52 protein-coding genes (1 of these 52 running past the window's edge) are annotated in these 56,540 nt (G+C 72.8%); 16 read left to right on the forward strand and 36 right to left on the reverse strand.

Translation table 11 applies throughout. The features are described 5' to 3' along the window. Positions 1-873 precede the first annotated feature (873 nt). The 3 genes from ACFY29_RS00005 (at position 874) to ACFY29_RS00015 (ending at position 3,816) form a co-directional block, all read left to right on the forward strand. Positions 874-1,215 (forward strand): hypothetical protein, encoded by a 342-nt coding sequence (locus ACFY29_RS00005; protein ID WP_328426616.1) that lies wholly within the window; start codon positions 874-876, stop codon positions 1,213-1,215. Further along, the gene (locus tag ACFY29_RS00010) at positions 1,212-1,871 is read left to right on the forward strand and encodes a nucleotidyl transferase AbiEii/AbiGii toxin family protein (protein ID WP_386981814.1); all 660 of its coding nucleotides are present in this window, start codon (positions 1,212-1,214) and stop codon (positions 1,869-1,871) included. The genes ACFY29_RS00005 and ACFY29_RS00010 overlap by 4 nt, the downstream gene beginning before the upstream one ends. Positions 1,872-2,025: 154 nt before the next feature. Next, a complete protein-coding gene (locus ACFY29_RS00015) occupies positions 2,026-3,816 on the forward strand; it encodes a bifunctional metallophosphatase/5'-nucleotidase (protein WP_386981817.1) in 1,791 nt (596 codons plus the stop codon). Positions 3,817-3,882: 66 nt separating this feature from the next. Here ACFY29_RS00015 and ACFY29_RS00020 read toward each other — a convergent pair whose 3' ends face one another. After that, positions 3,883-4,062 (reverse strand): hypothetical protein, encoded by a 180-nt coding sequence (locus ACFY29_RS00020; RefSeq protein ID WP_386981820.1) that lies wholly within the window; start codon positions 4,060-4,062, stop codon positions 3,883-3,885. Between the two features lie 195 nt (positions 4,063-4,257). Next, entirely contained in the window at positions 4,258-5,412 is a 1,155-nt protein-coding gene (locus ACFY29_RS00025) for a geranylgeranyl reductase family protein (RefSeq protein WP_386981823.1), read from the reverse strand. A 156-nt stretch (positions 5,413-5,568) separates the two neighbouring features. Here ACFY29_RS00025 and ACFY29_RS00030 point away from each other — a divergent pair, with 156 nt between their 5' ends. Together ACFY29_RS00030 and ACFY29_RS00035 are read left to right on the forward strand one after the other, a co-directional pair. After that, entirely contained in the window at positions 5,569-5,805 is a 237-nt protein-coding gene (locus ACFY29_RS00030) for a hypothetical protein (protein WP_386981827.1), read from the forward strand. An 85-nt stretch (positions 5,806-5,890) separates the two neighbouring features. Continuing rightward, positions 5,891-7,333: an MFS transporter gene (locus tag ACFY29_RS00035; RefSeq protein WP_386981830.1), complete on the forward strand. Its 1,443-nt coding sequence runs from the start codon at positions 5,891-5,893 to the stop codon at positions 7,331-7,333. Between the two features lie 114 nt (positions 7,334-7,447). Here ACFY29_RS00035 and ACFY29_RS00040 read toward each other — a convergent pair whose 3' ends face one another. The 4 genes from ACFY29_RS00040 to ACFY29_RS00055 all read right to left on the reverse strand — a co-directional run bounded on the left by ACFY29_RS00040 (position 7,448) and on the right by ACFY29_RS00055 (position 12,457). Further along, positions 7,448-8,032: a hypothetical protein gene (locus tag ACFY29_RS00040; protein ID WP_386981834.1), complete on the reverse strand. Its 585-nt coding sequence runs from the start codon at positions 8,030-8,032 to the stop codon at positions 7,448-7,450. 648 nt (positions 8,033-8,680) lie between these two features. Continuing rightward, the gene (locus ACFY29_RS00045; RefSeq protein ID WP_386981836.1) at positions 8,681-9,307 is read right to left on the reverse strand and encodes a hypothetical protein; all 627 of its coding nucleotides are present in this window, start codon (positions 9,305-9,307) and stop codon (positions 8,681-8,683) included. Positions 9,308-9,320: 13 nt separating this feature from the next. Beyond that, positions 9,321-11,015, reverse strand: coding sequence for a DUF4012 domain-containing protein (locus ACFY29_RS00050; protein WP_386981839.1), 1,695 nt, complete (start codon positions 11,013-11,015; stop codon positions 9,321-9,323). A 194-nt stretch (positions 11,016-11,209) separates the two neighbouring features. After that, on the reverse strand, positions 11,210-12,457 hold the full coding sequence (locus tag ACFY29_RS00055) for a glycosyltransferase family 4 protein (protein WP_386981841.1): 1,248 nt from the start codon (positions 12,455-12,457) through the stop codon (positions 11,210-11,212). Between the two features lie 168 nt (positions 12,458-12,625). Between ACFY29_RS00055 and ACFY29_RS00060 the strand changes: the two genes are divergently transcribed. Next, a complete protein-coding gene (locus tag ACFY29_RS00060) occupies positions 12,626-13,180 on the forward strand; it encodes a low molecular weight phosphatase family protein (RefSeq protein WP_386981844.1) in 555 nt (184 codons plus the stop codon). Here the strand turns inward: ACFY29_RS00060 and ACFY29_RS00065 are convergent. Then, positions 13,161-14,621 (reverse strand): polysaccharide biosynthesis tyrosine autokinase, encoded by a 1,461-nt coding sequence (locus ACFY29_RS00065; RefSeq protein WP_386981847.1) that lies wholly within the window; start codon positions 14,619-14,621, stop codon positions 13,161-13,163. The two genes, ACFY29_RS00060 and ACFY29_RS00065, sit on opposite strands and share 20 nt — an antisense overlap. Positions 14,622-14,957: 336 nt before the next feature. Here ACFY29_RS00065 and nhaA point away from each other — a divergent pair, with 336 nt between their 5' ends. Beyond that, the gene (nhaA, locus tag ACFY29_RS00070; protein ID WP_386981850.1) at positions 14,958-16,325 is read left to right on the forward strand and encodes a Na+/H+ antiporter NhaA; all 1,368 of its coding nucleotides are present in this window, start codon (positions 14,958-14,960) and stop codon (positions 16,323-16,325) included. A gap of 24 nt (positions 16,326-16,349) precedes the next feature. Here nhaA and ACFY29_RS00075 read toward each other — a convergent pair whose 3' ends face one another. The 10 genes from ACFY29_RS00075 to ACFY29_RS00120 all read right to left on the reverse strand — a co-directional run bounded on the left by ACFY29_RS00075 (position 16,350) and on the right by ACFY29_RS00120 (position 24,117). Then, positions 16,350-16,547, reverse strand: a complete 198-nt coding sequence (locus ACFY29_RS00075; protein ID WP_328416511.1) for a hypothetical protein — start codon at positions 16,545-16,547, stop codon at positions 16,350-16,352. Then, the gene (locus tag ACFY29_RS00080) at positions 16,544-16,876 is read right to left on the reverse strand and encodes a hypothetical protein (RefSeq protein ID WP_386981853.1); all 333 of its coding nucleotides are present in this window, start codon (positions 16,874-16,876) and stop codon (positions 16,544-16,546) included. Before ACFY29_RS00080 ends, ACFY29_RS00075 begins: the two co-directional genes overlap by 4 nt. Further along, the gene (locus tag ACFY29_RS00085; protein ID WP_386981856.1) at positions 16,873-17,235 is read right to left on the reverse strand and encodes a DUF1622 domain-containing protein; all 363 of its coding nucleotides are present in this window, start codon (positions 17,233-17,235) and stop codon (positions 16,873-16,875) included. Before ACFY29_RS00085 ends, ACFY29_RS00080 begins: the two co-directional genes overlap by 4 nt. A 42-nt stretch (positions 17,236-17,277) precedes the next feature. Further along, positions 17,278-17,865: a TMEM165/GDT1 family protein gene (locus ACFY29_RS00090; protein ID WP_328426614.1), complete on the reverse strand. Its 588-nt coding sequence runs from the start codon at positions 17,863-17,865 to the stop codon at positions 17,278-17,280. 215 nt (positions 17,866-18,080) lie between these two features. Further along, positions 18,081-19,046 carry an L-histidine N(alpha)-methyltransferase gene (gene egtD / locus ACFY29_RS00095; RefSeq protein WP_386981859.1) on the reverse strand — a complete coding sequence of 322 codons (966 nt, stop codon included), beginning with the start codon at positions 19,044-19,046 and terminating at the stop codon, positions 18,081-18,083. Between the two features lie 49 nt (positions 19,047-19,095). After that, a complete protein-coding gene (egtC, locus tag ACFY29_RS00100) occupies positions 19,096-19,842 on the reverse strand; it encodes an ergothioneine biosynthesis protein EgtC (protein ID WP_386981862.1) in 747 nt (248 codons plus the stop codon). A gap of 40 nt (positions 19,843-19,882) precedes the next feature. Continuing rightward, entirely contained in the window at positions 19,883-21,181 is a 1,299-nt protein-coding gene (gene egtB, locus ACFY29_RS00105) for an ergothioneine biosynthesis protein EgtB (RefSeq protein ID WP_386984568.1), read from the reverse strand. A 95-nt stretch (positions 21,182-21,276) separates the two neighbouring features. Continuing rightward, positions 21,277-22,512, reverse strand: coding sequence for an ergothioneine biosynthesis glutamate--cysteine ligase EgtA (egtA, locus tag ACFY29_RS00110; protein ID WP_386981865.1), 1,236 nt, complete (start codon positions 22,510-22,512; stop codon positions 21,277-21,279). A gap of 158 nt (positions 22,513-22,670) precedes the next feature. Further along, positions 22,671-23,414 carry a hypothetical protein gene (locus tag ACFY29_RS00115; protein WP_386981867.1) on the reverse strand — a complete coding sequence of 248 codons (744 nt, stop codon included), beginning with the start codon at positions 23,412-23,414 and terminating at the stop codon, positions 22,671-22,673. A 16-nt stretch (positions 23,415-23,430) separates the two neighbouring features. Continuing rightward, positions 23,431-24,117 (reverse strand): RNA polymerase sigma factor, encoded by a 687-nt coding sequence (locus ACFY29_RS00120; RefSeq protein ID WP_386981870.1) that lies wholly within the window; start codon positions 24,115-24,117, stop codon positions 23,431-23,433. A gap of 528 nt (positions 24,118-24,645) precedes the next feature. Here ACFY29_RS00120 and ACFY29_RS00125 point away from each other — a divergent pair. Together ACFY29_RS00125 and ACFY29_RS00130 are read left to right on the forward strand one after the other, a co-directional pair. Further along, positions 24,646-25,998 carry a protein kinase gene (locus ACFY29_RS00125; protein ID WP_386981873.1) on the forward strand — a complete coding sequence of 451 codons (1,353 nt, stop codon included), beginning with the start codon at positions 24,646-24,648 and terminating at the stop codon, positions 25,996-25,998. Between the two features lie 119 nt (positions 25,999-26,117). Further along, positions 26,118-27,380: a nucleotide sugar dehydrogenase gene (locus tag ACFY29_RS00130; RefSeq protein ID WP_386981876.1), complete on the forward strand. Its 1,263-nt coding sequence runs from the start codon at positions 26,118-26,120 to the stop codon at positions 27,378-27,380. Between the two features lie 83 nt (positions 27,381-27,463). On the opposite strand, the gene ACFY29_RS00135 is transcribed toward ACFY29_RS00130, so the two are convergent. From ACFY29_RS00135 to ACFY29_RS00150, 4 genes are all read right to left on the reverse strand, one after another. Continuing rightward, positions 27,464-29,944, reverse strand: a complete 2,481-nt coding sequence (locus tag ACFY29_RS00135; protein WP_386981877.1) for an ABC transporter permease — start codon at positions 29,942-29,944, stop codon at positions 27,464-27,466. Positions 29,945-30,170: 226 nt separating this feature from the next. Beyond that, positions 30,171-30,836 carry a response regulator gene (locus ACFY29_RS00140; RefSeq protein WP_386981880.1) on the reverse strand — a complete coding sequence of 222 codons (666 nt, stop codon included), beginning with the start codon at positions 30,834-30,836 and terminating at the stop codon, positions 30,171-30,173. Continuing rightward, complete coding sequence (locus ACFY29_RS00145; RefSeq protein WP_386981883.1) at positions 30,833-32,044, reverse strand: sensor histidine kinase; 1,212 nt, start codon at positions 32,042-32,044, stop codon at positions 30,833-30,835. Before ACFY29_RS00145 ends, ACFY29_RS00140 begins: the two co-directional genes overlap by 4 nt. A 34-nt stretch (positions 32,045-32,078) precedes the next feature. Beyond that, positions 32,079-32,780, reverse strand: a complete 702-nt coding sequence (locus tag ACFY29_RS00150) for a DUF305 domain-containing protein (protein WP_355611284.1) — start codon at positions 32,778-32,780, stop codon at positions 32,079-32,081. A gap of 138 nt (positions 32,781-32,918) precedes the next feature. Between ACFY29_RS00150 and ACFY29_RS00155 the strand changes: the two genes are divergently transcribed. Further along, entirely contained in the window at positions 32,919-34,364 is a 1,446-nt protein-coding gene (locus tag ACFY29_RS00155) for an LVIVD repeat-containing protein (protein WP_386981887.1), read from the forward strand. 97 nt (positions 34,365-34,461) lie between these two features. Here ACFY29_RS00155 and ACFY29_RS00160 read toward each other — a convergent pair whose 3' ends face one another. After that, positions 34,462-35,460, reverse strand: a complete 999-nt coding sequence (locus ACFY29_RS00160) for a carcinine hydrolase/isopenicillin-N N-acyltransferase family protein (RefSeq protein ID WP_386981889.1) — start codon at positions 35,458-35,460, stop codon at positions 34,462-34,464. A gap of 181 nt (positions 35,461-35,641) precedes the next feature. Between ACFY29_RS00160 and ACFY29_RS00165 the strand changes: the two genes are divergently transcribed. Further along, positions 35,642-36,871: an SLC13 family permease gene (locus ACFY29_RS00165; RefSeq protein WP_386981892.1), complete on the forward strand. Its 1,230-nt coding sequence runs from the start codon at positions 35,642-35,644 to the stop codon at positions 36,869-36,871. A 40-nt stretch (positions 36,872-36,911) separates the two neighbouring features. On the opposite strand, the gene ACFY29_RS00170 is transcribed toward ACFY29_RS00165, so the two are convergent. The 7 genes from ACFY29_RS00170 to ACFY29_RS00200 form a co-directional block, all read right to left on the reverse strand. Next, complete coding sequence (locus tag ACFY29_RS00170; RefSeq protein ID WP_386981895.1) at positions 36,912-37,388, reverse strand: DUF1203 domain-containing protein; 477 nt, start codon at positions 37,386-37,388, stop codon at positions 36,912-36,914. Positions 37,389-37,457: 69 nt separating this feature from the next. Then, positions 37,458-38,288, reverse strand: coding sequence for a MerR family transcriptional regulator (locus tag ACFY29_RS00175; protein WP_386981898.1), 831 nt, complete (start codon positions 38,286-38,288; stop codon positions 37,458-37,460). Between the two features lie 77 nt (positions 38,289-38,365). Further along, positions 38,366-39,955: an asparagine synthetase B family protein gene (locus tag ACFY29_RS00180; protein WP_386981901.1), complete on the reverse strand. Its 1,590-nt coding sequence runs from the start codon at positions 39,953-39,955 to the stop codon at positions 38,366-38,368. Positions 39,956-39,959: 4 nt separating this feature from the next. After that, complete coding sequence (locus ACFY29_RS00185) at positions 39,960-40,928, reverse strand: DUF5715 family protein (RefSeq protein WP_386981904.1); 969 nt, start codon at positions 40,926-40,928, stop codon at positions 39,960-39,962. A gap of 178 nt (positions 40,929-41,106) precedes the next feature. Further along, positions 41,107-41,904, reverse strand: a complete 798-nt coding sequence (locus tag ACFY29_RS00190) for an isocitrate lyase/phosphoenolpyruvate mutase family protein (RefSeq protein WP_386981907.1) — start codon at positions 41,902-41,904, stop codon at positions 41,107-41,109. Continuing rightward, complete coding sequence (locus tag ACFY29_RS00195) at positions 41,901-42,944, reverse strand: cytochrome P450 (RefSeq protein WP_386981909.1); 1,044 nt, start codon at positions 42,942-42,944, stop codon at positions 41,901-41,903. Before ACFY29_RS00195 ends, ACFY29_RS00190 begins: the two co-directional genes overlap by 4 nt. 236 nt (positions 42,945-43,180) lie before the next feature. Beyond that, positions 43,181-43,924 (reverse strand): ArsR/SmtB family transcription factor, encoded by a 744-nt coding sequence (locus ACFY29_RS00200; RefSeq protein WP_386981911.1) that lies wholly within the window; start codon positions 43,922-43,924, stop codon positions 43,181-43,183. Between the two features lie 129 nt (positions 43,925-44,053). Here ACFY29_RS00200 and ACFY29_RS00205 point away from each other — a divergent pair, with 129 nt between their 5' ends. Then, on the forward strand, positions 44,054-46,279 hold the full coding sequence (locus ACFY29_RS00205; RefSeq protein ID WP_386981914.1) for a family 43 glycosylhydrolase: 2,226 nt from the start codon (positions 44,054-44,056) through the stop codon (positions 46,277-46,279). A gap of 65 nt (positions 46,280-46,344) precedes the next feature. On the opposite strand, the gene ACFY29_RS00210 is transcribed toward ACFY29_RS00205, so the two are convergent. Further along, on the reverse strand, positions 46,345-46,548 hold the full coding sequence (locus ACFY29_RS00210; RefSeq protein WP_386981917.1) for a hypothetical protein: 204 nt from the start codon (positions 46,546-46,548) through the stop codon (positions 46,345-46,347). 147 nt (positions 46,549-46,695) lie between these two features. On the opposite strand from ACFY29_RS00210, the gene ACFY29_RS00215 reads away from it, so the two are divergent. After that, a complete protein-coding gene (locus ACFY29_RS00215) occupies positions 46,696-47,529 on the forward strand; it encodes a hypothetical protein (protein ID WP_386981920.1) in 834 nt (277 codons plus the stop codon). Between the two features lie 41 nt (positions 47,530-47,570). Here ACFY29_RS00215 and ACFY29_RS00220 read toward each other — a convergent pair whose 3' ends face one another. Beyond that, entirely contained in the window at positions 47,571-48,092 is a 522-nt protein-coding gene (locus tag ACFY29_RS00220) for a 2'-5' RNA ligase family protein (RefSeq protein WP_386981923.1), read from the reverse strand. A gap of 9 nt (positions 48,093-48,101) precedes the next feature. Then, positions 48,102-48,569: an Lrp/AsnC family transcriptional regulator gene (locus ACFY29_RS00225; RefSeq protein ID WP_355611329.1), complete on the reverse strand. Its 468-nt coding sequence runs from the start codon at positions 48,567-48,569 to the stop codon at positions 48,102-48,104. Between the two features lie 109 nt (positions 48,570-48,678). Between ACFY29_RS00225 and ACFY29_RS00230 the strand changes: the two genes are divergently transcribed. Continuing rightward, on the forward strand, positions 48,679-49,617 hold the full coding sequence (locus ACFY29_RS00230; protein WP_386981925.1) for an SMP-30/gluconolactonase/LRE family protein: 939 nt from the start codon (positions 48,679-48,681) through the stop codon (positions 49,615-49,617). Positions 49,618-49,716: 99 nt separating this feature from the next. On the opposite strand, the gene ACFY29_RS00235 is transcribed toward ACFY29_RS00230, so the two are convergent. Further along, on the reverse strand, positions 49,717-50,322 hold the full coding sequence (locus ACFY29_RS00235) for a DNA-binding response regulator (RefSeq protein WP_386981927.1): 606 nt from the start codon (positions 50,320-50,322) through the stop codon (positions 49,717-49,719). Continuing rightward, on the reverse strand, positions 50,319-51,473 hold the full coding sequence (locus ACFY29_RS00240; protein ID WP_328416447.1) for a histidine kinase: 1,155 nt from the start codon (positions 51,471-51,473) through the stop codon (positions 50,319-50,321). Before ACFY29_RS00240 ends, ACFY29_RS00235 begins: the two co-directional genes overlap by 4 nt. 131 nt (positions 51,474-51,604) lie before the next feature. Here ACFY29_RS00240 and ACFY29_RS00245 point away from each other — a divergent pair, with 131 nt between their 5' ends. Then, positions 51,605-52,513, forward strand: a complete 909-nt coding sequence (locus ACFY29_RS00245; protein ID WP_386981931.1) for a hypothetical protein — start codon at positions 51,605-51,607, stop codon at positions 52,511-52,513. 85 nt (positions 52,514-52,598) lie between these two features. After that, on the forward strand, positions 52,599-54,329 hold the full coding sequence (locus ACFY29_RS00250; RefSeq protein WP_328416445.1) for a DEAD/DEAH box helicase: 1,731 nt from the start codon (positions 52,599-52,601) through the stop codon (positions 54,327-54,329). A 46-nt stretch (positions 54,330-54,375) separates the two neighbouring features. Here ACFY29_RS00250 and ACFY29_RS00255 read toward each other — a convergent pair whose 3' ends face one another. Further along, positions 54,376-54,780: a DoxX family protein gene (locus ACFY29_RS00255; RefSeq protein ID WP_328416443.1), complete on the reverse strand. Its 405-nt coding sequence runs from the start codon at positions 54,778-54,780 to the stop codon at positions 54,376-54,378. 137 nt (positions 54,781-54,917) lie between these two features. Then, positions 54,918-56,540: the 3' portion of an endopeptidase La gene (gene lon, locus ACFY29_RS00260; RefSeq protein ID WP_328416441.1), read on the reverse strand. 708 nt of this gene lie beyond the right edge of the window; the window shows 1,623 of its 2,331 coding nt (coding positions 709-2,331); its start codon lies off the right edge, out of view; it ends in the stop codon at positions 54,918-54,920.

Below are 56,540 nucleotides of genomic sequence, written 5' to 3' on the forward strand. Positions count from 1 at the left end.
CGATCGTCAGGGTATGTAACGACCCCGGGCCGGCCCCCATTCCGGCCGACGGGTGCAGCCGGTCACACGCCAGAGACCCCGATAACGGGACATTCACACCCGGACCGCCCCGCTCCCGGCGTCAGCCGGACATTCGACGCGCTCGGCCACCGCTCCCGCCGTCAGCCGGACATTCGGACGCGCTCGGCCATCGGTCCCGCCGTCAGCCGGACATTCGACGCGCGCTCGATCACCGCCCCCGGCGCCAGACCAGGCCGGCTGGCCATGGTCAACTCCAGGTCACCGACATGGGGGCATCGTCGCGCCGGGATACCGCGACATCGCCGACACCGAGTCGATCACCCCACGCCGCCGCACCGTAGCCGGGCACGTCAGGTGCCCACGTAGCGCAACACGGCGAGGACCCGATGCCGGTAAGCGGACACCGAGCGCCAAAGGGGGATCGTGGCCATCAGGACGCCCGAGAACCACCACCCGAGACGGGTGCTTGGCGGTGGTCAACTCCAGATCGCCGAGATGGGGGCATCCCCCGTCGGGATACCGCGACATCGCCGACACCGAGTCGATCACCCCGAAACCTCGCGACCCGGCCCGGGTCGACAACACCGGTGATACCTCACAGGCATATTTATGCCTCAGAGGTATCACGCCAACAACAGCGACCACCGCGAGACGACGGCTCGCGCTGGGACCGCGGCCGGCCAGCGACCGGGACAGACACGGACGGGACCCCGGCCCACCACGGTACGGCACGGCGGGCCAACGACCGGACGCCCGCCTGAACCGCGCCATACCGCACTCAACAGCGTCAACAAAGACGAAGGCGGGAACGGCGTGAGCGACACCAGCATCAGCGGGCGTTACCCTGACACCATGCAGGCCGTCTCCCCCACCGCGACCGGCGTGGCCTTCCTGGCCCGCCCGGGTCGCCCTGCCGTGGTGGCGCGGACGCTCGCTGAGCTGCACGGCCCCACCCGGGGCGTGGTGGAGCTGCCGGTACGGCTGATGTGGAACGCCGAGCGCACCTTCGACCTCGGCGACCCCGACCAGCTTCTCTGGATGTACGAGAACGTGCTGCGGGAGACCACCCGCGCCGAAGACCTGCGCGTCCTGATCAATGGGCGGACGCTGCGGCGGGTGTGGCGGCTGCTCAACCTGCCCCGGGGCGTACGCCAGGCGTGGGAGAGCCGGCACCGCGGCCTGCGGGCGGCGTGATCTCCCCGCACCTGCATGAGTTCTACCGGGAGGTTGCCCGGGTGGCGCTGGCCGCGGCCGGGCCGTACCGATTCGTGCTGGGCGGCGGCGTGGCCTGGGCCGCGCACGGCCTGGTCGCCCGTCCCACCGAGGACGTGGACCTGTTCGCCGACGTGGAAGGCGCCGCGGCGGCGGCCTCTGCGGGGGTACGCGTGGCGCTGGAGCTAGCCGGGTTCATCGTCACTGACGCCGACCCGGACAGTGATCTGGGCGAACTGTTCGACGGGTACGACCGGGACATGAAGGACTTCGTGGTGAGCCGGGACGGGCGGCAGATCCGGCTCAGCCTGGCCCGGCTCGACCGGCAGCAGAGCCCGGTGGTGATGGACCTCGGCCCGGTGATGGACGTCCGCGACCTGGTGGCCAACAAGATCGCGGCGCTGGTCAACCGGCGGGAGGTTCGTGACTTCATCGACGTGGCGGCGGCCCTGGAGCACTACGACGTGACCGAGCTGCTGGAGTTGGCCCGGCAGGTCGACCCCGCGTTGGATCCGGCGGACGTGCGGGCCGCGGGGCGTTACCTGGACCGGCTGCCCGACGCGCGTTTCGGGCGCTACGGCCTGGGCCCCACCGACGTCGCCCAAGTCCGGCAGCGCCTCGCCGCCTGGCCACGCTGACCGGGTCGACCGTGGCCTGGATTCGGCCCGCCTACCCACGATGGCTGCCGAGACGGGTGGAAACCGGCGGGGCTGGCGTGGCGGGAGTGACGGCTGCTGGTTATGGTGCGCGAGGCGCCCACGAGGCGCGTCCACCCCCATGGAAAGGCATGTCATGACCTCTCCCTCCGGCCCGTCGCGTCGCCAAGTGCTCGCCGCCGCGGCCGCGGCGGCGACCGCCCCGCTGATCGCCGCCGCGCCTGCGCAGGCGGCCAGCCCGGCCCGGTCACGTACCTGGGACCTCACCCTCCTGGGCACGTCGGACACCCACGGCAACGTCTACAACTGGGACTACTACCGCGACGCCGAGTACGACGACAGCCGGCAGAACGACATCGGCGTGGCGAAGCTGGCCACCCTCATCAATCAGATCCGCCGGGAGCGGCGCGGCAAGGCGACGCTGGTGCTGGACGCCGGCGACACCATCCAGGGCACGCCGCTCGCCACGTACTACGCCAAGCAGGAGCCGATCACGACCACCGGGGAGAAGCACCCGATGGCCCGGGCGATGAACATCATCGACTACGACGCGGTGACCCTGGGCAACCACGAGTTCAACTACGGCCTGCCGCTGCTGGACCTGTGGATCCGCCAGCTCGGCTTCCCGGCGCTGGCCGCCAACGCGGTCAACGCGAAGACCGGCAAGCCGGCCTTCCTGCCGTACGTCATCAAGAAGGTCTCGCTCGGTTTCGCCGCGCCGACGCTCCGGGTCGGCATCCTGGGGCTGACCAACCCCGGCAGCGCCATCTGGGACAAGGGCAACGTCGAGGGCAGGCTGCGGTTCGACGACATGATCGCCACTGCGGCGAAGTACGTACCGATCATGCGGGCCCGGGGCGCGGACATCGTGCTGATCTCCGCGCATGGCGGCGACAGCGGCACCTCCAGCTATGGCCCGGAGCTGCCCAACGAGAACCCCACCGCGCTGATCGCCCAGCAGGTGCCGGGGATCGACGCGATCCTCTTCGGTCACGCCCACAACGAGGTCGTGGAGAAGTTCGTCACCAACGAGCGGACCGGCGCGCAGGTGCTGCTCTCCGAGCCGTCGAAGTGGGGCCAGCGGCTCACGCGGATGGACTTCACCCTCGCGCGTGAGCGCGGCCGGTGGACGATCACCAAGAAGGCCGCCACCATGTTGAACACCAACACGGTGGTGGAGGACCCGAAGGTGCTCGCCGCCGTGCGGGGCCAGCACCAGAAGACGGTGGCGTACGTCAACCAGGTCGTGGCACAGGCCACGGTCGGGATGTCCACGGTGGAGTCGCGGTACAAGGACACCCCGATCCTGGACTTCATCAACCACGTTCAGGCCGAGACGGTCACCACCGCGCTGGCGGGCACGCCGTACGCCAGCCTCCCGGTGCTGTCACAGGCCTCGCCGTTCAGCCGCACGGCGGTCTTCCCTGCCGGTGACGTGAAGATCCGCGACGTCGCCGGGTTGTACGTCTTCGACAACACCCTTGAGGCGGTCGTGCTCAGCGGCGCCGAGGTGCGCGCGTACCTGGAGTATTCGGCGAAGTACTTCCGCACCCTCGCGCCGGGTGCACCGGTCGACCTGGAGCAGATCAGCGACTCGACGGTGCCGGACTACAACTACGACGTGATCTCCGGCCTGGACTACGACATCGACATCTCCAAGCCGGTGGGCCAGCGGATCACCCGACTGGTGCTGCCCGGCACCGACACCCCGGTCGCGGACAACGCGCAGTTCGTGGTGGCGGTGAACAACTACCGGCGCAGCGGCGGCGGCAACTTCCCCGGCATCGTGAAGACCCAGGTCTACAACGCGCAGCAGGAGATCCGCCAGCTGCTCATCGACTGGGCGCAGGCCAGGGGGACGATCGACCCGGCCGACTTCTTCCAGCCCAACTGGCGGCTGGTACGCGAGGGCGTGCCGGTCTTCTGATCGAGGAGTACCGGTACTGATTGCAGCGGGCCGCGGGTGGTGACACTCGCGGCCCGTTTCGCGTTCTCAGCCAGCGTGGCGCAGGTTCCAGTGGACCATGTCGTCGAACGGGTCGGGCTGGTCACTGCGCGAATCGCTCTCGGTCAGCTCCACCCGCTCGTCGGGGCGGACGGCCGGCGGGAGCTCCCCGAACCGTACGTGGCGCAGGAACGCGTACTCGTCATCGGTGAACGGCTGCTCGGCCATCAGCACCCCCTCTGCTCCCCCGTCATTGTCCAGCGTTCGGAGCGCTTTCCACCAGCAGTCCGGTCGGCGCGATCTGTGCGCCATTCGGGTACGGGTGGTCACACCGCGTAGGGCATCCTAGGATCCTGGATTAATGGCCACAGCGGGCTGGCCTTTCGGCGGGTCGGCGCGGGTCGGCAGGTCAGCGTCGTCAGGTCACGGGCTGGCCGGAGTGCGCGGCCGGCGAGGGCCGGGCAGCCGATCCAGCACCGCGAGCGCCGCCCGGATCGGCCGACGTCCCAGCATCTCGTCGAAGCTCGCCCGGCCCTGACAGAACTGGACGAACATCCGCCACCCCGGCGGGGTCGCCAACAGGGCGTGGAACATCTCCGGGCGGCGGGTGAACAGGTCGAGCAGCCGGTACCCCGCCCGCATCGACGGCACCAGGCGCTCGGCCACCGCCTGCTCGTACCCGGCCAGGTCGCCGTCAGCGACCGCCGCGCCGGCCAGCTCGCCGGAGCGCAGCGCGTAGCTGATGCCCTCCCGGCTCCACGGCTCCAGCAGCCCGGCCGCGTCCCCCACGACCAGCACCCGGCCGTGCCGCAACGGCGAACCCTCGCTGCGGCAGCGGGTCAGGTGACCGGAGTCGTGCTCCGCCGGCAGGTCGGTCAGGCCCAACCGGTCGACGAACCGCCGCAGGTAGTCGCGGGTCCCCTCCCCCGCGCCCCGGCCAGCGATCACGCCGACGGTCAACCGGTCGCCCTTGGGAAAGACCCACGCGTAGGAGCCCGGCATCGCACCCCAGTCCAGCAGCAGTCGCCCCCGCCAGCGCTCCTGCTCGGCGGGCGGCACCGGCACCTCCAGTTCCAACCCCAGGTCCACCTGCTGGTACTGGACCCCCACGTGCCGAGCGGTCACGCCCGAGGAGCCGTCCGCGCCGATCACCGCGCGGGCAGCGAGCGTCGTACCGTCGGCCAGCCGCAGGCGTACCCCCTCAGGGTCCTGTTCGATGGCGCGGACCGCGACCCGCTCACGCATCTGCGCGCCTGCGGCGACCGCCGCCGCGCGGAGCCGGTCGTCGAACTCCTCGCGGCGCACCATCGTCACCACCGGGCTGTCGTTGCGGCGGGTGAACTCCCGGCGGCCGTCGCGGGTGAACGTCACCCGGTCCACCCGGTCGTGCGCGGGCACCTCGATCCGGTCCCGCACGGCTGCCAGCGAGGTGCCGATCAGGCCACCGCCGCAGGTCTTGTACCGCGGGTGCGCGGCCCGCTCGACAACCAGGGTGCGGACGCCGGCGCGGGCAGCGGTGTGTGCCGCGGAGAGCCCGGCGGGGCCGGCGCCGACGACGACGAGATCCCAGACGATCACGGATGCAGCCTATGGCACCCCCGCCCGCCGACCCCGCCACGGCACCGTTCGCGGACCGCGCCGACCGCCCGATCGGGTGGGCATCTTCGGTCACGCAGGGGGTATCCGACGCGGCGCAACCGTCTGCGCAGAGGCGGACGAGCGAAGGAGGAGATCATGCCGCAGGTGCAACTGTCGGAGATCGAGCAACGGGTTTACCAGGCGGTCACCGCCCTCGAGGCGCGCGGGCAGGTACCGTACCCGGACCTGATCGCCGAGGAGTCCGGGCTGACCGCTGAACAACTGCAGACCACGCTGCATCTGCTCACCGAGAAGGGCCTGCTGCACCGCGAGGATTCGCCGATGGCGGGCCTCGACTTCGGTCCACGGTTCTGCGCCCGCCAGATGGCGTGACCCGAGGAACCACCCGCGACGATTCGTCCCCCGCCGACCCGGGTAGCGGTCAGCAATGCATGATCGACGGTCAACGGGGAGCCCGATGAGTGCGGCCCAGACGCCGCAGCCCCTCGACGCGGCGGAGAACCGGCGACGCTGGCAGGCCGTCGGCGTCGGGCTGGTCGCCGCATTCATGACGCTGCTCGACGTGAGCATCGTCAACGTCGCGGTGCCGTCCATCGACCGCGCGCTGCACGCCTCCCCGAGCGACCTGCAGTGGGTCCTGTCGGGGTACGCGCTCACCTTCGGGCTGGCGCTGGTGCCGGCCGGCCGCTTCGGTGACGCCCGTGGCCGGCGCAACGCATTCGTCTTCGGCATCGTCCTGTTCACCGTCACCAGCGCACTCGCCGGCCTGGCCACCTCCCCGACCTGGCTGGTCCTCGCCCGACTGCTCCAGGGCGCCGCCGCCGGCGTGGTGAACCCCCAGGTGATCGGGCTGATCCAGCAGCTGTTCCGGGGGCCGGAACGGGCCCGCCCGTTCGGGTTGCTCGGCGCCACGATCGGTATCTCCACCGCCGTCGGCCCGCTGATCGGCGGACTGCTCATCGCCATCGGCGGCGAGGAACACGGGTGGCGGTGGGTCTTCTTCGTCAACGTGCCGGTCGGCATCGTGGCGGCGATCCTCGGCTGGCGGCTGCTGCCCGGCCGCCCCGAAGGGCAACCAGACCGGCGCCGGCTCGACCCGATCGGCGTGCTGCTGCTCGGCGTGGGCGTGGTGCTCATCCTGCTGCCGCTGGTCCAGGAGCAGCAGTGGCGGACCCCGTGGAAGTGGGCACTCATTCCGGCCGGTCTCGCGGTGCTGGTCGCCTTCGGGCTCTGGGAGCGGTGGTACGCGCGGCACCGCGAGCCGCTGTTCGACCTGCGGCTGTTCAACTTCCAGTCGTACACCCTGGGGTCACTCATCGCGCTGGTCTACTTCGGTGGCTTCACCGCGATCTTCTTCATCTTCACCCTGTTCCTGCAGAACGGCCTCGGCTACAGCGCGCTCGTCGCCGGCCTGGCCATCACGCCGTTCGCCCTGGGCTCAGCCGCGGCCTCCGTGCTGGGCGGACGGATCGTCAACCGTTTCGGCCGGCCACTGGTCGCCATCGGGCTGCTCGCCGTGGTGATCGGGTTGGCGGGAACGGTCGTCGCGCTGCGCCTCGCGCCGGACGCCCCAGCGCCGTGGGTCACCGCCGGCCCGCTGCTCGTCGCCGGCCTCGGCAGCGGGCTGGTGATCGCCCCCAACCAGACGCTCACCCTCGCCCAGGTGCCGGTACACCAGGCGGGCAGCGGCGCCGGCATGCTCCAGACCGGTCAGCGGATCGGCGCCGCGGCCGGCATCGCCGCCGTCGGCTCGATGTTCTTCTCCGAGCTGGCCGACAGCCGAGGCAACTGGACCATGGCCTTCGAACAGTCACTCACGCTGGCCGCCGGGATCATCGGGCTCGCGCTGATCGCCGCGCTGATCGACATCCTGCGCACTCGCAACCACACCAGGAACTGACAACCCCAGGGGTACGCCGCCAGCGACGACACGTCGGGGCGTGAACATGCCGCTGGCCGGCACCCCAGATTCGGGGTACCGGCCAGCGTCGATGTCACGGGGTTGTGCGGTGGGTCAGCTGTTCCAGTGCTCGCCGACGAAGTCGGCGGCCTGCTGCTCCCACTGGGCGTAGGCGTCCGGGTAGGCCGACACCTGCACGGTCTGCGCGGCGTCGGTCAGCGGCATGTCCTGCCACCCGTCGACCTGCTTCAGGCCCTTGAGGAACGCGGTGGTCGAGTACTCAGGATCGGTGATCTGCTCCGGCGTACCCCAACCCGAGCTCGGCCGCTGCTGGAACAGGCCCAGCGAGTCGTGGTCGTTCATGTCGCCGAGGTGGCCGAGGTTCTCCAGCTTCGACTCCTGCAGGCTCGTCGCGATCGAGATGACCGCGGCGCGCTCCGGCAGACCAGCCTTCTTCGTCGCCGCGATGATCGCCTTGGCATTGGCGGTCTGCTCGTCGTTCAAATCGATGCGCGACTGCTCGCCCTGCACACCGTGCGGGATCAGCTTGCTCGCATCGGGCTTGTCGGCCTGCATCGCAACGGCGACGGGCTTGCCGTCGACGGGGTTGGCGACGTGGGCGATCGGGCCGGCGAAGATGCCACCGGCGAAGGCCAGACCAGCAACGGACAGCACGCTCTTACGCATGATCGTGTTCATGGGGGTAGCTCCTTCACGGGGGTAGACACCCAGCCGATGGGGGTCGGCATGCGGGTGCGAGCACCTCGTCCGGCGCTATCAACAACAAGTCTTTCGGCGGCCCACGGGCGGGGGGCTCGTGGCGCCGGGTCTGTGTGTAACGACCGCCGGGCCGGGGTCATTCCGGGTTGGCCCGTCGGCACCCTGTCGAGGGGGTGCTGGTGCGGTCGTTCGGGGATCTGTAACGACCGGGCTTGGCCTGGCATTCCAACCCGTTGGGTCGGGGCGGCGGGCCGTGGTGCTGCGATCGTCAGGGTATGTAACGACCCCGGGCCGGCACCCATTCCACCGCACGGGTGCGGCCGGTCACAGGCCACGGATCCCTATACCGGACATACCACCCGGGCGTCACGGCGTCAGACCGGGCGCTGGCGGTGATCGACCCGGGATCCCCGACATTGGGGCATCCCGACGCCATCACACCGCAACGTCGCCGACACCGAGTCGATCAGCCCAACGGCGCGGTCCGGGCCAGGGTCGACAACCGGGGCCGTCGAACGAGCGCCGCGCGCACGAACACCAGGGCGCAGAAGGGCTGGCGCCCGTCGGAGTGCTCCGACGGGCGCCAGCCTGAGGTGAGATCCGGGCACTGCCCGGTCACGGTGCCGATCAGTGCGCGGCCCCGCCGAAGCGCTGGCGACGACGCCAGGCCAGCGTCAGCAGCAGCATGACCGCGCCGGCGCCGACAAGGCCACCGCCGAGCTTCATGGGCGTGCCGATGCTGTCACCCGTGACGGGCAGCGGCTGCTTCTTGTGCAGCACCCGCAGCTCGGTGTTGGCGGACCGGTCGGACTCCCGGCCGGTGGCGGTGAAGGTCAGCAGACCCGTCACCGACGGCTTGTAGCTCTTGGTGAACCGGCCCTGGCCATTGGTGTACGCCGTGAAGCTCAGCGGCGCGCTCGCCTGGTACGCCACCGGAGCCATGGCCACGGTGCTGCCGTCACTGCGGCGGGCCGGCGCCTGGCCAGCTGCCGGGGCGGCCAGCGGCGTGACCGACACGACGATGTCGACGGTCTCGTGCCGACCGAAGCCGGTGCCGGTCAGCACGACCGTCTGGCCCAGGAAGATCGTCGGCCGGTTGACGGTCAGCGATGGGGGCGCGGGCACGTACGGCGGCGGCTGAGGCGTGTCCGTCGTCGTCGGCTGCGGCTGCGGCTGCGCCGCCCCCGCCGCGGTCGGCACGGCCACCACGGCCAAGCCGACCGTGAGCGCCATGATGATGCGGGATAGCCGCATGATTGGTTCCCTCCTACTGGTCACAGCTTGATGCGGAATGAACTTGGGTGGTCCACGGGCTGGCGGTGGGGGTCAGCCACAACTCGGCCTGTCCGACGCCGGTCTTGGCGGTCAACAGGGTGACCTCCAACGTTCGTTCGGCGCCGGGGCTCGCTTCGACGTTGGCCGTGGCGACCTGGCGGCGCCGTTCGGTGCCGCTGCCCATTGCGATCTCCGTGCCGTCGAGCCGAGCGTCGAGCACACTCCCGCCCGCTGGGCTGAAGATCGACACCAGCGTGCGCATGGTGTACGGATCCCCCGCCATGCCGAGGCCGAGGACCGACTCACTGAGTCCGGACTTCGGCGCCGTCGAGCGCAGAGTCACCCGCAGCCGGAGCTCGCGGCGGCCGTCGGGCTGGCATTCGCCCACCGTCAGATTCGCCGTCGGCCGCAGGTAGTAGCCGAGCTTCGCGCCGCTGCCGTCGTTGAGGAACACGCCGACCGTCGGCACGGTGTCCTGTTCCGGAAGCGTCCCGGCCATCCGGCTGTCGCCGATTGTCCGTTGTTCCTCCGGTCGGGCACTCCAGAACAATATCCGGCGTTCCGTGATAGCACGGTCGAATGCGGACAACAACACCTTTGGGTTGACATTCTTCTTAAAGAACGCATCAAACACCGCGGCGGAGGACGCCGCGAAGAACGCGTCCTGCTGCCGGACGTCCAATCGCTGGTAGGTCTCGTTGAGCAGGGTCTGCACGACCTTCTCGCTGGCCAGCGGGACGCCACCGGGCACCAGCACCGGGCCGGTCGCCTTGAGCAGGTAGGACAGCACCACCGGGTCGACGGCGAGCACACCGTCGACCGTGGTGCCGGTCTTGCGGCGGAACATCTCCCGGTAGAGCGTGGCGGCAGTCGGGAAGTGCGGGGTCAGATTGACGTCGGCGGGATAGATGCCCGGCAGGTCGGTCCAGAGGGCCCGGGTCTCGGCGGGCAGCTTCAGGGGCGGGTTGAACTGGCCCAGGGAAGCGCTGCTGCCCTGCTTGCCCATCCGGACCTGGCCCTTGTCGGCCTCGATCATCGCGTACGCCCCGAACATGCCGCCGGTGGCGCGGAGCTCGGCCGGGTTCTGCGAGACCAGCAGGTACCGTCGCGGGCCGTTCGCGCCGAGCAGCGGCGGCAGCAGCCGGGCGCCCTGGTCGGCGGCCAAGGTGAGACTGGCCAGTCGGTCGATCTCGCCACGCAGGTCGGTCAGCGCCTGCCGGATCTGGTTGACCAGCCGGTCGGCGGGCACCGCGGCCAGGTCGCCGCGGGTGCGCTGCACCGCGTCGTCCACCCGGGACAGCTCGCCGGAGACCGCGGTGAGCCGGGCCAGGTCCAGCCGACCCCCGGTGGGCACCAGGCTGGTCAGGTCCGTCCGCAGCAGCGTCGGGAACGCCTGTCGGGCCAGCTCGTCGATGGCCACGGCGATCCGCCGGACGGCGTCGACGTCATCGCCGGCGATCGGGGTACGCCGAGCCAGTCGCCAGCCCGGGTCAGCGGTTGCGGCCCGGGCCGCGCCGGACTGCTCCTGGAGGGCGGCGAGGGTCCGCAGGGCGCGGTCGGTGTCCCCGCCGACCACCTGGGCGCTCAACTCCCGGGCCAGGCCGGCGGCGTTGAGCAGGTGGGCCCGCGCCTGCCAGCCGCGGAAGCCGATCCACCCGCCGGTCGCCAGCAGCAGCGAGCCGACCACCAGGGCGCCAAGGAGGGCGCGGCGCAGTCGGGCTCGCCGGCGGCGCCGTGACCGGCTTTGTCGCCGGCGCGGTCGTTCGCTCTCCTCCGTCACACGACACTCCCGTTCGCCAGAACCGGACAGAAGGTCCGATATCCCCTGACGTTCTTAGCATGCGTCGGCGAAGCTCGTACCGTTATGGCGTTTATCGTCCGTTACGCGAGGTTGCCTCGCGGATCGGCGACGGGCTCAGGGACCCGACCCGCTGCCTCGTGCAGCAGCCGCTCGATCCGGTCCACCCCGGCCGGCAACGACATCTCCCGCAGGTACGCCTCCCGACCCCGGCGCCCCATCTCGGCACGCGCCGGCGGGGGGATGGTGGCGGCCAACCAGAACCGGTCGGCCAACGCGGCCCAGTCCTCCGGCGGGCAGGACAGCCCGGCCCGGGCCCGCTCGACCAGCTCGGCGGTGTCCCCGCCGGCCGAGGCCACCACCGGTGCGGCGCAGGAGAGCGCGGCCTGCAACTTGCCGGGCACCATGCCGCGCAGCTCCGGCAGGTCGCGCAGCATGACCAACTGGTAGTCGGCGGCGGCGTACAGCTCGGGCATGTCGACCGGGGACCGTCGCTCCATGAAGCGGACGTTCTCCGCGCCCAACTCGGCGGCGAGCCCCCGCACCCGCCGCTCGTCCGCGCCCGAGCCGACCAGGACCAGTTCCATCGTCCGGTCCAGCGCCGCGGCGGCCCGTACCGCCGTGTCCAGCCCCTGCCGGGCACCGATGGTGCCGGCGTGCATCACCACGCACCGACCGTCGCGGCGAACCAACTGGCGGGCCGCCGCGCCCGGCGTCGCCGGGTGGAAGATCCGCTCGTCGGTCCAGTTCAGCACCAGCCGGACGCGGGCCGGGTCAGCGCCAGCGGCGACCACCAGGTCCCGCATCGACGGCGCGGCGACGGCAACCCGTGCGGCGGACCGGTAGATCCGGGTCATCGCGGTACTCATCCGCGCCGCCCAGCGCCCGTCGCCCGCCTCGTCAGCGCCGTCGCGCGCCCAGACATCCTGCACGTGCAGCACCGCTGGCACCCGCCGGAGCAGCCGGAGCACGCCGGCGGCGGCGAACGTGGTGGCCGGCAGTTGGAAGACGTAGAGCGCGTCCACGTCGCCCAGGTACCGGCGGGCAGCCAGCGTCGCGCTGCCGGCGAAGGACAGGTAGCTGGCCATCCGGACGCCGGCGGCCCCGGGGCGGCCGGAGTACCGCGGCACCCGCCGGACAGTCAGCCGCTCACTGTGCGTCTGGTGGTGCCAGCGCTGCCGCCAGCCGGGATAGACGTGGCCGCCGGGGTAGTCCGGGAATCCGGTGAGCACCCGAACCTCGTGCCCGCGTGCGGCCAACTCCTCGGCGAGGCTGCCGGGGATGAACGCCGGCTCGGGCGGAAAGTGGTACGACAGGATGCCGATCTTCACCGGGCCACCGCCATCCGCTGCGGATCGGCGTCCGTCGGCGCGGCACCACGACCGGCGGGCATCCGGCCCGCGTACGATGCCGACAACCCCTCCCTGCGCGGCCACCGGCGTCGACGCACCGCCCTCGCGGTGTGGCCGTCCGCGTCCGCACCGACGAGAGGGGTACCGATGGCCGACCGCGTGCTGTTCGTCTGCCACGCCAACCTGTGCCGATCGCCGATGGCCGAGTACCTGGCCCGCCGGCTGCTCGCCGATCGGCCGGTCATCGTGGCCAGCGCCGGCACCGACGCGATGGACGGGTTGGCCATGCACCCGTACGCCATGGAGGTCGCGGCCGAGAGCGGCGCGGATCCGGCGGATTTCCGCACCCGGGGGCTGCGCCCCGAGTACCTGGCCGACGCGACGCTGGTGCTGACCGCGACCCGGCGCCAGCGCTCGGTCTGCACCGCGCTGGCGCCGGCCGCGCTGCACCGGACGTTCACCCTGCGGCAGTTCGGCCGGCTGGCCGCGGCGGCCGAGCCGCCCACCGAGCCGGCCGACGACCCGCTGCGGGCCGCGATCGCCGCCGCCGCCCACGCCCGGGGGCGGCTGCAACCCGCCGCCCCGGACGCGGACGACCTACGGGACCCGATCGGCGGCACCGCCGCCGACTTCCGACGCTGCGCCGAGGAGATCGAACGTTCGCTGCGACCCCTCGCCGCGCTCATCGGGGCAACCGGGTGAGTTCCTGGGTGCGGTCGGTGACGCCGTTGACCCCGGTGTTCTCGGCGTGCCGGGCGGACGTGGCCCGGTCGGTCGGCACCGACGGCGTCGCCGTGGAGGCGACGACCCGGTAGGCCTCGTACTGGTACGCCTCAGCCTTGGCCACCTTGGCCATGTTCAGCACACAGCCGAGCAGCCGGACCGAGACCGAGTGCAGCGAGCGGGCCGCTGCGGCCACCTGGGTCCGCGAGGTGCGGCCCTGCTGGGTGACCAGGAGGGCACCGTCGGCCTGCACGGCCACCACCACACCGTCGGTCACCGCGAGCAGCGGCGCGGTGTCGATGATCACGATGTCCGCCGACTCGCGCAGCGCCAACAGCAGGTCCGCCATCGCCTTGGAGCCGAGCAGTTCGCTCGGGTTCGGCGGGGCAGAGCCGCTCGGCAGCACCAGCAGCGACTTGTCCCCCCAGCGCTGCACAACGTCGCCCACCTGGACGTCGCCGACCAGCACGTCGGTGAGACCGACCCCGGCGTCCATGCCCAGATACTCGTCGACCTTGGGACGACGCAGGTCCGCGTCGACCAGCAGCACCCGCCAGCCCGCCTCGGCCAGCGCGATGGCCAGGTTGCAGGAGAGCGTGGTCTTGCCCTCGCCCTGCAACGCGCTGGTCACGGCGATGACCCGGGCCGGCTCGTGCACGTCCACGAAGCGCAGGTTGGTGCGCAGCTTGCGGACGGCCTCGGCGCGCGCCGAGGTTGCGGCGTCGCCGATGATCAGTGGTGCGGAGCGGGCGTTGCTCTCGAACGGGATCTCACCGAGCAGCGGGCTGCCGGTGGCCCTCTGCAGACCGGCGGCGTCGCGCAGCCGGACGTCGGCCACACCCCGCAGGATCGCCAGTCCGACGCCGAGCACCAGGCCGATCAGGCCGCCGAGAGTGAGGTTCTGCACCGGCTGCGGCGAGACGGGGCTGGCGCTGACCCGGGGGCCGCTGACCACCTCGATCTTGATCGGTGCCTTGCCCTCGGGCGGTGTCTCGACCCTCTGGACGAGCTCGACGAACTTGTTGGCGAGGGTCTCCGTCACCCGCAACGCGCGGGTCTGGTCGGTGTCGGTGACCGACGCGCGCAGCAGTACGGTGCCGGCCTCGGTGGAGGTGCTGACCCTGCGCTGCACCTCGTCCGCGGTGAGCCCGACCGGGTTCTCCGCCACCACGCTCTGCGCCAGGCGGTCGCTGCTGAGCAGGTCGGCGTACGACTTGACGCGCTGCTGAAGGAAGAGCCCACCCTGGTAGGCGTCGGTGACGCCCTGGTTGGGGGTGGTGACGAAGAAGGTCACCGAGGCGACGTACCGGGGTTGGGCCCGTACGGTCAGGAACGCCGACACGCCCAGGGCCACCATGACCGTGAGCAGCGCGACCCACCAGTGCCGACGCACGTGACGCAATTGGCGGAGCAGGTCCATCAGGTGCGCCTCCGTGCCGGTCCGGTTACGCCAAAGAACTTCACGAAAACCCCCAAGGTCGTCTGCAAACTCGTGAAACCATTAAACCGGCTCATACGGCTTATGTCCGGAGTTATGTGTTTTCGGCGGCGACAAGTGCGCCCGAATGACCAACCCGACAAACGTCCAATCGGCAGCGGTGACATCGGGGAAAAGTCGGCGGCCGATCGGGCGGCGTTCCATCGCCCTGCGTTCGCCGTGACCGGCGAGCACGGATAGGGTCGGCAACGGTGTGCCGGGAAGTCTGGTCGGCGAGTGGATTCCTGCCGTCCCGACAGCCCGAGGTGAGCCCCACAGATGACCGACCGCACCCCGCCCCCCAACCGGTCGCGGCCGGCGGCCCGACTCTTCTCGCGATCGTCGTGGCCCGAGGCCCGGCACCTGGCCGACGTGCTGCGCACCGAGACCGTCGGTGGCGCCCTGTTGCTACTCGGCGCCGTACTGGCGCTGACCTGGGCGAACTCCCCCTGGGCCGACTCGTACACCCGGCTCGGCCAGTGGCAGCCCTGGCCCGACGGCGCGCGCTGGCATCTCGACCTGGACCTGGCCACCTGGGCCGCGGACGGGCTGCTGGCCATCTTCTTCTTCGTGGTGGGTCTGGAGCTCAAGCGGGAGTTCGTCGCCGGTGAACTGCGTGACCCGCGGCGTGCCGCGCTGCCGGTGGTGGCCGCCCTCGGCGGGATGCTGGTGCCCGCGCTGATCTACGTAGCGGTCGTCCTGACGGCGGGCGGGGAAGGTCTGCGCGGCTGGGCGATCCCGACCGCCACCGACATCGCCTTCGCGCTGGCCGTGCTCGCGGTGGTCAGCTCACACCTGCCCCAGGGCCTGCGTGCCTTCCTTCTCACCCTCGCTGTGGTCGACGACCTGTTCGCGATCACCATCATCGCGGTCTTCTACACCGCCGACTTCCACCCCGTACCGCTGGTGGCCGCGCTGGCGCCGATCGGACTCTTCGCGCTGCTGGTACAGCGCGGGCGTAGTTGGTGGTGGGCGCTGATCCCACTCGCGGTCGCCGCCTGGGCCCTGGTGCACGCCTCCGGCGTGCACGCCACGGTGGCCGGCGTCCTGCTCGGCTTCACGGTGCCGGTGCTGGCCACCCGTCGTCGGGCGGGTGCCGCCCAGACCGACGGCCGCCCGCCGGCCAACGGGGATACCGGTGGACTCGCCGCGCACCTGGAGCACCGCTGGCGACCCGTGTCGGCCGGCTTCGCGGTGCCGATCTTCGCCCTGTTCGCCGCCGGGGTCACCCTGCGCGGCACCGACCTGGGCGCCCTGGTGACCGACCCGGTGGTGATCGCCATCGTCGCCGGCCTGGTGCTCGGCAAGAGCATCGGCATCTTCGGGTCGACCTACCTGCTGGCCCGGTTCACCCGCGCTGAACTGGACGAGGACATCACCTGGTCCGATCTGCTCGGGATCGCCCTGCTGGCCGGCGTCGGGTTCACCGTGTCGCTCCTCATCGGCGACCTGGCGTTCGGCGTCGGCAGCACGGCCGACGACCGGGTCAAGGCCGCCGTGCTGGCCGGTTCGGTGATCTCCGCCGGACTGGCCGCCACGGTGCTGGCCCGCCGCAACGCCGCGTACCGCCGAGTGGCGGAGCGCGAGCGGCTGGACGCCGACGGCGACGGCGTGCCCGACGTCTACCAGCGGAAGGGCGACGGCTGACCGGGACCCGGCCCCGCCGGCCAGTCAGCGGCCGCGTTCGACGGGCCGGCGCTCCTCGGTCTCCTCGGACAGCGCCTCGGCCGCCGGTTCGGTGAGGTCGTCGCCGGGCACCGCCACCTCCTCGGCCTGATCCTGCTCGTCGGGCTTGCCGCCGGGCTGCGGCTCGGGAGCGGTGGCACCGCCGGCGAAGCCGTACTCGTTCGGTTCGTCGTGCCTGCTCATGTGGTCGTCCTCCCGCGTGCACCGGTTTCGCCTCGTACCGCCAACGGTAGGTGGTGATCGTCCCCGGCGAGGGGCGGTCCGGATTGTCGACGCGACCACGGTGGCGCGGCGCCCAGCGCCGCCCAGAGCAGCTGGCGCAGCGCGATGATCGCCGCCGCGCCGGCCAGGTCGGTCCAGCCCGGCCCGCCCGCGAGCCGGAGCACGCCGGCCGCGGTCAGCAGGTCCAACAGCACCCGGATGGCGGTCCGGCCGGCCCCGGTGCTCAGCACGGTGACCACACCGGCGACGAGGGCCAGCGCGGTGACTGCCGTGACCAGAACGCCGATCATGTCCGTTGCTCAGCCTCGGCCACCTGACGCTGCTCCTGACGGATCTCCCGGCCCAGGAAGTAGTTCAGCGCCGTCCGGATCGTGGCGATCGCGGCCAGCTGGCCGATCTGGTCGAACGACGGGGACACCGCGGTCCGCAGCACGTCGGCCGCCAGCTGGAACTCCAGGCCAAGGGTCAGGAACCGGCCCAGGGTGAGCCGGATCGGGGTGAAGACAGCGGCGGTGCGGTGTCGCAGCCCCTCGACCACGAACCGCACCGCCGCCCAGACCGCACCGACGAAGATCACTACGGCACCGGCGACCTCCACCACGGCGACCAGCACCGCATCGCCGTGGCGCAGCAGTTCCGCCGGTTCCACCCGGAGCCGTTACCCGCCAACGAGGCGGGTAGTCGGCGGCGTTCAGGTCAGCTCGCTCACCGCCTCCAGGATCAACCAGAGGCCGGAGATGGCGAAGAGCACCGCGGCGCCGTACTTGATGGCCTTCTCCGGCAGCCGGCGGCCGAGCAGCCGGCCGACCAGGATGGCCAGCGCGTCCGCGGCCACCATGCCGACGGTGGAGCCGAGCCAGGTGCCGAACCAGCCGTACTGGGTGGCCAGGGTGATCGTGGCGAGCATCGTCTTGTCACCCAGCTCGGCCAGGAAGAACGCCACCGACACCGCGACGATCGCGGTCTTGTTGGTCTTCTCGGCCTTGCGCTTCTCCTCGTCGGTGAGCTTGTCCCCGCGCAGCGTCCACGCGCCGAAGCCGAGGAACGCCAGGCCGGCCACCAGGGAGATCCAGTCGGTGGGCAGCACAGCGCCGAGCCCTGTGCCGATGGCGACCGATGCCAGGTGCACCACCGCCGTGGCGATGGTGATGCCGATCAGCACCGGCATCGTCCGGAACCGGGTGGCGAAGGTCAGCGCCATCAGCTGGCTCTTGTCCCCCAGCTCGGCGACGAAGATGACACCGAAGCTGATCACCAGCGCGGCGAAGAAACCCTCCATGACGTCCTTCCCGTTCACGCCGGGAGGAGGAAAAGAGGCGCCCTCGACCCGGCCACGACAGCCTGAGTCGAAGGTCTCGCCCGCCCCGGAGACCGGGGCCGCGTGGCCGGGTGCGGAACGCACCAGTATGTCGACCACGACATTGGGGGCTACTCCCCTTCGCGCGACCAGCCTAGCCGATCATCGGTGGGGCCGGTCGGGGTGGGTGAACAGCCTCACCGCGCCTTGGCCAGCGTGACCCCGAACAGCCCATCCGGGTCGGTCCAGAACTCCGTCGCGGTGAAACCCGCCGCGGCCAACTCGGCGGCGATCCCCGCCGGGCGGAACTTCGCCGACACCTCCGTGCGCAGCTCCTCCCCCGCGGCGAAGTCCACGGTCAGGTCCAGCACCCGGACCCGCAACGGCCGGGTCGCCCGCAGCCGCATCTCGATCCACTCGTGGTCCGGGTCCCAGCGGGCGACGTGGTCGAACGCCTCCGGGTCGAAATCGGCGCCCAACTCCCGGTTGATCACATGCAGCACGTTCCGGTTGAACTCCGCCGTCACCCCGGCCGCGTCGTCGTACGCGGGCACGAGCACCGACGGGTCCTTGACCAGGTCGGTGCCGAGCAGCAGCCAGTCGCCCACCTCCAGCGCGCCGCGCATCTCGGCCAGGAACTCGGCCCGCTCGGCCGGCAGGAGATTGCCGATGGTGCCGCCGAGGAACACCACCAGCCGGCGGCCCCCGGTGGGCAGCCGGTCCAGCTGCCGGGTGAAGTCCCCGACGATGCCCCGGACCCGTAGCCCCGGATAGTCGGCGGCGATCTGCGCGGTGGACCCCAGCAGCGCACTGACCGACACGTCGAGCGGAACGAACGTGCCCAACCCGCCCTGACGGGTGAAGGCGTCCAGCAGCAGACGGGTCTTCTCCGACGAGCCGGAGCCCAGCTCGATGAGGGTCTTGGCCCCGGTGAGCGCCGCGATGTCGGGCGCGTGCTCGGCCAGCACGGCCCGCTCGGCCCGGGTCGGGTAGTACTCGGGCAGCCGGGTGATCGCCTCGAACAGCTCGCTGCCCCGGGCGTCGTAGAACCACTTCGGTGGAAGCCACTTCTCCTCGGCGCTCAGCCCGGCCCGAACGTCCTGGCGCAGGCCCCGCTCCAGGTCCTGCTCCTCGAGGTAGATCTCCAGCGGCTCCGCGGTCATTGGTGTTTCCTCTCTGCTCGGTCAACCGTTGGGGCACGACCGGTGCGACTCACCGGTTCGGCAGCGGGCTCACCCGCACCTCGCTCGCGGTGGCGGTGACCAGGTGCCCCTCCGGCACCGGCCGCCACCCGGGGTCGTCGTCGTGCGGCTCCGAGGCGAGCAGCACGGTGCCCGCCGCCGCGCGCACCGACAGCGCGTGCCCGGCCGCGCTGGCCACCACCCGGTGCCCGTCGGTGAGCAGCAGGTTGAGCCGCGACCCGGGGGCCGCAGCGGCGACGTCGGCCACCGTCTGCGCGACCGCCTCGGCCGGGTCGACGCCGGCGCGCAGGCGCTGCCGGACCAGCGCCCAGAGCAGCGCCGAGTCGGTGGCGGCGTCCAGGGTGAGCAGGTCGCGCACCGGCAGGCCGGCGGCGAGCGGCACCACGGCGTCCGGCCAGCCGCGCACCACCCCGTTGTGGCTGAACAGCCATCGCCCCTCGGCGAACGGCGCGGCAGCGCCGTCGAGCACCGCCATCCCGACGGTGGCCGAGCGGACCGCGGCGAGGACCGCGCCGGCGCGGGTCACCGCCGCGAGCTGGGCGATGGTCGGGTCGCTCCAGATCGGCTGGGCCCGCCGGTAGCGCACCGGCTCACCGTCACCCGGGTACCAGCCGACGCCGAACCCGTCGGCGTTGATCGTGCCGCCGCCGCGCATGTCGCGGGGCGCCCAGGACTGCCGCACCAGTGAGTACGGGGGGTCGAACAGCAACTCGGCCAGGGTGACCGGCGGCCCCAGGTAGGCCAGGTGGCGACACATCAGCGCACCCCGCCCGCCGGCCCGCCGGTCGCGCGGCGGCTCACCGGTGCGACTCGTCCGGGCTGGCGTCGCGGGCGCAGCGGAAACCGCTGAAGATCTGCCGGCGGATCGGATAGTCCCAGTTGCGGAAGGTGCCCCGGCAGGCCGACCGGTCGGTGCCGAACGAGCCACCACGCAGCACCCGGTAGTCGTCGCCGAAGAAGACCTCCGAGTATTCCCGGTAGGGGAACGCGGCGAAGCCGGGATGCCCGCCGAACGTCGTCGAGGTCCACTCCCAGACGTCACCGATGAGCTGATGCACGCCCAGCGGTGAGGCACCGGCCGGGTACGCGCCCACCGGGGCCGGCCGCAGGTGGCGTTGGTCGAGGTTGGCGTGCGTGTCGGTCGGGTCGTCGTCACCCCAGGGGTAGCGGCGGGACCGCCCCGTCGCCGGATCCCAGCGGGCCGCCTTCTCCCACTCCGCCTCGGTCGGTAACCGCTTGCCGGCCCACGCCGTGTACGCCTGCGCCTCGTACCAGCACACGTGTACCACCGGCTCGTCGGCGCGGACCCGGTCCCACCGGCCGAAGCGCCGGTACGACCAGCCGTCGCCATCGCGGCGCCAGTGCATCGGCGCGCTGAGTTGCTCCTGGAGTCGGTGCGCCCACCCTTCGGCGCTCCACCAGCGCGGGTCGGAGTAGCCGCCGTCGGCGATGAACCCCTCGTACTCGCCGTTGGTCACCGGGGTGGCGTCGATGACGTACGCGGGCAGGTCGACGCGATGCGCGGGACGCTCGTTGTCCAGGGCCCACGGGTCGGTGTCGGTGCCCATGGTGAAGGGACCGGCCGGCACCAGGACCTCCCCACCGACCCGGGCGGGCGGCTCCGGCGGCGGCGGGGCGTGCAGCACCGCCGGCCCCGAGCGCAGTTGGTGGGTGGCGAGCATCGTCTCGTCGTGCTGCTGCTCGTGCTGGACGATCATGCCGAAGGCGAACCCGTCGGCGACCAACGGCCGTTCGCTGAAGGTCACCGCGTCGAGCAGGTCGTGCACCTTGTCCCGGACGGTGCCCAGGTAGGCGCGTGCCTCGGCCGGTGGCAGCAGGGGCAGCGTGGGACGGTCCCGGCGCGGCTGCTTGAACGCGTCGTACAGCTCGTCGATGTCGCACCGGACCGGCTCGCGGCCCCCGACGTCGCGGACCAGCCAGAGCTCCTCCTGGTTGCCGACGTGGGCCAGGTCCCAGACCAGCGGCGACATCAGCGGCGAGTGCTGGCGCATCAGGTCGGCGTCGTCGACCACCTCGGTCAGCAGCGCAGTGCGGGAGCGGGCCCGCGCCAGCTCCGCCGCGATCCGGCCGCGCAGTTGCTCCCCGTCGGCGTGTCCCGTCGTGCTCGCGGTCCCCGCGCCACCTTTCGGTCGCGACTGCGGGGCTCGCAACCCCGGCTCACTCCTCGCACTCACCGGTCTCCCCTTTCCGCGGCGGTCAGCCGCCGCCGTACGCCTCGCTGGATCTCGTCGTGGATGCCGGCCGGCAGGTCCAGCCGGGGCAGGGTGGTCAGGGCCAGGTCGAGCAGCGCCGCCGCGGCGACGGCCAGCGCCGGGTCGGCCAGGCCGTGCCGGGCCGCCGTGGACCAGCGGTGCGCCACCGGCGCGCCGATCGCGTACGCCGCGTGCACGGTGCCCGGATCGGCGAACAGGGCGGTCAGCACCGCCAGCGGGAGTCGCCAGTCCCGACCGGGCTGGGCGTCCAGGTAGCGCAGCTCCAGGTAGCCGCGCGGCCGCACCGGCGGAAAGAGGGTGCTGACGTGGTAGTCGAGGTCGTCGGTCGTGGGCGGGCGGGGCAACGCGCCGTCAAGCCAGTCGGCGAAGGTCACGCCGGGCGGCGCGGTCCAGTCCGAACCGTGCCGACGCAGGCAGAGCAGTGGCGCGGCGAGCACGTACCGGATCCAGGCGGCGGTCGGGTCCTCGTCTGGGCGGCCGGCCGCCCAGACGGGTCGGGTGCGGGCCGGGTCGATGGCCAACCAGGCGGCCATCCGGGCGGACGCCCAGCCGGTACGCCGACCGGCGTGCCGGGTGGCGGAGGCGAACGCGGCGAGCAGGGGCGGGCCGACCGCGTGGGCCGCGGCCCAGCGCGCCGCGACCTGGTCCGGCTCGCCGGCGTCGAGGCAGACCTGCAGGCCGGCGGTGCTGTACATCATGGTGCGGCCGGCCGGGCCTCGCCGGTCGAAGGCGCCGCGCATCGCGCGATAGCGGGGGGTGTCCACCACCGGGTGGGGCCGGCGGTGCGGGTCGATGCCACTGCGACCGAGAATCAGCCCGCCGGCGGCCAGCAGGTCGGTGACATGGGCGATGTCGGCCTCGGTGGCCTGGATCAGCGCGGCGACCGAGGGGCGGGGTGGGGTGGAGATCTCCAACTGGCCGCCCGGCTCCAAGGTCACCGTGCCGCCGTATCGCAGCGGCTCGGCCGGGCTGGTGGCGTCCAGCGTGACGGGGCTGTGCCGCCCCAGCGCCGCCCGCAGCCGCGTCGGGTCGACGGGTCGGGCGGGATCGGCGGCGTCGTGCACGGTCCATTCCAGTTCGACGCCGGTGCGGGTGGGTGGGCCGGTCTTGAAGCAGATCCGGGCGAGGTGTCGGTTTGCGGCGGCGGACTCGTGCAGGATGGCGCTGCGGTCCAGCTCAGGTGACGTCACCACCGGTCGTGGCCCCCTCTCCGTGTGCCGGCTCCGGGACACTGTGCCACCGTAAACCCGCCCACCGACACCGTCGGGGGCGTCGACGGCGCCACCAACCTCTGTCTAACAGACGAATTTCCCGGTGCAGGGCGGAACGAACCGCCCCGCCGGTCGGACGCTCACCGCCGGGCGGGCTCGCCGGTCGATGAAGGCTTGACCTTCGGCGACGTGGTCGGCTCCGCCTCGGGCACCAGCCGCTGGCAGTACGCCTCGACCTCGCCAGCGCCGCCGGCGGCGGTCACCAGGTTCTGGAAGGACTGCGTACGCAGCGCCTTCTCCCGCTGGTCGGGATTCTTGGCCAGCCAGGCGCGGCACAACCCCCGCAGCTGCCCGGCGGGCGGTTTGCCAGCAGCCGACGGGGTGCTGGAAGCGGATGGCGTGCCGGGCGGCGGCGCCACCGACCGGCTGGGCGCGGCGGTGCGATCACCGGACGCGGTCGCCTCGACGTCGGAAGGGCTGAACGACGGGCTGCTCGGCGCCGGTGGCACCGGGTCCGGTGCCCGGTCCAGACGGACCGCGGCGAAGGCGGCGCCCGCGGTGGCGGTGGCCGCCACCGCTCCGATCCAGGCCACCACGCCGGTGGTCGCTCGGCGGCCGTGTGGCCGGCGGGCCACGGTCGGCGCCGGGTTGACCTGGGCGGCCCGGAACGCGGCCAGTGCGGCCTCCTCGCCGGTCAGCTCCCCGGGCCGGGACGGGCCGGCGGCCGCAGCGAGCAGTCGTGCCACCGGGTCGGCCGCCGTGCGCTCGGGGCTGGTCGCGCGGACCTGGGCCGACGCGGCGTCCGGGTCGGCGGCCTGGCCGGCGCGGGTCGCGTCGAGCAGTCGTTCGGTCTCGGCACGATCGGCCCGCCGGTACGGGTTCATCCGGAATCCCCTCACGTCAGCCGTCCGCCGGCTCGGCGCGCGACGTCCGCCGGGATCGAGCGCCGCGATGACGAGGCGGTGGCACCGCCTCGACACCGACCGGCGGCACCGTGCCCTCGGCGTCCACCGGCCGCACCGTGCCCTCGTCACCCGGCGACGCCGCGACCAGGCCCTGCTGTTCCAGTAGGGCGGCGAGCCGCCGCAGACCCCGGTGGGCGGCGGTCCGGACGGCACCGGCCCGGCGGCCCAGTACCCGGCCGGCGGACTCCGCGTCCAGCCCGATCACGGCCCGCAGGAGAACCGCCTCGGCCTCCCGGGGAGGAAGGGTGGCGATCAGTGCCAGGGCGGCCTCGGTGCCGACCGTCTCGCCGGCCCGCTCGGCGGTGTCCGCGTCGTCGGCCAACTCGGCGAGCGCCTGCACCGGAACCGCCACCGATGGTCGGCGACGCAGCCGGCGCAGGTGGTCCATCGCCCGATTGCGGGCGATGGTCACGGTCCAGGCGCGGAACTCACCGCCGGTGAAGTTGGGCAGGTCGCGGGATATCTGCAGCCAGGTCTCCGATGCGACGTCCTCGGCGTCCGTGCCGACCAGGGCGGTCAGGTAGCGCAGCAGGCCGGGCTGGAGGCTGCGGTAGAGGAAGCGGAAAGCGTCCTCGTCTCCGGCCTGCGCCGCGGTGACCGCGTCCGACAGCTCGCCGCTCATCCGGGGACCACGAATCGTCCGGGACATCCCGGCCCGATCCGCTGCGCCGGGGCGTTCCGGACGGCACGGACCGTCGGCCGGATCAGTTCCCGCACCGCACCGCCCTCCGCCGATTCTGATCGCGCCCGGGTCCGCGGTGGCCGGGGCTGGTGGTCTGGACCAGCGCCATGACGGTCGGTTGTCGACGCGCTGTCCCGGGCGGGCCTGAGCCGGGCTAACGCTAGGAGGGGGAGCAACGGGGCGACAAGCTGGCACCGTGTCACGGAAGAGTGACAATTATCAACCGGCTCGGACGGCGCGTTGCCGTAACGCGCGGTGACCTACGGACGCTACGCGCGCCGCGGGACGATTCTCCGGCGTCGTGAGCGAGCGTACGCCGCCGTGTGTCGGCTTTTGTCACACGGCGTCGCTGTCTCGTCACACACCGACCACGTCCACACAGGTCAGACCGGATGGACCGTCGGTATGGACCGCCCGGCCGAGCAACCGTGGCGCGCCGTTCAGCGCCACTCTGGGTACGGTAATGCTGTGTTGTCATCGGAGGTCGTGCTCAGCGGTAGATACCGCCTGGACGAACGTGTCGCCACCGGCGGCATGGGCGACGTCTGGCGTGGCACCGACCTGGTCCTCGGCCGGCAGGTCGCGGTCAAGGTCCTGCTGCCGGCGCTGGTCTCCGACCCCGACTTCATCGCCCGGTTCCGGGCCGAGGCGCGGATCATGGCGGCCCTGCGGCACCCGGGCATCGTGCAGGTCTACGACTGCGGCGAGGACGACCTGCCCGACGGCAGCCGGGCGGACTACCTGGTCATGGAGTTCGTCGACGGCGAGCCGCTGTCCAAGCGGATCGAGTCGGCCGGCCGACTCGACGTGACCGAGACGATGTCGATCGTGGCTCAGGCGGCCCGGGCGCTGAACGCGGCGCACCGCGGCGGCATCGTGCACCGCGACGTCAAGCCCAGCAACCTACTGGTTCACGAGGACGGCACCGTCGTCCTGGTGGACTTCGGGGTGGCCCGCTCCACCAACGTCACCAGCATCACCAGCACCAACGCGGTGCCGGGCACCGCCCTCTACATGGCGCCCGAACAGGCCGCCGGCCGGCCGGTCAGCGGTGCCACCGACATCTACGCCCTCGGCGCGGTCGCGTACTGCTGCCTCACCGGCGGTCCGCCGTTCACCGGCGACAACCCGCTCCAGGTCGCCGTCCGGCACCTGGACGACGAGCCGCCGGAGCTGCCGCACGAGATTCCGGAGGCGGTCCGCGCTCTGGTGTCCCGGGCACTGGCCAAGGATCCGCTCGAGCGGTTCACCAGCGGCGCGGCGATGGCCGAGGCGGCCCGGACCGCGGTGACCGGTGGGGAGCCGCCCACCGCGATGGCGTCGTCGGTCCCGCTGCGCGACGCCGGGCCGGGCACCCGTACCGACGTGCCGGTCGGCGCGGCGGTCGCCCCGGCGGGCGGTCGACGCGGTCGACGGGGCGCGCTGGTCGGCGCGGCGGCGACCGTACTCGTGGCCGTGACCGGCCTGGTGACGGCGCTGGGCGCGGCGAAGAACGCGGACGCCCCGGCGGTCAAGCTGCCCACCACCTCGCCGACCGTGGCGCCGACCGACCAGGTTGACCTGCCGGCGGCGAACGAGCAGATCACGAATCCGGCCCGGCCGGACCGCCCGCACGCCCCCCAGAACACCCCGTCGGCCTCGGTGAGCGCGACGCCGAGCACACAGCCCAGCCAGACGGCGAGCCCGTCGTCGCCGTCGCCGAGCGCCACCACGCCCCCGACGACCGACCCGACGGGCGGCCCGACGACCGACCCGACGCCGGTCGAGCCGACCCCCACCACGAGCCCGACGGTCGAACCAGGGGCACTCTCGGGCAGCTGAGCGGACCGCTGCCGCTCATCAGCCCCACCAGCACCGGTATCACCAAAACGGACTTACGGCACCGAAGACCCCTCTAGGCTCTCAGCAGGTCATTTCCACCATCTGCCGCAGGAGCCCGGGTGAGTGCTGAGAAGCTGGTCGTGATCGGCCAGGGGTACGTCGGACTGCCGCTGGCCATGCGCGCCGTGGAGGCGGGGCTGGACGTCGTCGGCCTCGACGTCGACGCCGACCGGGTGAAGCGGCTCGCGTCCGGCGAATCGTTCGTCGAGGACATCCCGACCGACCGGCTGGGCCGGGCGCTGGGCAGTGGGCGGTACCACCCCAGCACCGAGTACACCGACGCCGAGGGCTTCGACATCTGCGTCATCACCGTCCCCACCCCACTGCGCGACGGAACCCCCGACCTGAGCTTCGTCGAGCAGGCCGGCGTCGGCATCGGCCCGTACGTGCGGCCGGGCAGCACGGTGATCCTGGAGTCGACCACCTACCCGGGCACCACGCAGGAGCTGCTGCGTCCGCTGCTGGAATCGGCCAGCGGGCTGCAGAGCCCCGGCGACTTCCACCTCGGCTACAGCCCGGAGCGGATCGACCCCGGCAACCCGACCTGGCGGCTGGAGAACACCCCGAAGGTGGTCTCGGGCGTGGATCAGGCGTCGCTGGCCCGGGTGGACGGGTTCTACCGGCGGCTCGTGGAGCGCACCGTGCCGGTCGACTCGACCCAGGTCGCCGAGCTGACCAAGCTGATCGAGAACACCTTCCGCCAGGTCAACATCGCGCTGATCAACGAGCTGACCATGCTCTCGCACCACCTGGACATCGACGTCTGGCAGGCGATCGACGCCGCCGAGACCAAGCCGTTCGGCTTCCTGCCGTTCCGCCCCGGCCCCGGCGTCGGCGGGCACTGCCTGCCGATCGACCCGTGCTACCTGTCCTGGCAGGTGAAGCGCCGCCTGGGCCGGCAGTTCCGGTTCATCGAGCTGGCCAACGACGTCAACCACGAGATGCCCGAGCACGTCACGCAGCGGATCATGGCAGGGCTGAACAGGGCCGGCCGCTCGGTCAGTGGTGCCCGGCTGCTGCTGCTCGGGCTGGCGTACAAGAAGAACACCGGCGACATGCGGGACTCCCCCGCGGTCGACGTGGCCCGCCGCTTACAGGCCCTCGGTGCCCAGGTCCACGCGGTCGAGCCGTACGCCGAAGCGCACCAGATCCCCGCCGGAGTGACCGTGGTCGGGCTGACCGAGCGGGAGGTGCGGGCCGCCGACGCGGTGGTGGTGGTCACCGACCACGACAGCTTCGACTACGACCTGGTGGTCCGGCACGCCCGCTACGTCTTCGACACCCGCAACCGGTGCTCCGGCTCGATGGTCGAGCTTCTGTAGGCCCGGCACTGCTGGCCGGTCCCGCCGCCGGGGAAGACGGCGGGGCCGGCCGGCGGCTGTCCGTCCGCGTCGCCGCCCGGTTCCTAGTCGCTGAGCGCCTCGACGACCGGCCGGGACAGCGCCCGGCGGGCTGGCAGCACCGAGGCGAGCAGGGCAGCCAGCACCGCGCCGCCGAGAATCAGCCCGAGTTGGCCGAGCGGCAGCACCACGTGGAAGTCCCCGCCCAGGCGGGCCAGCAGGGCCATGGCGGCGGCGCTGACCCCGGTGCCCAGCCCGACTCCGAGCACCGCGCCGACCAGTGCCACCAGCACCGCCTCCACAGCGAGCATGGCCCGCATCCGGCCCCGGGTCAGCCCGACCGCCCGCAGCACCGCGTTCTCCCGGGTGCGCTCCACCACCGACAGGCTCAGCGTGTTCGCCACGCCGAACAGGGCGATCACCACGGCCAGGCCGAGCAGCGCGGTGACGAAGGCCAGCAACATGTCCACGGTGCCGGTGAGCATCTTCTTGTACGCGCCCTGGTCCATCAGGTTCACCGTCGGGTAGCGGGCCAGCACCGCCTCGATCGCGTCCCGGGCCCGCTCGGCGCTCACTCCGGCCGCGGGGTCCGCCTCGGCCAGGAAGCCCCGCTGGTCGGGAAAGAGCGCGGCGAAATCGGCGTCGGCCATCTCGATGACGTGCCCGGCGGGTGCACCACTGGCGGCCATGGCGGGCGTGTCGTCGGCGACCACCGCGACCACCCGGAACGGGTGCCCCCGGACGGTGACCGGGGAGCCGACCTGCCAACCCCGCGCCTGCGCGAGCTCCCGGTGCACCAGCACCTGACCCGGCCCGAGCCGGCCGACCTCGCCGGCCAGCACGCCGCTCAGCGTCCGGCCGACCAACGCCGGATGGGCGGCGCGGATCTCGATGTCGGCGGCGACCGTGCTGCGCTGCTCGTGCACCACACCCAGCTCGGGACGGGCCGCCAGCTCACCGGCGAGCGCGGCGGGGAGGTTCGAGCCGATTCCGCTGACCACGAAGTCGGTCCCGATCTCGGCGTCCACACTGCGTTCGATGCCGTCCTTGGTGCTGCGTGCGCCGACCACGAACGCCGACACCAGCCCGATCCCGATCACCAGCGCGGTGGCGGTCGCGGCGACCCGACGGGGATTGCGGACCGCGTTGGCCACGGCCAGCCCGGCGGTCACCCCGACCAGACGGCGGACCGGCCAGCCGAACGCCCGGACCAGCGCGGGAACGAGAACCGGCCCGAACAGCACGATCCCGAAGAAGGCCAGCACCCCTCCGACAGCCACCAGCAGCACCTGACCGGCGCTCGCGGCGCCAGCCAGCGCGGCGACACCGGCGGCCAGCACCACCGCACCGAGGGTCAGCCGGAGCCGACCCGCGCCCCGGCTGGGCTGCACCGCGGCGTCGGTGAGTGCGGCCACCGGCGCGACCCGGGTCCCCCGCCAGGCCGGTAGCAGGGCGGCGCCCACGGTGAGCAGGGTGCCCAGCAGCAGGCCGGTCAGTACGGTCGATCCGGTGACGGTCAGCCCGCCGGAGACCGGCACGTCCAGTCGGGACGTCAGCAGCCGAATTCCGCTGGCGAGCGCCACCCCGAGCAGCACCCCGACCCCGGAGGCGACCATCCCGATCACCGCCGACTCCAGCAGGGTGGCCCGGAAGACCTGCCCCCGGGTCGCGCCGACCAGTCGCAGCAGCGCGGTCCGCCGGGTGCGCTGAGCCAGCACGATCGCGAAGGTGTTGGCGATCACGAAGCCCGCCACCACCACAGCGACCGCCGCGAAGATCATCAGCACCATGGTGAACGTGTCCAGGTCACGAACCGCCTCGTCGACGGCGTCGTCGAGGATCTGCTGGCGGCTCCGCACGCTGGTGTCGGCGCCGGCGGCGGCGCGTACCCGGTCGGCCAGTGCGGTGGCGGAGGTGCCCGGCCGGGCCGCCACCATGATCCGGCCATATCCGCGCTCGCCGGTGACCGCGAGCGCGTCCGGCCCGACCAGCCCGATGAACGGACCGCCGACGTCACGTGTGGTGCCAGCCACGTCGACGGTCCCGACCAGGGTGTACGGGCGGGCGGCGCCGCCGGTGCCGCCGATCTGGACCGGGGCGCCCAGGGCGAAGCCCTCCTCGGCCACCGTCGGCGCGTCGAGCACCACCTCTCCGGCGCGGTCGGGCAGTCGGCCGGCGACCACGTCGTACGAGCGCAGGGCGTCCTCGGTGGGAATGGCGACGAGCACGGTGAAGCCGAGCACCGGCCGACCGTCGGCGCCGACGATGCCGCCGGTGTTGGTCAGTTCACCGGCCGCGGCGGCCACCCCGTCGAGAGCCCGGACCCGATCGACCAGGCTGGCGGGCAGCGGTTTCGTACCGGTCGGATAGACGCCGAGGTCGGTGTGTCGGTCGAAGGTGCCGGCCCGGTCGTACGCGCCGGCGCGCATCCCGTCGACGAAGATCAGAGTGCCGGCGATGAACGCGACACCGAGCACGACGGCCAGCGCGGAGAGCAGCATGCGCAGCGCCTCGGCGCGCAGCGAGCGCAGAGTCAGGCGGATCATCCCGTCACCGCCCCGCATTCCAGGTCACGGGTGGTGACCGCGACGCCGGTGCCGGCGTGGGTGGAAGGTGCGAGGGACACGTGGGCTCCCCGGTGGAGGTGCGGATCGGACCCCTCCGACGCTATGGCCGGCGCGGGTCGGTCGATCTCCACCTGCGCGCTCGACCTGTGTGCGTCCCGGGTCGCGGTGTGCCCGCCGGCCGGTACGACTCAGGTCGTACGGTGGGTCACCCGCCGGGCGTGACCAGCCCGCTCTCGTACGCCAGCACCACCGCCTGAACCCGGTCGCGCAGGTGGAGCTTCGCCAGGATCCGCCCGACGTGGGTCTTCACCGTCGCCTCGGCCACGTGCACCCGCGCGGCGATCTCCGCGTTGGACAGCCCCTGCGCGACCAGCAGCAACACCTCGCGTTCCCGCTCGGTGAGCTGCGCCAGCCGGGGGTCGGCGGTCGGGCCGGCACCGAACTGGCCGGCGAACCGGTCCAGCAGCCGCCGCGTGATCGACGGCGCGACCACCGAATCGCCCTCGGCCACCACCCGGATCGCGGCCAGCAGCTCCTCCGGTGGGACGTTCTTGAGCAGGAAGCCGCTCGCCCCGGCCTGCAGCGCGGCGAACGCGTCCGCCTCGGTGTCGAAGGTGGTCAGCACCAACACCCGGGGCGGACCGGCCGGGCGGTCGGCGCAGAGCCGCCGGGTCGCTTCGACCCCGTCCATGGTCGGCATCCGGATGTCCATCACCACCACGTCGGCCTCGGTGCGGGCGAGCACGCGCAGCGCATCCGCCCCGTCGATGGCCTCTCCGACCACCTCCAGGTCGGGCTGGGAGTCCAGCACCATCCGGAACCCGGCGCGTACCAGCGCCTGGTCGTCCACGATCACCACCCGGACCGTCATGCCGCGATCACCTCCGTTGCGCTGTCCGACGGTAGCGGTAGCCGGGCCTCGAGCTGCCAGCCCCCGGCCAGCCGAGGGCCGGCGGTGAGGCTGCCGTCGTACACCGTCACTCGCTCCCGCATGCCGAGCAGGCCGTGACCGCCGGACGGCGCCGGGCTGACCACGGGCCGGCCGCGACCGTCGTCGAGCACCCGGACCACGACGGCGTCGGCGGCGTACGTCAGGGTCACCTCGACGCCGGCACCGACGCCGGCGTGCTTGAGCGCGTTGGTCAGCGCCTCCTGCACGACCCGGTAGACGGTCAGCTCCAGCCCCGGCGGCAGCGCCGGCGGCTCGCCGTCGACGGTGTGCCGGATGCGCAGCCCGGCGTCACGGAACCGGGCCAGCAGGTCGGGCAGCTCGGTCAGGGCCAGCCGGCGGTGCTCCGGGTCCGCGGCCACCACCGAACCGCCCGCGCCGGAGGGACCAGCGTCCCGCAGGACGCCGACCAGCCGGCGCATCTCCTCCAGGGCCTGCCGGCCGGTGTCCGCGACCACCTTCACCGCCGTCCGGGCCTGCTCGGGGTCACGGTCAAGCATGAAGCGCGCCCCGTCCGCCTGGACGATCATCACGGCCATGCTGTGCGCCACCACGTCGTGCAGCTCGCGGGCGATCCGGGTGCGTTCCTCGGCGACCGCCGCCCGCGACTCGGCCTCCCGTTCGCGTTCGAGGGTGCTGGCCCGCTCCTCCAGGCTGAGCACGTAGAGGCGGCGGGTTCGCACGTTCAGCGCGACCAGCCAGACCGCGCCGGTGACCAGCGCGTACCACAGCGCGGTCACCCACCAGCTGATGAGGCCCGGCGTCTGCGCGGCGGCGAGCAGTACGCCAACGGCGGCGACCGCGCCGGCGAGCACCCCGTCGCGCAGCCGCTGGCCGTACTTCACCACGCTGTAGAGCGCGATCAGGACGGCGACGTCGTAGGCGAGCGGACCCCACTGTGCGATCACCTGGACCAGGGCGAGTGCCGCGATCACCACGGTCACCGCGCTCGGGTACGAGCGGCGGAACAGCAGGGCCACCGCCATCCCCACGCCGACCAGGGTGGCCGCCCACCCGCCCGGCTGGTTCACGGCCCCGGGCAGGCCGAGGAGCGCCACCGCACCGGCGACGGCCACGTCGAAGGCGATGCCGCGCAGCGGGCGACCGAACATCGTGCGTCTCACGGTCACCCAGCGTACGTGCCGGATGGCCGAGCCCTCCCGCTCAGCCGGCGAGGACCTCGCGCATCCGGTCGATCTCGACGGTCTGCTCGGTGGCGACCGAGTTGGCGAACTCGCTGAGTGTCAGGTCGGAGCCGACCTTGAGCAGGTTGGTGGCCATCTCGATGGCACCCTCGTGGTGTTCGGTCATCATCCGGACGAAGAGCCGGTCGAAGTCGGCACCGTGGGCGGCGGCCAGTTGCCGCATCGCCTCCGGTGACTGCATTCCGCGCATGCTGCCGTGGTCGTGCCCCGGGGCTTCCGCCGGGAGGCCACGGGTCTGCAGCCAGCCGCGCATCATGCCCATCTCCGGGCCCTGGCTGGCCCGGATCCGGTCGGCGAGGGCGCGGATGGTCGGGTTGGCGGCCCGGTCGGGCGCCAGCTGCGCCATCTCCAGCGCCTGCGCGTGGTGCGGGATCATCATCCGTACGAACCAGACGTCCAATGAGTTGTGCGGGGCGGGGCCGGCGTCGCGGACCTCGTGGGCCGCGCGGGTGGACGCCGACTCGCCCGGGCGGCCGGGCGCGATGACGGTCAGGTCGGTGGGAACGGGGCTGGCCGTCGGCGCGGTGGCGGTGGGCGCGGAGACCGGCTGCGCGGCGCGCGTCCCGGAGTCGTCCCCTGTGCGGACAACGACGAACGCCACCAGCGGCAACAGGAGCGCCAGTGTGACGATCGCCAGGGTCCGTGCGCGCCGACTGGTCATGGGCCACTCCCTGGGGTCGAGGTCATCGCGATGTTATCCATTGAGGAAGACGATAGGATGTGACCCAGGTCACATCGATGCTCTTCGTCGGACGGTAATGTGCCAACCATCGTCTCCCCCTTGCGAAGGGCCTCGCCGATGATCAGACTCCACATGCCACGGTTACGACAACTCCGGATCGTGGCCCTCGCCGCCACCGGCCTCCTCGTCGCCAGCGTCCTCGTCGCCCCGGCAAGCAACGCGCAGGTCGTGACGCAGTCGGCCCCGGTGGCCGCCGCTGCGAACACGATCCCCGGCGTCGACGAGATCGTGAGCAGCCCCAACCTCCGCCAGATCGCCAACGTCCCCAAGGTCGCACCGCTGGACGCGACCAACAGCGACATCGCCTTCCAGGGCAAGTACGCCTTCGCCGGCAACTACAACGGCTTCGTCATCTACGACATCTCGCGCCCCAACGCGCCGACGGTCAAGTCCCGCGTGCTCTGCCCGGGGTCGCAGAACGACATCTCCATCCACGGCGACCTGCTCTTCCTCTCCACCGACTCGTCCCGCAGCGACGACTCCTGCAACAGCACCGCGCAGGGGGCGAACGTGAAGGAGTCGTGGGAGGGCATCAAGGTCTTCGACATCAAGGACAAGGCCAACCCGCGCTACATCAAGTCCGTCGAGACCGCCTGCGGCTCGCACACCCACACCCTGGTGCCGGGCAAGGACCGCAAGGCGATCTACCTGTACGTCTCGTCGTACAGCCCGCGGGCCGAGTTCCCCGACTGCCAGCCGCCGCACGACTCCATCTCCATCATCAAGGTGCCGCTGAAGAAGCCCACCGACGCGGCCGTGGTCTCGACGCCGAACCTCTTCCCGGATGGCGGTTTCCCGGGCAGCGGGACCGGCTCGGCGACCACCGGTTGCCACGACATCACCGCCTACCCGGAGAAGGACCTGGCCGCCGGTGCCTGCATGGGTGACGGCATCCTGCTGGACATCCGCAACCGGGAGGCGCCCCGGGTGATCAACCGAGTACGGGACACGACCAACTTCGCGTTCTGGCACTCGGCCACGTTCAACAACTCCGGCACCAAGGTGATCTTCACCGACGAGCTGGGTGGCGGTGGCGCGGCGACCTGCAACGAGGCCATCGGCCCGAACCGTGGCGCGGACGCCATCTACGACATCACCGGTCACGGTGACGCCCGGAAGATGAACTTCCGCAGCTACTACAAGATCCCCCGCAACAACGCGGACACCGAGAACTGCGTGGCGCACAACGGCTCGCTGATCCCGGTGCTCGGGCGGGACATCATGGTCCAGGCGTGGTACCAGGGCGGCATCTCGGTCTGGGACTTCACCGACTCGGCCAACCCGAAGGAGATCGCCTTCTGGGAGCGCGGTCCGCTCTCGGCCGACACGTTCGTCGGCGGTGGCACCTGGTCCGCGTACTACTACAACGGACACATCTACTCCAACGACATGGTGAAGGGCCTCGACGTCCTGGAGCTGAACGACTGGCGCACCTGGACGGCGAAGCTGGTCAAGTACAAGGAGCTCAACGTGCAGACTCAGCCCAGCTACCTGAGCTGGTAGGCACCGAGCACTGATCTGGTAGGCACCGCGCACGACGCCGGGCCCGGTCCCCGATTTCGGGGGCCGGGCCCGGCCACGTTCCAGCGGGTACGGCGAATCAGCTCATCGGCAACTGGTAGCGCCGCTCGCCGCCGCCGGTGGCGGTGACCAGCCGGACCTCGCCGCTGCGCAGGCCGTACGTCACCGACCAGCGGGTGTGCCCCTGCCGGACGGAGGCGAGCACCCGGTGCGCGGCGGTGGCGTCCAGCACCCCGCCGGCCTGGCTCAGCGCGGCGGCGATCTGCCCGTACCGGTGGTCCTCGCGGCGCCGCTGCTCGGAGACCCCGGCGACCGGCACGTTGGTCAGCGCCTGCCAGCCACCCGTGCCCCGCTCCACCCGCAGCTCACCGTCGACGAACTCGATCACCGCCGACGCACCGGTCGCGTCGGCCAGCAGGTAGTGCAGCGCCGGGCCGCCGTCGAAGTCGAGGTTGTGCCGGCTGAACACGGCCACCGCCTCGTCGAGCGTGGCAGCCCGGTCCAGCACCAGCCGCAGGATCCGCACCGAGCCGACGGTGGGCTTGCCCGGGTCGGCGCGGACCGTTGCCGCGTCGTCCGCGGCCAGCCCCACCGCGAGGCCCCGCTCGTTCATCCCGTCGAACGGCAGCAGCGGCGCGTCGAGCAGCCGACGGTCACCGGTCGGGTCCGCGCCGACCCCGAGGTAGGAGATGTCGACCAGCGAGATGGCCGCGTAGCCGTCCGGCGGATCGGTCCGCAACACGAGCGCCGGGTTGGCATCCCAGTCGAAGTTGCGGGCGAACAACGGTCGGGCCGGGTCGCCCGCGGCGACGAACAACGAGCAACCGAACGGGCTGGACGGGGTCGCGTCGGTGCCCGCCGTCGGGTCGTACGCCCCGACGTAGGTCATCTCGTACAGCGGTAGGTCGTCCACCCGGCGCAGACTGGCCATGGTCCGCTCGGCCTGGGCCGCGTCCTGTCGCGAGGCGTTCGGCATGTCGTCCGGCACCGAGTTGGGCGCACCACTGGGCCCAGCCGTGGTGCAGGAGGTCAGGGCAAGCAGTAGGGCCATCGTGGCGGCCGGCAGGGTCCTCCGCATATCCGTTGGACGCTATGGGACCGATCGACGGTTGTCCACCGCACCGGTGCGGTCTGTCGGGTTCCCCGCACCGGGCCACCCCGACGGGCCGGAAGGGCGCCGGCCCCGCGCTGGTGGGGCTGGTCACCACGACGGGTCCAGCGCGGGCGGCGGGCCGGACATCATGCGAACGTGGTCCGACGTGAAGCTAGCCGCCGCCGACGCGCCACCCGCCCCGCCCGAGCCGACCGCGCGCTGGCGTCCCCACCCGCTCGATCTGGTGGCGGTCTTCCTCGCGGTGGCCGGGGCGGCCTGCGCGGTGAGCGGGCTGCTGCCCCGTGCCGAGACCAGCGACACCCTGCACCGGGTCCTGCCGCTGCTGCTGTTCCTCGGCACCGTGATCGTGCTGGCCGAGCTGACCGCCGTGGCCGGGGTCTTCGACGTGCTGGCCAGCCGGCTGGCCATCGCCTCCCGGGGCAGTTGGACGGCCCTGTTCCTGCTCTGCGGCGGCCTCGCCACGCTGACCACCCTCGTGCTCAACCTCGACACCACCGCTGTGCTGCTCACCCCGGTGCTGCTCGCGCTGGCCCGCAGCCTGCGCGTCCCGGCCGGCCCGCTCGCGGTCACCACGGTCTGGCTGGCCAACACCGCCAGCCTGCTGCTGCCGGTGTCCAACCTGACCAACCTGCTGGCCGCCGACCGGGTCGGTCTGGCCCCCTTGGCGTACGCGGCCCGGATGGCGCTGCCACAGCTCGCCGCCGTGGCGGTCACCATGGTGCTGCTCTGGTACGCCTGGTGGCGGCGGGACCGGCCGGCCGGCGGACGCTTCGTTCCGCCGGCCCGCCACGTGCCCGCCGATCCGGTGCTGCACCGCACCGCGCTGGCCGGTTGTCTGCTCTTCGTCGCCGGCATCGTCGCCGGAGTGGAGATCGGCGTCGCCTCCACCGTCGCGGTCGCACTGGTGCTGCTCGGCTTCGTCGTCCGCTCCCCCGCCACGCTGCGCCCAGGTCTGGTGCCGTTGCGGCTGCTGCTCTTCGTCACCGGCCTGTTCCTGGTGGTGCAGACCCTCGGCCGGTACGGGCTGGACGACCTGGTCGCCGGTCTGCTCGGCGCCGACGGCGGTGCCGCCGGGGCGGTGCGTGCCGGCGGGACGGGCGCCCTGCTGGCCAACGGGGTGAACAACCTGCCGGCCTACCTGGCCGGAGAGTCGGTGCTGCCGATCGGCGACGAGACCCGTCTGCTGGCCCTGCTGATCGGTGCCAACGTCGGCCCACTGGCCGCCCCCTGGGCGTCGCTGGCCACCCTGCTGTGGTTCGAGCGGTGCCGGGCGGCCGGGGTGGCGGTGCCGGTGACCCGGTTCGTGCTGACCAGCATCCTGCTCGCGGTCACCGGCACGCTCGCCGCGGTCGGCGCGCTGCTGCTGGTGAGCTGAGCACCGACCGCCCGACCGATCGCGCCGCCTCCGGCCGACGTCACCCGGCGGTCCGCTCCACGGCGAACATGAAGCAGCCGTACACCACGTTGCGGCTGTGCAGCTGGTGCACCGCCGGGTCGGCGAACAGCTCGGCGATCACCGCCTCGGGGTCCGTGCCGTCGTGCAGCCGACCGCCGTGGATCCGGCCCTGCCGGTCGTACGCCCGCAGGACCTGGGGTCGCCCCCGCCAGGCCGGCGGGTGGCTGCCCGCGGAGTCCGGGCCTGGGCAGGCGGTGGCGTGCGCGAAGACCGGGCCGATTTCCCGGTACGGGCCGGCGGCGCCCGGCGGCGGGTAGCCGAAGAGCAGCAGCACCTCCCCCTCCTCGGCATCGCGCAGGCAGCAGCGCAGCGGTTCTCCGCCACCGGCCAGGCGCGCCTCGACGGGTTGGTCGGCGGCGTCGCGGCCGGTGCGGCGGACGGTGTCGAGCGCCGCGGCCGGCAGGGCGTGGACGTGGAACGTGGTGCTGTTCGTCATCCATCCAGCCTGGCCCGGCGACGGCGTGGATGCTGGCGGCGATCGGACCTGGCGCTGGGCGGTCCCCGCTCAGTCCCGGTACACGGCGAGCTGGAGTTCGGTCACGCCCTTCTCCGGGGTGTCCTGGCAGTAGTCCAGGTACACCTCGCGGGCGAAGCCGTCGGTGCGGTAGCCGTTCTCCTCGATCCACCGGGCGAGCGTCTGCATGCTCTGTTCGACGTCGTCCATCGCGCCGTGGTGGATGATCGTCGCGGCGGTGGCCACCGCGGGCAGGTCGACCACGGCGACCTCCCCGTCTGTTGACGCCTCGACCGCGACGGTGACCCCGGCGTGCACGACGACCGCCTCGCCGCCGGCCGCCGTGGCCGGCTCGTACCAGGCGATGGCGGGCCCGGCCGGGTGGATGCCGGCGGCGTCCAGGCGGCGGAACAGCTCCGGGTAGAGCGGCTGGATCACCGGACCGATGTCCTCGGTCTGGTAGCTGGGCGCGACGGCGGTCAGCTCCGCGACGCGGACCGCCGTGGTCTCCTTGAGTACGACGTCCTGGGTTGTCATCGTTCCCTCCGACTCGATCGTCCGGAGCCTCGCCTCGACGGCCGCCAACCGGGCGGTGTCCGCCGCCAGGCGGGCCGCCAGCTCGGAGCGGCGCAGCCGCAGCATCCCGCGCAGCTCGGCGACGTCGACGGCGTCGTCGAGGATCGCCCGCACCTGATCGAGGGTGAGACCCAGATCCTTGAGGGCGATCACCCGGTTGAGCCGGCGTAGCTGGTCCGCGCGGTAGAACCGGTAACCGGTGTGCGGGTCGACGCTGGCCGGGCGGAGCAGCCCGATGCTGTCGTAGTGGCGCAACATCCGGACCGACACCCGGCCGAGTCTGGCGAAGTCTCCGATGGTGAACATGGTCCCCCCACGCTCGTCCCTGACACCGTGTCAGAGTCAAGCGGCCCGTACCTGCCGGCGGTGCGGCGGGGCACCGCTCAGCGGCGGGCCGGACGGGGGCCGACCAGCCGGCGGACCACCGGCGCGGCGTTCCACTTCGCCGCCCCGACCAGATCGCGGGCATGCTCCAGCACCGTGTAGTCCGGCCGGGTCAGCCCGTCGGCGATGGCCCGGTCCAGGTCGTTGCCGCACCGGGTCAGCACGGTGTCGAAGTCGCGACGGACCGGCTCCAGCAGGTCGTAGCCGAACGAGCGGTGCAGCCGGGCGAAGAGCGGCTTGTACAGCCGGACCCGCTCGTGCAAACCCGAGGAGTACGACATCGGGTTCTTCGGCCGACGCCGGATGTAGTCCGGCAGCACGTCGGCGAAAGCCCGCCGGACGATCCACTTGTCCTGCCCCTCGCGCAGCTTCAGCTCCAGCGGCAGCCGCATCGCCAGCTCCACCACGCTGAGGTCGAGGAACGGCACCCGAGCCTCCACCCCGTGGCCCATGGCGGCCCGGTCGACCCGCTGCAACTCGGTGCGGCACAGGTTGCGGATGCGGTGCAGGAAGAGCCGACGGGACGCGGTCGGCCCGACCTGGTGGTACATCGGGTACCCGCCGAACAGCTCGTCGGAGCCGTCGCCGGTGAGGACCACCTTGACCCCCAGGTCACGCAGTCGCCGGAAGATCGGCACCGAGATCACCGCGTTGATGATGTCGCCGTACTCGGTCAGCTCGGAGATCCGGATCGCCTCGCGCACGTGGGCGAGCCGGATGTCGCGTGGGCGCAGCTCGATCACCTCGTGCGGCACGACGAGGTCGGCGGCGAGCCGCCGGGCGTACGTCACGTCGGGGCTGTCCGGGACGCCGACGGTCACCGCGACGCAGTCCGGGTGCATGTCCCGCACCTGCCGCAGCGTCAACGAGCTGTCCAGGCCGCCGGAGAGCACCACCCCGACGGTGAGGTCGGTGTCCACCCGCATCCGGATCGCATCGGTCAGCGCGGCACGGACGAGCAGGGCGGCCTCGTCCGGGTCGTCGATGACCGGCAGCCCGTCGCCGATGGTGAGCAGGTCGACGAACGGGTGCAGCCGTACGTGCCCGTCCGAATCCGCCCAGCCGTGGTGCCCGGGTGGCACCTCGTTGACCGGGACGCCGTGCCCGACCAACGCCTTGACCTCGGAGGCGAGGTGCAGGCAGCCGGGTCGGCGGGACCAGTACAGCGGCTTCACCCCGAGCGGGTCGCGGGCCACGTACGCCCGCCGGGTGGCACGCTCGACGACCGCGAAGGCGTACTCGCCGCGCAGCCGGGTCACCGCCGCTTCGCCCCACTGCTGGAACGCGGCGAGCAGCACCTCGGTGTCACTCTCGGTGCGGAACACCTGCCCGAGTCGGCTCAGCTGCGCGCGCAGCTCCCGGTGGTTGAAGATCTCGCCGTTGAAGCAGAGCAGCCAGCGCTCGTCGTTCGACGTCCACGGCTGCACCGCCCGCTCCCGGTCCACCACCCGCAGCCGGCGGGTGCCGGCTAGCAGCCCGTTCTCGGACCGGGTCTCGGTGACCTCACCGCGGGAGGCGAGGACGGCGAGCATCCGCCGGAAGGTCGTCGGGTCGGCTTCGGGGCCGATGCTCAGCGCGATACCGCACATCGACTCAGACCCCCATCTCGGACTCGTACGCCCGGCGCAGCCGACGCCGGGCGGTGGGCGCGAGACACAGGTGCCAGGCCTGTCCCTCGTCGATCACGTTGAGCTCGCCGGCCTCCTGCCGGGCCAGCAGCAGCTCCGCCAGCGTGTCCCGCGCGCCGAAGCGCTCGTACCAGGCGAGTTCGACGTCCATCGAGTAGCCGAGGCAGTGCCCACTGGGCAGCATCGCGGCGTAGCCCAGCCGACGCAGCCGGTACTGGTGCTCGGTGCTGCGGACCAGGCTGGTCACCCAGAGTGGCGGGGTGACCGGCGGCGCGGCTGCGGCGAACTCCCGTCCGATGTCGTTGAGCAGCGCCACCACCTCCCGCCGGGCCCGCCGGAACAGCAGCCCGGCGGTGCGTGGGGTGGCGTCCGGCCGCAGCCGGCGACGTATCCCGCGCGCGGCCCGGCCCAGCACGGTGGAGGGCTGCTCCTGGTAGCGGAAGCACAGCAGGTCACGGCGGCGCAGCCATTCCAGGTCGACGAGGTCGTTGCTGCCGTTGACCTGGTCGTCGGTGACGAAGGTGGGAGCGTCCTGCCACCACAGCACGTCGATGCGGGAGAGCAGGTAGATCCGGACCAGCGCGGTGAGGTCCCGCGCCGAGGTGCGCTCGTTCGGCTGGTAGCGGGCCATCTCCAGCAGCAGCGTCTCGCGCGCTCCGATCAGACCCTGCGGCGTGGCGTCGAGCACCGCGGCGAGCGCCGGTTCGCGCAGCCGCTCATCGATGAGCACCTGTCGGGCGCGGGTGCTGGTCGCGTCGGCCAGGGCGCCCACCTCGACGAGCAGTTCCGCGACGGCCGTCCGGTAGGCGGCCAGATCCGGATCGGTGGCGGGAAGGCGGCGAGGAGTGGTGCCGGACGGCCGGCGGCGGGCCGGGGCGGTGGGCGATACGGGCGGGCCGGGCTGCTGTCCGGGGCTACGGCTGGGCACTCGCATGACGGGGGTCCCTTTCTCCGGTCACGACTCTCGGTGGATCGCCCTAAACACACCGTAATCAGCGGGACCGGAATGGACCGAACAATCCTCCTATCCGCCCCGAAGGGAGCGGGCTGGTTGACGGCCGGCAGGCGCGTCGCGCGGTGACGAACCACCGCCGAGGGCGGGGCCGGGCCCGTCAGTCGCCGTCCGCCGCCACCAGGCCCTGCACCTCGGCGTACGACGGCAGACCCGGCGACGCGACGAACCCGTCGGCACGGGCCGCGTCGGCGGTCTCGACCGCGGCGGCCAGCGCGGCCCGGAACAGCAGGGAGCCGGTGCTGACCCGGGCCACCCCGGCCCGGCCAAACTCGTCCAGTCCCGGCCCGCCCGGTTGGTACAGCGCGTTCAGCGGCGCGTCGATCCGCTCGGTGAGCACCCGCAGGGTCGGCAGGTCGACGGTGCCGGGCACGAAGATTCCGTCGGCGCCGGCGGCCCGGTAGGTCCGAGCCCGGGCCAGGGTCTGCGGCAGCGGGTCGGCCACCCCGAGCCACCAGGTGTCGGTGCGGGCGTTGACGAACAGGTCCGGCACCGCCGCCTTCACCGCCGCGATCTTGTCGGCGATGCACTCGGGATCGGCCAGGGTGCCGTCGGCGCGCCCGTCCTCCAGGTTGATCCCGACGGCGCCGAGCCCGGCCAGCTCCGTCACGTACCCGGCGACCGCCGCCGGGTCGTCGGCGAACCCGGCCTCCACGTCGACGGTGAGCAGCACCGACAGCCGGGCGAGCCGGCGGGCCAGGGCCAGGGTCTCCGCGCCGGTGGCCGCCACGCCGTCGGGTCGCCCTGCTGCCGCGGCGACCCCGAGACTGGTGGTGCCGATCGCCGGATGACCGCGCGCGGCGAGCGCCGCCGCCGAGGCGTGGTCCCAGGCGTTCGGCAGCAAGAAGGGTCGGCCGGCGTGGTGCAGGGCGCGGAACGCCGCACGGCGGTCGGTCATCGGGCGGTCACCTCCAGGATCGTCGGAACGCGCAGGGTCGGATGTGGCCCGTGGCGCAGGTCGGCTTCGGTACGCCGGCAGCGCTGGCGCAGCACGCCGAGCACCCCGGTGGCGAGGGCCAGGGCGTGCCGGTCACCCGGGCAGCCGCGCTCCCCCGCGCCGAAGGTCAGCAGCTCCGCGGCGACCCGGTCGGGTCGGAACGCCTCCGGATCGGCGAACGCGCGCGGATCGCGGTTGGCCGCGTCGAACCGGAGCAGCACCGCGCTACCCGGCGGCAGGTCCTGCCCGCCCAGCCGTACCCCGGCGGTGGTGACCCGACGGGTGGCCCGGACCGGCGGGTCGAGCCGCAGTACCTCGGCCAGCAGTGCGGCGGTCCCCGAGCCCGCCGGGTCACTGACCGGCCGGCGGGCGGGTGGGGACAGCAGGTGGTGGGCGGCGGCGCCGATCAGGCCGGCGGTGGCGTCGCACGCCTGGACCAGCAGGCCGATCAGGTTCGCCCGTACCTCCGGCGGGGCCGGCGCCGAGAGCACGAGCAGCGCCGCCACCGCCCGGTCGGCCCGACCGAGCAGCGCCGGGTCGACGCCGGGGTGGTACGCGGCGGCGACGGCCTCGACCGCCGTCCCGGCGGCGGCCGGATCGCCGAAGCCGAGCCGGCCGGCCAGCACCCGCAACGGCACCGGCCTGGCCAGTTCGCGCATGACGTCGAGGCGGTCTCCGGCCCGGTCCAGGGCTGCGGCGGTCAACCCGGCCGCCTCCTGCCGCAGCTCGTCCGGATCCAGCGCGGCCAGCGCGGTCACCCCGATCGCCCGGCGCTCGGCGTGCCGCTCCGGCGGGCTGAACCGGCTGACCGTGGCGCGCAGCCAGGCGAGGGTGCCGGGCGGACCGGTGTCGACGGCCGGCACCCGGAAGGCCGGGTCGGTCAGCGCCGTCCGGACGTCGGCGTGCCGCATCACCCACCAACTGCCGTCAGGTTCGAAGGTGGGCGGCCCACAAGCCGGCGTCCCGGCAGCGGGCGGAACAACAGGCCAGGTGTCAGTCACCGCCCGACGTTAGAACCCCGACCGTTCGCCCCCCACCGAACAATGCCCGGCCCGCGCCGCGCCGAACCGCGCCACCCCGGCCCGCGCCGCACCGGTCCGCCCACCCGGCGCCGCGCCGAACCGCGCCGTACCGCCAAGATCGTGCTCGATCCTGGATTTGGTGGCCTCCGCGCGCGCCGAGGCCACTAAATCCAGGATGTTGCGTCCGCCGCTTCCTCTGACGCGGCGGCCGGGGGTCAGGCGCGGCCGCTGGTCGGTGTCGGGGGTTGGGTGGGGGTGAGGGCTTCTTCGGGGATGGCCAGGGTCGCGGCGAGGGCGGGCCGGCCGGTCGCGGTGAGGCGGACCGCGCGGCCTGCGCCCGGGGCGGTCCAGCACAGCTCGGCGAAGCGCCGGCAGAGCGCCGTGCCGAGCGCCCCGGCCAGGTGCGACCGGCGCTCGGTCCAGTCCAGGCAGTCGCGGACCACCGGGCGTCGGGCGGTGCGCAGCACGTCCACCGGTACGCCCAGCCCGGCGGCCCACGCCCACCCGTCGGGGGTCAGCGTCAGTCCGCTGGCCCGGTCCAGCCGTCCGTCGGCCAGCAGCGCGTCGTACATCAGCACGCCGAGCCGCCCGGCGAGGTGGTCGTAGCAGGTCCGGGCGTACGCCAGGGCAGCTCCGGTGCTGGCAGCGCGCAGCGACCCGGTTGGCGCGGGTGGGGCCGGGGCGTGCCCGACCAGGTTCTCGATCAGCTGGGCCACCGACGGCCCGGCCAGCCGCAGGTAGCGGTGCCGGCCCTGCCGCTCCTCGACCAGCAGCCCGCCCCGGACCAGCCGGGTGAGGTGGTCGCTGGCCGTGGACGGCGCGACCCCGACCCGCCGGGCCAGCTCGCCAGCCGTCCAGGCCCGGCCGTCGAGCAGCGCGAGGCAGATGCCGGCCCGGGTGCCGTCGGCCAACAGGGCGGCCAAATCCGCCATCCCCCGGCCCTCGGTGACTGCGCTCATCGCCCCATCATCGCCCCGACCCGGTGCCGCGCGGGCAACCGGGGTGCGGATGTCCAGCCCTTTACAACGTTGTATCCATCGTTGTAAGAACGAGGGCACACACCGCCCACTCCCCCGAGGCAGGTCCATATGCGACACCTCCGCCGCGGCGGCGCGCTCGCCGCCGCGCTCGGCCTGATCCTGGCCGCGTCCCCGATCGCTCCCGCTGCCGGCTCCGACAGCCCGTCCCGCTACCGAAATCCGATCTCCGCCGCCGTGGGCGACACCTTCGCCGACCCGGTCATCGTCCGCGGCGACGACGGCTTCTGGTACGCCTACGGCACGACCGACCCGCTGCGCGAGGGTGAGCGCGAGTTCCATCGGGTGCCCACGGCCCGCTCGGCCGACCTGGTCGACTGGACGTACGTCGGGGATGCGTTCGGCCCCGACCAGCGCCCGCCCTACGCAGCGCCCGGCGCGGCGTACTGGGCACCGGACGTGCGCCGCCTCGGCGACCGGTGGGTCATGTACGTGACGGTCACTGACACCACCGTCTCCACCGAGGGCAGCGACTACGCGATCGGCGCGGCCACCGCCCCCAGCCCGACCGGCCCGTGGACCTTCGCCACGGAGCCGGTTGTCGCCCCGCGCCCCGGCGGCGGTGGTGGCTACCTGTGGACCATCGACCCGAGCCAGTTCACCGACGTCGACGGCCGCAGCTATCTCTACTACGGCAGCTACTACGGCGGCATCTCGGTCACCGAGCTGAGCCCGGACGGGCTGACCGCGGTCGGCACGCCGACCCTGGTGGCCGTCGACAACAAGTTCGAGGGCAGCTACGTGCTGCGCCACGACGGCTGGTACTACCTGTTCGCCTCCACCGCGAACTGCTGCGCCGGCCCGGCCACCGGCTACTCCGTCCAGGTCGGACGGGCGCGCACCCCGCGCGGCCCGTTCACCGACCGGGACGGCGTGGCGCTGACCGCCTCCCGGGCCGGCGGCACACCGGTGCTCACCCAGAACGGCAACCGGTGGATCGGCACCGGCCACAACGGGTTCCTCACCGACCTGTCCGGCCAGGACTGGATCGTCTACCACGCCATCGACCGCGCCGACCCGTACCTGGACGAGCCGTTCGGCATCAACGAACGCCCGATGTTGCTGGACCGGCTGGACTGGATCGACGGCTGGCCGACGGTGAACGCCGGCGCCGGGCCGTCCGAGGGCACCCGACCCGCACCGGTGACCGCCGGCCCGGTCGACGACCGGTTCGACACCATAGGGCTGGCCGGCTGGCGACGTACCGCCGGCGAGTGGCGGGTCGCCGACGGTCGGCTCACCGGCAGCGGCGCGCTGACCAGCCGTACCACCGTGGGCGGAGACGTGCGGGCGGAGGCCGACCTGCGGCTCACCGGCGCGGCCGCCGCCGGGATCACCCTCGGCGACCGGGTCGAGATACGGGTGGACGCGGCCGGCGGCCTGCTCGTGGCCCGCGACGGCGACCGGCGTGCCACCGCGCCGCTGCCCGCCGGCTTCGCCTCGGCCGACCAGCACAACCTGGCCGTCGAGGTACGCGGCCGGAGCCTGGTCGCCGAGCTGAGCCCGGCCCGGCTCGGTGACCAACTCGCCGTCGTGTCGCTGCGCCTGGACCGCCCGATTGCCGGCCGGCCCGGGTTGACCGCCACCGGCGGCGCCGCCGAGTTCGACAACGTCAGCGTCGCCCGGCTGCACGAGCCGGCGAAGCGGGCGGTGCCCGAGCCCCGTGTCGGAGCGCCGCTACGGACGTACTCCGACGAGTTCAGCGACGGGCTGGACGCCGCCTGGCGGTGGGTACGCGAGGACCCGGCGGCGACCGTCTCCGGTGGCGCGTTGCGCTGGCCGGTGCAGGCCGCCGACCTGACCGGCACCGGCAACACCGCCGGTGTGCTGCTGCGCGACGCGCCCAGCGGCGACTACGTCGCCGAGACCCGGGTGACGCTGGATCTGGGCGAGGAGACGGTCCGCAACTACCAGCAGGCCGGGCTGGTCGCGTACGTCGACGACGACCGGTTCGCCCGGCTGGCCCAGGTGGCGATCTGGAACACCCGGCAGGTCGAGTACGGCTATGAGCTGCCCTTCGCCGGCCAGCCGGTGTACGGCGGCAGCATCGTCGGCACCCCGGCCACCACTACCTGGCTGCGGCTGGCGCACCACGTCGACCCGGTCACCGGGGAGCACGAGTTCCGGGCCGGGTCCAGCCGGGACGGGCGTACCTGGACGTGGGGTGCGGTGTGGACCTTCCCGGCCGACACCACTCCCCGGATCGGGCTGGTCGCGCACGGCGGCGCCGCGCCTCCGGTGACCGCCGAGTTCGACTACCTGCGCTTCTACCGCTGAGGCGTGCGGAGAGGTCCCCGGCGTTGTACCGGGGACCTCTCCGCACCGTCGCGACTCCGGGTACCTCAGCGAGCGTGCCGCTCCGCCGCGGCGTGCCACCAGCCAGGTGGGGTCGGCCCGGTGACCGCCGCGGTCGGCTGATCGGGATGCAGCCCGAGGCGCCGCAGAGCGGCAGCCTCGATACGGACCTGGACCCAGCCATGCCAGTGCCCGTCCGGGCCGATGCCGCAGGCAAGGTCCCAGTAGATGTCGCTCGACCCGAAGGGCATCCAGTCGATGCCCCGGTCACGCAGTCAAGCGCGGGCGGCAGCCATCGGCTGCGGACACCCAGGTGTGTTCTCATAGGCCGCGATGGTCACCCAATCGGGGTACGGAGCGTTCACGGCCACCATGATGCCTGACTGAGGAGCCCAGGAGTGCACGTCAGCATGGCGACCAGCGCCGGTCGGGCCGGCCGGGCGAACGAGGACTTCTTCGGCGCTGTTCCCGGCGCGGCCGTGTTGCTGGACGGCGCCGGTATCCCGGGAACCGAGTCGATCTGCTCCCACGGTGTCGCCTGGTACACGCACCGTCTCGGCGGCGCGCTGCTCGGCCGGCTGTCACGTACCCACGGGCGAGACCTCGCGGCGATCCTCGCCACGGCGATCGGCGAGATAGCCGCCGACCACCGGGGCACCTGCGACATCACGAACCCGAGCAGCCCGCAGGCGACCGTTCTGATGGTCCGCGCCCACCAGGACCGCCTGGACTACCTCCTGCTGGCGGACTCCTTCCTCGTCCTCGACCAAGCCAGCGACGGCCCGCAGGTCATCACCGACGAACGTGAGGTGACCACCAGGCGCATCTGCTCCGCGCCCCTCAACGGCCTTTCCAGAGGAACACCGGAGTACGACCGCATCCGGGACTCCTGCGCCGAGGCGCTGCGGGCTCGCCGCAACCAGCCGGGCGGCTACTGGATCGCCAAGGATGATCCGCACGCGGCGTACGAAGCGGTGACCGGCAGCCGCCCCCTTCACGAGCTGGACGGCGTCGCGCTGCTCAGCAACGGCGCCAGCCGCATCGTCAGCCCGTACGGCCTGACCGACTGGCCCGGGGTACTGCAACTGCTCGCCACGAACGGGCCGGCGGACGTCGTCCGCCGCGTCCGACAGGCCGAAGCCTCCACGGGCCCGAACGCGCCGGTCCCGGACGACGCCACCGTTGCGCACTGGACCCACCTGCCGCGCTCCGAGGCCAACGACCTGTCGTAGCCAGCAGTTGATGCCCGCATGGACCGGACGGTCGCGGGAGATCAGCGTTGCTGGCGGATCAGCGGCGTCACGGTCCGGTCCGTGCCGTCGTAGCTGCGGCCCGCGACGAACGTGCCCGTCGGCCTTTGACCGCCAGCGACGGCGCGGGCGAGCCGCAGGTCCGCGTTGCGGAACCGCAGCGCCAGGCTCAGGTGCGGCACCCACGCACCCGGCGCGTGCCACGGACGATGTCCGGCGGCGTCGGTGAGCACGTCCCACACGGCAGCGTGCAGCGTGGACAGCGCACGCGTGGGTCGGACGAGCCAGACCAACGGCGCGCTGCCGTCGAGAACGACGACGCGGTCGAGCGTGACCGGCACCGGCAGCGCGGCGTCGAACAGCTCGGCCAGGCGATGCTCGGCGCCGGGCGGGAACTCGTCCATCGCCGCGAGGGTGAGGTGCGGCCGGTTGGTCGGGTGGATGTTGCGCGCCAGGCTGGGCAGCCCGGCCGCGGCCAACCGGTCCCAGGCGGTCCGGACCGCGTCGTCCAGCTCCACCGAACAGATCAACTCGACCGTACGCACCCCCGCACGCTAGCCCGGCTGCGGTTCGGTGCTCCCATCGAGGACGCTCACCGGACGTTCGAAGAATGTCTCGAGCACGACGATGGTCTGGGTGCTGGTCACTCCGCCGATGTCGAAGATGCTGCGGAGCGCCGCCTGCAGGTCTTCGGTGGTCGCGGTGCGGATCTTCACCAGCAGCGAGGCCGCGCCGGCGATGATGTGCGCCTCCTGGATGCCGGGTATGGCCGAGAGCGCTTCCCGTGTGTCACCCATCCACGTGTTGCCGTCGACCATCACGAAGGCCGACACGCCGCGCTCCACGGCGGCCGGGTCGACGTCGATGGTGGTGCGGCGGATCACCCCGCGTTCGCGCAGCTTGCGCACCCGTTCGTGCGCCGAGCCGGCGGACAGACCCACCGCCTTCCCCAGCGCGGCGTAGGACTGGGTGGCGTCGTGCTGCAGGCACGCCAACAACGCTCGGTCGATGTCATCTACCACGAAGCCGCTCCCCGAGATGTGATCTGCCCAGTGCGCCTGTTGACCTTATCAGGTTCGGCGCGACTAGGATCTGGCCGAACGTGGTGCACGAGATCCAGGAGGCGCGGCGATGACCGAGACCGTTCCCGCACAGTTCCACCTGCTCGACGAGCGGTTCCGTTACCTCGACGGCGACTTCGTCGCCGAACGGCTGTACACGGGCGCACGCAAGACCGAAGGTCCGGCCTACTTTCCAGCCGGCCGGTACCTGGTGTGGAGCGACATCCCCAACGACCGGCTGTTGCGCTGGGACGAGTGCACCGGCGCGGTCGGCGTCCTCCGCCACGCCTCGGGCTACGCCAATGGCAACACAGTGGACCGCCTGGGCCGGCTCGTCACGTGCGAGCAGGGCAACCGGCGAGTCACCCGCACCGAGCACGACGGCACGATCACCGTGCTCGCCGACCGCCACGAGGGTCGGCGGCTCAACAGCCCCAACGATGTCGTGGTACGCGCCGACGGCACCATCTGGTTCACCGATCCGAGCTACGGCATTGACTCCGACTACGAGGGCAACAGGGGCGACAACGAGTTCGGCGGTGACTGCTACGTGTTCCGCCTCGACCCGGCCACCGGCGACCTACGCATCGTCGCCGACGATTTCTGCCGCCCCAACGGCCTGGCCTTCTCCGGCGACGAGCAGCAGCTCTACATCGTCGACACCCGACAGGAACCCAGCCACATCCGCGTTTTCGACGTCACCGCCGACGGCGCCCTGACCGGCGGGAAGGTCTTCGCCGAATGCGATTTCGGCCGCTTCGACGGCATCCGCGTCGACGACGCCGGGCGGGTGTGGGCCGCAGCCTGGGACGGTGTGCACTGCTTCGACCCCGACGGCACCCTCATCGGGAAACTTCTGCTGCCCGAATCGGTCGCCAACCTCACCTTCGGCGGCCCGAAACGGAACCACCTGTTCATCACCGCCGGCAACTCCGTGTATGCGCTCCGAGTCACCTTCAACGGCGCCCGCTACCCCGCTCCCGCTGGTCCACCCCCGCGTCGATCATGAAGTTAGCGTCACGACACGCCGGCACCGACGTCGCTAACTTCATGATCACCGGAGCGGACGCATCAGCGCGGACCCGGCGCGGGGGCGGGCCGGGGGGGGTTAGAGCCAGCCGTTGTTGCGGGCGGTGCGTATCGCTTCGGCGCGGTCGGCCGCGCCGAGCTTCTGCACTGCGGCGGAGAGATGGTTGCGCACGGTGCCGGTGGACAGGTGCACCCGGCGGGCGATCACCGCGATCGGGGCGCCGAACTCGGCCAGCCGCAGTGTCTCCAGCTCGCGGGGGGTCAGGGGGCACGCGGGCAGGGTGAGCGCGTCGGCGGCCAGCGACGGGTCGACGTACCGGCCGCCGGCGTGCACGCGGCGGATCACGTCGGCGAGCGCGCTGCCGGGCGAGCCCTTGGGCAGGAACCCCCGGGCGCCGGCGGTCAACGCCTGGCGCAGGTGCCCCGGACGGCCGTGCCCGGTGAGCACGACCACCCCGCATTCGGGGCGGGCGCGGGTCAGCTCGGCGGCGACTCCGATGCCGTCCAGGCCAGGCATCTCCAGGTCCACCACGGCCACGTCGGGGCGGTGCGCCAGTGTCGCGGTGACCGCCGCCGGGCCGTCGGCTGCGTGGGCCACCACCTCGATGTCCGGCTCCAGAGCGAGCAGCGCGCCGACCGCGACCCGGATCAGATCCTCGTCGTCGGCGAGCAGGACGCGGATCACGACGCCACCGGCACGGTGGCCTCGAGCGTGAACACCGCGTCCTCCCGGCGCACCCGCAGCTCGCCGCCGGCGGCGGCGAGCCGGTCGACCAGCCCGCGCAGGCCGTGGCTGTGCCCGTCCGGGCCCCGCCCGTCGGCGCCGTCGTTGGCCACCGTCATCCTGACCACGTCGTCCTCCCGGTGGATGTGGATCCGGCACCAGTCGGCCCGGCTGTGCCGCAGCACGTTCGTCCCCGCCTCGCGCAGCACCGCCGCCAGCTCGGTGGCCGCGCGCTGGGGCAGGTCGGCCGGCGGCGGCACGACCGTGCAGCGCACCCCGCAGGAACGCAGTACGCCCACCACGGCGGCCAACTGCTCGCCGAGGTCGACGGCCCGGTAGCCGTGCACGGTCTCCCGCACCTCGGTCAGCGCGGACGCGGCGAGGCGCTGCACCTCGGTGGCCTCCCGGCCGGCCCGCTCCGGGTCGACGTGGGCGAGCCGCGCGGCGAGTTCGGCCTTCAACGCGATCACCGTGAGGCTGTGCCCCAGCACGTCATGCACGTCTCGGGCGAAGCGCAGCCGCTCCTCGGCGGCGGCCAGCCGGGCCTGGGCGGCCTGGCCCTGCCGGGCCTCCACGAGCACGTCCCAGAACCAGACCTGGAACCCGTTGACCGCGGCGATGCCCACCCCGACCCCGCCGGTCACGGCCAGGTGTTGCCAGACCGATCCGCCGGTCCACCACCCCACGCCCAGCGACACCAGCAGGACCCCGGCCGCGACCGCCAGCCCGGCCGGGAGGCGGACCAGCAGTGGCGCCATCCCGATCAGCGAGGCACCCAGCCACGCCCAGGTCGGCCAGACACCGGCCGCCACCGGCCCCACCAGCGGGACGGTCAGCACCGCCACCCCGGCCAGGCCCAGCTGGGCGCGACGCCGCCAGCGCTGGTCGAGCCACGGCGTCACGGCGGCGTACAGCACGGCGGTCTGGGTGGCCACGAAGGCGAGGATGCCGACCGCGCCGAGCGCGACGCGGCCAGGGTCCGGCTCGCGGCTCAGGCCGACGGCGGGCAGCAGGGCGGTCGCCCAGACGCCGGTGGCCAGCGACAGCAGCGTCGCCTGCCGGGCCCGGTGCAGCCGGCGGTCCGCCCGGGGAGTCACCGCCTCGCTCGCCACGCACCGATCCTAGGACCGCCCGACGCCCGATCCACCCCTGCGGTTGTCACGGTTGGACCGTGCAGAACGCACGGTTTTCCGGTGACGGACGAGCCTGCCCACCGCGCCGGGACGCGGGCAGGGTCTACGACATGGAAACGACACGGACGCACTCCGACACCCTGGCCGTACCACCGAACGGGTCGCTGCCGGCCGACCCGCCGGCAGCGCCGGGCACGACGCCGGCCACGACGGCGGCCGGCCGTTCGCGGCGGCTGCTGTGGCACCTCGCCGAGATGGCGCTCGCGATGGTCGCCGGGATGCTGCTGCTCGCCCCGTGGTGGGACCTGGCCGGTGCCGCACTGGGGCTGGCCGGACCGCTGGATCGACCGGAGGTGGCCGCGCTGGTGATGGCCACCAACATGACCGTGGGTATGACGGTGTGGATGCGTTACCGGGCGCACCGATGGAGCGCGGTCGGCGAGATGGCCGCCGCCATGTACGTCCCCTTCCTGCTGCTGTTCGCGCCGATGTGGGCCGGCCTGCTGGACGCCGACGCGATGCTGCTCGGTGGCCATCTGCTGATGGTGCCGGCGATGGTGCTGGTGGCGGTGCGGCATCGGCACGAGGCGTCCGCGCCGGTACGCCGACACCCGGCCGTGGTGGCGCTCGCCCGCCGCTGGCCGACCGGGTTGGCGCTGCTCATGGGCCTGGACATGGTGTTCGACCCGCAGGTGCTCAGCCCCTGGACGATGCTGGCGCTGCCCGGCGGCTACCTGTTGATCGGTGTGGTCCGCCGCACGCTGCGCGGTCCGGGCGTGCTCGCCACCCAACTGGCCGGCCTGGCCGGCTGGGTCGCCCTGACGCTGGTCGCGGTCACAGCCGGCGGACGGACCGGCGCGTGGCTGGTGGCGTTCGGCTGGCTGGCGCATGCCGGGTGGGACCTGGTGCACCACCGCACCGGCCGGGTGGTGCCGCGCGGCTACGCCGAGTGGTGCGGGGTGCTGGACGCGACGCTCGCCGGCGTGATGATCCTGGCGATCCTGACCACCGGCGGCTGACCAACCGCGCGCCGGCATGGGCGGTCGGGTGGCTGTTGGGCCGGTCGGCGCAGCGGGGGCGGCGGCGTGATGAAAGGCTTGGCGCATGAGTTCCGCACCTGCACAGCACGACGCACCTACCGACACCACCCCCGACGGCACCGACGAGGCGAACGCCTTCACGGAGCTCGGGCTGCGCGCCGAACTGCTGGGCGCGCTCGCCGCCCTCGGTTACGAGGAACCGACCCCCATCCAGCGGGAGGCGATCCCACCGCTGCTGGAGGGTCGGGACCTGCTGGGTCAGGCGGCCACCGGCACCGGCAAGACGGCGGCGTTCGCGCTGCCGCTGCTGAACCGGATGCCGCCGCACCGCCAGGGCGGGGACCCGGTGGCGCTGGTGCTGGTGCCGACCCGGGAGCTGGCGGTGCAGGTCTCCGAGGCGTTCCACCGCTACGGCAAGGACCTGGGGGCGCGGGTGCTGCCGATCTACGGTGGGCAGCCGATCGGGCGGCAACTGCGGGCGCTGGACAGCGGGGTCGACGTGGTGGTGGCCACCCCGGGGCGGGCGCTGGACCACATCGCCCGGGGCACCCTGCGGCTGGGCGGGCTGGCCACGGTGGTGCTGGACGAGGCCGACGAGATGCTCGACATGGGCTTCGCCGAGGACATCGAGGCGATCCTGGAGCACGCCCCCGCGCAGCGCCAGACCGTACTCTTCTCGGCCACCATGCCGTCGCGGATCGACGGGATGGCCCGACAGCACCTGCGCGAGCCGGTCCGGATCGAGATCGGCCGGGAGCAGACGGTGGCCGGTGAGGCGCCCCGGGTGCGGCAGAGCGCGTACATCGTGACCCGGGCGCACAAGCCGGCCGCGCTGGGCCGGGTGCTGGACGTGGAGTCACCCACCGCCGCGATCGTGTTCTGCCGCAGCCGGGAAGAGGTCGACCGGCTGACCGAGACGATGAACGGCCGGGGCTACCGGTCCGAGGCGCTGCACGGCGGGATGAGCCAGGAGCAGCGGGACCGGGTGATGGGGCGGCTGCGGGCGGGCACCGCCGACCTGCTGGTGGCCACCGACGTGGCGGCCCGCGGGTTGGACGTCGAGCAGCTCACCCACGTGGTCAACTACGACGTGCCGTCGGCGCCGGAGTCGTACGTGCACCGGATCGGTCGGGTGGGCCGGGCAGGGCGGGAGGGCGTGGCGATCACCCTCGCCGAGCCGCGTGAGCACCGGATGCTGAAGACCATCGAGCGGGTGACCGGCCAGCGGATCACCATCGACAAGATCCCCACGGTGGCGGACATGCGCACCCGCCGGCTGGAGCTGACCCAGGCGGCGCTGCGGGAGAGCCTGCTGGAGGACGACCTGGACCCGTTCCGGGTGATCGTGGAGACGCTGACCGACGAGTTCGACCTGATGGAGGTCGCTCTCGCCGCCGTGAAGCTGGCGCACGAGGTGACCTCGCCGGGCTCGGACGACGAGGAGGAGATCCCGCAGGTGCCGGTGCGCGGCCCCCGCGAGGGTCGGCCGGAGGCCGGGGGCCGGGGCGGTGACCGGCGCGGTGGCGGCCGGCCGCGCGTGGGTGGTAACACCGTCCAGGTATTCGTCGGCCTGGGCCGGCGCGCCGGGGTGCGCCCGCAGGATCTGGTCGGCGCGATCACCGGGGAGACCGGGATCAGCGGCCGGGACATCGGCTCGATCGAGATCGCCGACCGGTTCTCGCTGGTGGAGGTGCCGCAGGGCGTGGCCGACGAGGTGATCTCCGGGTTGCGTTCCAGCACCATCAAGGGCCGCAAGGCCACGGTGCGCCGGGATCGCGGCGGCGACCACCGCTGAGCGCGCCGCCGGCGACCGTCGGGTACGACGGTCGCCGGCGCAAGGATCAGAAGGAGTACGGGCCGAACCGGCCCCACGCCACCACCGCGGCGAGGACGAGCAGCACGGCGCAGGTCACGGCGCCCTGCATCTCCATCCGGCGCCGGTCCTCGGTGTCCTGCCTCTTCAGGCCGCGCAGGTGCACCAGAATGCCGCCGACCATGACGATGACCAGCCCGACGGCGGCCAGCGGGGTGAGCACGGTGGCGATGCCGGTGAGGGCGGGCAGTACGAGCCCGATGGCGGCCAGCAGCTCGACGGCGCCGAGTGCCTTGACCTGGGTCGGCGGAACGGGGTCAACCCAGCCCATCCGGTCGCGCAGCTTCTCCTTGGGCTGGGTCAGCTTGGCCAGGCCGGCACCGCCGAACACGACGGCGAGCAGGATCTGGATGATCCAAAGGACCACGTTCACGGGGGTTCCTCCCGGGGGCCGCCTCGTGGCGGAGAGGTAGTTGAGGGGTTCGAGCAGGACAGTACGGTTCGCTGATCGACTCGTACAGCAGGGAGCCCCCGCCGTCCGAAGACGACGGGGGCTCCCTGGTCGGATCGTCAGGCCACGGCGAGCGCCGAGCCGTCCAACGCGTCGACCTCGGCCGGGCGCAGCGCCAGGGCGAGCACGTCGGCGACGTCGGCCAGGGTGTGCACGGTCAACGCCTCGCGCACCTCGGCCGGCAGGTCGTCCAGATCCGGCTCGTTGCGCGCCGGGATGATCACCTCGGTGAGGCCGGCCCGGTGCGCGGCGAGCAGCTTCTGCTTCACCCCGCCGATCGGTAGCACCCGCCCGGAGAGCGTCACCTCGCCGGTCATCCCGAACTCCGGGCGGACCGGGCGGCCGGTGACCAGCGACGCCAGCGCGGTCACCATGGTGATGCCGGCGCTCGGGCCGTCCTTGGGCACCGCGCCCGCCGGGAAGTGGACGTGGATCCGGCGCCCGGCCAGGACGTTCGGGTCGATGCCGAACCGCCGCCCGTTGGAGCGCAGGTAGGAGAGGGCGATGTGTGCCGACTCCTTCATCACGTCACCGAGCTGGCCGGTCAGGGTCAGCCCCGGCTCGCCCTCCATGCTGGTCGCCTCGATGAAGAGCACGTCCCCGCCGGCGCCCGTGACGGCGAGGCCAGTGGCCACGCCGGGCACCGCGGTGCGCTCGGCCGATTCCGGGGTGAACTTCGGTCGACCCAGGTAGCTGGCGAGGTTGTCGGTGTCGACGCGAACCGGGGTCGGGTCGGTCGCCAGCGTCACCGCCACCTTGCGCAGGATCTTGGCCAGGCCACGTTCGAGCTGCCGGACGCCGGCCTCCCGGGTGTACTCCCCCGCGATCAGCGCGAGAGCCTCGTCGGCGATGCTCACCTCGTCGGCGGTCAGCCCGGCCCGCTCCCGCTGCCGGGGCAGCAGGTGGTCCCGGGCGATGGCGACCTTCTCGTCCTCGGTGTACCCGTCCAGGGTGACCAGCTCCATCCGGTCCAGCAGCGGACCGGGGATGGACTCCACCACGTTGGCGGTGGCCAGGAAGAGCACGTCGGACAGGTCGAGGTCGACCTCCAGGTAGTGGTCCCGGAAGGTGTGGTTCTGCGCCGGGTCGAGCACCTCCAGCAGGGCGGCGGCCGGGTCACCGGCGTAGCCGGCGGCCAGCTTGTCGACCTCGTCGAGGAGCACGACCGGGTTCATCGAGCCGGCCTCGCGCAGCGCACGGACGATCCGACCGGGCAGCGCGCCGACGTAGGTACGCCGGTGGCCGCGGATCTCGGCCTCGTCGCGCACGCCGCCGAGGGAGACCCGGACGAAGTTGCGCCCGAGTGCCCGTGCCACGGACTCACCGAGGCTGGTCTTGCCGACCCCGGGCGGGCCGGCGAGGGCGAGCACCGCGCCGGAGCCGCGACCGCCGACCACGCCGAGGTTGCGCTCGGCCCGGCGGTTGCGCACCGCGAGGTACTCCAGGATGCGGTCCTTCACGTCGGCCAGGCCGGCGTGGTCGGCGTCGAGCACCGCCCGGGCCGCGCCGAGGTCGGTGTTGTCCTGGGTACGCGTGCCCCACGGCATCTCGAGGACGGTGTCCAGCCAGGTACGGATCCAGCCCGCCTCCGGGGAGGCGTCACTGGCCCGCTCCAGCTTGCCGACCTCCCGCATGGCGGCCTCGCGGACCTTCTCCGGCAGGTCGGCACCCTCGACCCGGGA

Source organism: Micromonospora sp. NPDC000668, assembly GCF_042897975.1.
Taxonomy (GTDB): domain Bacteria; phylum Actinomycetota; class Actinomycetes; order Mycobacteriales; family Micromonosporaceae; genus Micromonospora.

Coding starts and splice junctions, on each gene's coding strand:
- ACFY29_RS00005 (WP_328426616.1), top strand. CDS start 874: ATGCAGGCCGTCTCCCCCACCGCGACCGGCGTGGCCTTCCTGGCCCGC.
- ACFY29_RS00015 (WP_386981817.1), top strand. CDS start 2,026: ATGACCTCTCCCTCCGGCCCGTCGCGTCGCCAAGTGCTCGCCGCCGCG.
- ACFY29_RS00020 (WP_386981820.1), bottom strand. CDS start 4,062: ATGGCCGAGCAGCCGTTCACCGATGACGAGTACGCGTTCCTGCGCCAC.
- ACFY29_RS00030 (WP_386981827.1), top strand. CDS start 5,569: ATGCCGCAGGTGCAACTGTCGGAGATCGAGCAACGGGTTTACCAGGCG.
- ACFY29_RS00035 (WP_386981830.1), top strand. CDS start 5,891: ATGAGTGCGGCCCAGACGCCGCAGCCCCTCGACGCGGCGGAGAACCGG.
- ACFY29_RS00040 (WP_386981834.1), bottom strand. CDS start 8,032: ATGAACACGATCATGCGTAAGAGCGTGCTGTCCGTTGCTGGTCTGGCC.
- ACFY29_RS00045 (WP_386981836.1), bottom strand. CDS start 9,307: ATGCGGCTATCCCGCATCATCATGGCGCTCACGGTCGGCTTGGCCGTG.
- ACFY29_RS00060 (WP_386981844.1), top strand. CDS start 12,626: ATGGCCGACCGCGTGCTGTTCGTCTGCCACGCCAACCTGTGCCGATCG.
- ACFY29_RS00065 (WP_386981847.1), bottom strand. CDS start 14,621: ATGGACCTGCTCCGCCAATTGCGTCACGTGCGTCGGCACTGGTGGGTC.
- nhaA (WP_386981850.1), top strand. CDS start 14,958: ATGACCGACCGCACCCCGCCCCCCAACCGGTCGCGGCCGGCGGCCCGA.
- ACFY29_RS00075 (WP_328416511.1), bottom strand. CDS start 16,547: ATGAGCAGGCACGACGAACCGAACGAGTACGGCTTCGCCGGCGGTGCC.
- ACFY29_RS00080 (WP_386981853.1), bottom strand. CDS start 16,876: ATGATCGGCGTTCTGGTCACGGCAGTCACCGCGCTGGCCCTCGTCGCC.
- ACFY29_RS00090 (WP_328426614.1), bottom strand. CDS start 17,865: ATGGAGGGTTTCTTCGCCGCGCTGGTGATCAGCTTCGGTGTCATCTTC.
- egtD (WP_386981859.1), bottom strand. CDS start 19,046: ATGACCGCGGAGCCGCTGGAGATCTACCTCGAGGAGCAGGACCTGGAG.
- egtC (WP_386981862.1), bottom strand. CDS start 19,842: ATGTGTCGCCACCTGGCCTACCTGGGGCCGCCGGTCACCCTGGCCGAG.
- ACFY29_RS00115 (WP_386981867.1), bottom strand. CDS start 23,414: ATGAACCCGTACCGGCGGGCCGATCGTGCCGAGACCGAACGACTGCTC.
- ACFY29_RS00120 (WP_386981870.1), bottom strand. CDS start 24,117: ATGAGCGGCGAGCTGTCGGACGCGGTCACCGCGGCGCAGGCCGGAGAC.
- ACFY29_RS00135 (WP_386981877.1), bottom strand. CDS start 29,944: ATGATCCGCCTGACTCTGCGCTCGCTGCGCGCCGAGGCGCTGCGCATG.
- ACFY29_RS00140 (WP_386981880.1), bottom strand. CDS start 30,836: ATGACGGTCCGGGTGGTGATCGTGGACGACCAGGCGCTGGTACGCGCC.
- ACFY29_RS00150 (WP_355611284.1), bottom strand. CDS start 32,780: ATGACCAGTCGGCGCGCACGGACCCTGGCGATCGTCACACTGGCGCTC.
- ACFY29_RS00155 (WP_386981887.1), top strand. CDS start 32,919: ATGATCAGACTCCACATGCCACGGTTACGACAACTCCGGATCGTGGCC.
- ACFY29_RS00160 (WP_386981889.1), bottom strand. CDS start 35,460: ATGCGGAGGACCCTGCCGGCCGCCACGATGGCCCTACTGCTTGCCCTG.
- ACFY29_RS00170 (WP_386981895.1), bottom strand. CDS start 37,388: ATGACGAACAGCACCACGTTCCACGTCCACGCCCTGCCGGCCGCGGCG.
- ACFY29_RS00175 (WP_386981898.1), bottom strand. CDS start 38,288: ATGTTCACCATCGGAGACTTCGCCAGACTCGGCCGGGTGTCGGTCCGG.
- ACFY29_RS00180 (WP_386981901.1), bottom strand. CDS start 39,955: ATGTGCGGTATCGCGCTGAGCATCGGCCCCGAAGCCGACCCGACGACC.
- ACFY29_RS00185 (WP_386981904.1), bottom strand. CDS start 40,928: ATGCGAGTGCCCAGCCGTAGCCCCGGACAGCAGCCCGGCCCGCCCGTA.
- ACFY29_RS00190 (WP_386981907.1), bottom strand. CDS start 41,904: ATGACCGACCGCCGTGCGGCGTTCCGCGCCCTGCACCACGCCGGCCGA.
- ACFY29_RS00200 (WP_386981911.1), bottom strand. CDS start 43,924: ATGAGCGCAGTCACCGAGGGCCGGGGGATGGCGGATTTGGCCGCCCTG.
- ACFY29_RS00205 (WP_386981914.1), top strand. CDS start 44,054: ATGCGACACCTCCGCCGCGGCGGCGCGCTCGCCGCCGCGCTCGGCCTG.
- ACFY29_RS00210 (WP_386981917.1), bottom strand. CDS start 46,548: ATGCCCTTCGGGTCGAGCGACATCTACTGGGACCTTGCCTGCGGCATC.
- ACFY29_RS00230 (WP_386981925.1), top strand. CDS start 48,679: ATGACCGAGACCGTTCCCGCACAGTTCCACCTGCTCGACGAGCGGTTC.
- ACFY29_RS00245 (WP_386981931.1), top strand. CDS start 51,605: ATGGAAACGACACGGACGCACTCCGACACCCTGGCCGTACCACCGAAC.
- ACFY29_RS00250 (WP_328416445.1), top strand. CDS start 52,599: ATGAGTTCCGCACCTGCACAGCACGACGCACCTACCGACACCACCCCC.